The following is a 57671-nucleotide window of genomic DNA, read 5'->3' as shown; positions in this document are numbered from 1 at the left end:
AATGGTCTCGTTGGCAGCAAAACAGAGGAATGTGGCGGTTTTTATGTATGACAAGACATTTTACTTGCCTCGTTTGAAAGCGCTTGTTCCATCATTGGAAGAGGGTGGAGTGCGAGTGTTTGCACAGCGGCTGCTGTCCGTTCTTAGACAGGGGAAACAGCTAACTGGAAAGTCACAAGTTCCGCATGCTGCGTTATTGTTCGGTATTACCGCAAAGGAGTGGCGAGTACTAACCTTGATCTGCGATGGCTTAAGTAATGAGCAGATCACCGAACAAACACATACATCTATAAACACGTTAAAAAGCCATATTCAACGTGCCTACAAAAAATTGGGAGTGCGTAGTCGTCGTCAGGCAATTGAGCGCGTGCCTGCGCTGCTAATTCGCTAACCGCACTTAACATCGACGATCTGTTCTCAACGCTTTAATCTTTGTGATTTAGCTAAAAAAATACCATTAATTTCATCCCTTGATTCATCCTCTGGCAGACGAAAAATAAAATAAATTGGATACAAGTACATAACTTTTCCAATCTTATGGGGATTGACCAATATGCAGTGTTTTAAAGCGGTTAAATGGGGATTTTTTGTTGTTCTTAGCGGATGGCTAACCGGTTGTGGAGGTGGCTCTGGAGGAAGCGATGCAGTTGCGAGCGAGGGGAATAATACCAGTGAGTGTGAATACACCGAATGCAGTCAGGTGGAAACAGGGATTGGTACGGTTAGTTATGCTGTTTATCAACCAAGCAGCCTTGATGAAAATGCGCCGTTACTGATTATACTTCCCGGTGCGACAGCAACATACAGGAGTGTTGAAAGCACATACCAGGCACGGGAATTTGCCGATCAATATGGATATATCCTCCTGCTAGCGCAGTCTCCACAATTAGCCTGGCCATTTAATCAAGCGGGAACCACCGCTGTGATTGAAGTTTTGGATCTGATCCAAGGGAGTTACCCGGTTAATCAGCAAGTGTTTATGGCTGGAATATCGAATGGTTCGATTTTAAGTAATTTGGTTGCGTGTGATTACGCTGATCGAGTCACTGGTATCTTCTCGGCATCCGGTCAGATGTTCCACTGGGAAGATGATGGTGCTTACGGATTTTGCCAGCCGAACGACAGTGTTGGCATTGCTTATGTTCACGGCACGGCGGATAACGACATCTTTTATCATGGCGGCGGTAACTACGGAGGAACGCGTTATTCTAGCCCTGCCGTTTGGGATGCTTTTGATTTTTGGCGAGCCCACAACCAATGTTCTGATGAATTTGTCTCTGTGCATTTGCCAGAACTTGAGCTTGGTCGTACAGCTGACACCGAGATTGCTCAAAACTGCAATATACCGATGCAATTTACCACCTCAAATAGAGGCGTTCATGTACCTGATTGGCAACCAGATATATTACATAACTTAATGCACACGTTTTTTGTCGCTTCGGCAGCAGCGAAATTCGGCTAGTCGGCTGACATGCTGCTAACCACTTATGAATGAATCAGCTTTCAGTATCATGAACCACTGGTAGTTAGAGCTGGTTTGTTCAGGTCCTATTTATTAGTTGCTCGGAGTTAGACCTCCATATTTGTATTCGTTTCAATGGCTGATCAATGTCAACGATCTCAGTGAGTCTCGGGCGCAAACTTGTGTTAACTCGTTCCGAGGATGCTGCCTATGACAAAAACGGCCGCGCCGTGTTCCGGGTTCCTTCCCAGACGGCGCATGACCCATAGCCACAACTGGCCCCGATTAGGGCTACCCTTCTTTAATTGCATTTCCGATATAAAAATAACGCCTACGGAGACGCCCACATGAGCATAGATAACATCCGAAATATTGCCCTGCTTGGCCAAAGCGGCGCTGGTAAAACCACCCTGAGCGAGCAGTTGCTCTTTCACACAGGCACCATCAATACTCTCGGTGAATTAAGCCGAGGCACAACAGTGAGTGACTTCGACGCTGAAGAACGCGCGCTACAAAAATCGATAGATACCAGTTGGCTGCATTTTGAGCATCAATGCCACCAGGTCAATGTGCTGGATACCCCAGGATCAGCCGACTTTATTGGCCGTGCTATTAGCGTGTTGCCAGCGGTGGAAAGTTGTGCGCTGGTGGTAGACGCCACCGAAGGGGTGAGCAATGTGGCAGAGAAGCTGTTTCAAACGGCTGGCGAGCGAAAGAAATGTCGCATGGTGATCATTAACAAGATTGACAGCGATGCTGAACATCTGGCGACTTTATTGGATGAGTTGCAAACCCGGTTGGGGCCCACCTTGTTGCCGATCAACTTGCCTGTGGCCAGCGGTGATGATGTCATCGATTGTTACTTTGATCCCCAATACGATCGCACACCGGCGTTTAGCAGTGTCGAAAGCGCCCACGATGCTTTGATTGACCAAGTGGTTGAACTCGATGAAGCGTTAATGGAGCTCTATCTGGAGCAGGGCAGCGAGCTTAAGCCCGAGCAGTTGCATGATCCATTTGAAAAGGCCTTGCGCCAGCAGCATCTGGTGCCGGTCTGCTTTGTGTCTGCGCGCACTGGTGCCGGTGTGGATGCCTTGCTGCAAGTGTTAGCTGAGTTAATGCCCACCCCGCTTGAAGGTAATCCGCCACTATTTATGAATTACGACAATCCGGTCACTTTATCTCCAGAGCCGGGTAGTCATGCTATTGCCCATGTGTTTAAAGTGGTTATCGATCCGTTTATGGGACGTTTGGCCTTGGCGCGAGTGCACCAAGGACGGTTAAAGCCTGATAGCGCGTTGTTTATTGGTGATGGCCGCAAACCCTTCAAACCTGGCCACCTGTTTCGCCTGCAAGGGAAGGAGCGCGCAGAGGTTAGCCAGGCGGATCCGGGGGATTGGGTGGCGATAGCTAAGATCGATGCGCTGGCTTTCGACTCGGTCATTCATGATTCCCATGATGAAGACCATTTTCATCTGCAGAGTCTGACCCTGCCGCCACCGATGTTTAGTATGGCAATCAAGCCGAGTCGTCGAGGTGAGGAGCAAAAACTGTGGGAAACGCTCGACAAAATAACCGCCGAAGATCCCAGCCTGAGTGTGTCTCATAAAGCCAGTCTGAACGAGACCCTGCTGACCGGGGTAGGTGAATTTCACCTGAAAACTGCGATTAACAAGATGCGCAACCAGTACAAGTTAGCGGTAGAAACCAGTACGCCCAGTATCGACTACCGCGAGACCATCACTGTCGCAGCTGATGGGCATTATCGCCACAAAAAGCAGACCGGTGGTGCCGGTCAGTTTGGTGAAGTGCACTTGTCGGTTAAACCGTTGTCTAGAGGTGAGGGATTCAGGTTTGTCGACAAGGTCGTGGGTGGGGCGATCCCCGGGCAGTTTATTCCTGCTGTTGAAAAGGGCGTACGGCAGATTTTGGAAGAGGGCGCTATTGCCGGGTATCCGATGCAAGATCTGCAGGTAACGGTGATCGATGGCAAACATCACTCGGTAGACTCGAAAGAGATCGCCTTCGTCGCTGCTGGCAGAAAAGCGTTTATTGAGGCGGTGGCGAAAGCTAAGCCGGTGGTACTTGAGCCGATTGTGGATCTAGCTGTTACGGTACCTGCGGATGCCATGGGTGATGTATCAGCCGATATGGCCAGCCACCGTGGTGTCATCACTGACACCCATGTCGGCAATAGCGGGCGTACCACGGTGCACTGTAAATCACCACTCAGCGAGGTAAGTGATTACTCACAACGGCTAAAGTCGATCACCAAGGGCGAAGGGCACTTCACCTTGGCGCTGAGTCACTTTGAGCCGGTGCCGGTGTCGCAACAAAAAGCACTCTGTCAGGGCTATCGTTCGCAAGAGCTCGCTTAAGTGATGATAAGTGGTGCGCTGTTTTGCGGTAGCCGCGCCACTTATCTGTAACTCGATTAGACAACGGCAAAAACAAGGCTAACCCTTCAGTTAGCCTTGATGATTTTTTCTGTTTATTGGTGATTTGGTCGCGGTAAAAAAGCTTATACCAAACTGGTAAGCATCTCGTCGCTGTACGCTACCAGCGGGGCTTTTGATTTCACCTTCGCTACATAGTCGGGATTAGCGATAAACGGACGGCCGATCGCGAGCAGATCGAACTTATTCGCTGTTATTGCTTCACTGCCGGTCTCGGCGGTGTAGCTGCCGACACCCACTAATGTGTTGTGGTAAACGCTACGGATGTAGCTGGAAGCACGGCCACCTAAATACTCGAACTCCATCGCATCATCAAAGATCCCGACGTGAAGAAAGGCTAAGTTACGTTGTTCCAGTGCCGGTAACAGGTAGTCAAATACGTTACGGTCGCGGTCGTCGGCGGCCATATTAAAGTAGGCGCCAGGGGAAACACGCAAGGCGGTTCTGTCGTTGCCGATGCGGTCGATCACGGCGTCTACCACTTCCAGTGCAAAGCGCGCCATATTTTCTGGACTACCGCCATACTGATCCGTGCGCTTGTTGCTGTCATGGTGCAGGAACTGGTCTATCAAATAGCCGTTGGCTCCGTGGATCTCAACACCATCAAAGCCAGCATCTATGGCGTTCGCTGCTGCCTGCGCATAGTCCGCTACCAGCTGCTCTATCTCTTGCTTTGTCACTGGTTTAGGCACTTGGTAAGTCAGTTCACGCATTCTTGGTACGCTGCCTTCGACTGCTTCAGCGGAAGGTGCCAACACATGCTCACCATGGTAAAAGTGGGGATGAGCAACGCGGCCGGTATGCCAAAGTTGAGCGAACATTTTGCCGCCGTTGGCATGCACTGTATTTGTGACTTTGCGCCATCCAGCAATTTGCTCCGGGGTAAATAGACCGGGGGTATTGGGATAGCCTTGGCCGTCTGCACGAATAATTGTCGCTTCAGAGATAATCAGACCTGCCTCAGCCCTGCGGCCATAGTACTCAGTCATCGCTTGGGTCGGTACCAGGTCTGCGTCAGCCATGCAGCGGGTCAGTGGCGCCATCAGGATGCGATTTTTCAGTGTTAGGGTAGGGTTCAGGGTATAGGGTTGAAAAAGGATATCCGTCATAACGACCTCTGAATCTTGAATGTTTGTTCAAGATAGAATGTTTTGAATGTTTATTCAAGAATGTTTTTGAGCAAACATTCAAAAATAAGTACAATGACAATAGATGTGACTCACAGAGAGTGAAGGCCTGCTGATGCGTAATGCTGAATTCGATAGAGAGAAAGTACTGAGATCTGCCATGAGCGCGTTTATGGCGAAAGGCTATGGCAAAACCAGTATGCAGGATCTTACCAAGGCCACAGGTCTGCACCCCGGCTCCATCTACTGTGCGTTCGACAATAAGCGTGGCCTGCTATTGGCTGCAATTGAACAGTACATACAGGACCGCGGAAAAGAGTTCGATGCTTTCTTCACTGACGACCAAGCTGCACTGACGCAGTTAAAAACCTATCTTGATCATATCGTTCAGGAATGTCTGAGTTGTGAGTCAGAACAGGCATGTTTGCTTATTAAAGCGCTGAATGAGCTGGCTGAACAGGACGATGAGATCCAAAACATTACCTCGGCTAGTTTGGCAAGCTGGCAGGAGGGGATTGAGTATGTGCTACGAAAAGCCCAAACCAACGGCGAACTTAGTGCCGATCAAGATTGTGCCCATTTAGCCCGCTATTTCGTTATGGGCATTTACGGCTTGCGTACCTTTGCGCAAACCCACCCCGAAGCCGAGGTACTGCAGCGCTTGGCTGATAAGCTCTATCAAGATGTGTGTGGGGCAGCTTAAAATGTTTTTGAAGAACGAGAACCACTCCCTAAAGCCAAGCTGTACCGTTATCGGCTCTAAAACATGGAGTTATTTACGTTGGCTATTGAGGCAAAAGTAAATTTTTAAGTGAATGCGACGATCTTCAATGTGGAACATTCGTTCCTAATATTTCTGGAAGCGAACCCTGTTTGCGCCCTCGTCCCGTAACCTAAGGCATTATGCTATTGGCTTTAGCCAGCCTTAGCTTCGCTGGGCACTTGGCCAAATAGGCGCTTATATTCGCGGTTGAACTGCGACACGCTTTGGTAACCCACTTGATAGGCCGCTTGGCTGATACTGGTTTGTTGCACCGCCACTAACTGATGGGCGTGATGCAACCGTATGGTCTTGATGTATTGCAGTGGTGATGCATTGGTGACCGCTTTAAAGTGCTGGTGTAGTGAGCTGGGACTCATATTGGCAATGGTGGCTAGTCCGTCTACATCTAGCGGTTGCTCGTAGTGCTGTTGAATATGCCGGATCACTTCGGCAATACGTTGATGCTGTCGCCCCTGACTGGCAAAGGCCGCAAGCTGGGGGCCCTGAGGGCCAAGCAGGGCATGATACAGTGCTTCTTTGATGCACAGCGGTGCCAGCACCTCGGTGTGTTTCGGCTCGGTGAGAACTGACAGCAAGCGATCGATGGTCTGCATCAGAGCTATCGACATGGGGCACACGCAGATCCCACGTTGACTGGGTGATTGTGGTTGTAGTGTCGGTAGATGCAGTAATAGGTCACTCACCATCTCGGTAGAGATATCAATTTTTATCGCCAGATAAGGCGTTTCCGGACTGGCCTCTATCACATGGGCTTCCAGCGGTAATGACACTGATAACGCCAGGAAATTGAGTGGATCATAGCTGTATTTTTCATCTCCCAAATAGCTGGCTTTCTTCCCTTGGATCACCACATAGATAAACGGCTGACAGACGATCGCGTTTCTTTCGGTCGGGCTTTCGGCACGGATCAACGTGATCCCCTGCGGCTCTATGGCGGTAAGGCCAAGCTCAGGTGTTAGCGCCTGCATCTTTTCGATCATGGCACACTGCAGTGTTCTCAGCTCGGTGGTCATCTGATGATGGGGCTGAATATCCATTTACGTCTCCCACTGTTCACTGCGCTTTCTGCTAACGTCACAACCCTTATTCCAGCAGGCATAGTTGTAACAGATTAAGTCGTTTGTCGATGCTGCTTAGCATAAGCGTTGTGGCAGTGACTGTAATGTCTGGATATGACGATTTGTAGGATCAGGCAAAAGCTGTGTAGTTCTGTGCTAACTCTGGCTCACTGTTGTTCACCATACTGCCCTGGCTTGAAGTGATTTGGTCGATGCCCAGTCTGTTGGCTGGTATTGGCATTCATTCGCCTTTGGTTGGTGAGTTATCGTGATAGACAGGAGCATTCAAATGCAACAGCGTAAATTGGGAACCGAGGGGCTTAACGTATCCACTATTGGCCTTGGCTGTATGGGGATGTCGGAGTTTTATGGCGGCAGTGAACGTACGCAGAGCTTTTCGGTGCTAAATAAAGCCATCGATCTTGGGGTGACTTTCTGGGATACCGCCGATATGTATGGTCAGGGAGATAACGAACGTTTGCTGGGGGCTTTTTTCAAGGCAAATCCTCAGACGCGGGCAAAGGTGCAACTGGCGACGAAATTTGGTGTGGTACGTGCTGACGATGGTGAATTTGTCGGGGTAAATGGTCGGCCTGATTATATCCAGGCCAGCTGTGACGCAAGCCTTAAACGTTTGGGAGTGGATCATATCGATCTCTACTATCAACATCGCGTTGATCCTACTGTGCCGATTGAGGAAACCGTGGGAGCGATGGCCGAGTTAGTGCAGCAGGGTAAGGTGCGTTATTTAGGGTTGTCGGAGGCGAGTGCTAGCACTATTCGCCGCGCTCACGCGGTGCATTCGATATCGGCCGTGCAGTCAGAGTACTCGCTATGGAGCCAAGATGTGGAAGCAGAGATATTGCCACTGTGTACTGAACTTAACATCGGCTTTGTGCCTTACTCTCCGTTGGGGCGGGGTTTTCTAACCGGAGCTATCAAGCAGCGGAGTGACTTGGCCGCGGGGGATTGGCGTTTGGCTAATCCCAGGTTTTCGGAGCAGAACTTCGCCTTGAACCTGCAGTTGGTGACGCAACTTGAATCATTAGCAGCGCAACACCATTGTACGAGCGCGCAACTGGCATTGGCGTGGCTATTGGCGCAGCACCCTCACATCGCCCCGATACCAGGAACGCGCAGTGTGGTGAGGCTGGAGCAGAATGCCACGGCTGAGAGCATTGTATTATCGCAGGCAGATCTCGACGCGATTAAAGGGATCCTGAATCGATTTAATGTGCAAGGTACAAGGTATCCTGAGCAAGCCTCGGCACTGCTGTTTGGTGATACGCCAGCGCAGGCTGCAACGGCCTAACGGGCAGTCACCTAGGGCTTAGGCCTAGAGGGGAGTGACAAGATAGAAAGCGCGTGTGTTGGATACGTCTGCTTTCTATCTGCTTCTGGCAGTTAGTTTCTACTTTAGAATGTTTTTGCTGATAGACAATTCAAATATATTATAATCAGATAGTTACACCGGCTCGGGCCGGTAGTGAAAGCGCGATAGGTCTCTCTGTGGCATATGTCCGTGCCTGCTCGCGGATACGTCCTGTGGCAGGAAGGTGATAAGTTGACTAAATTCGACAAATTGGTGCTGTTTGGTTTTTTCCTGATCTCATTGTCGTTGTTGGGCTGGTCAGTCCTCATTCATGGTAACAGTGCGCAAGCAGTTGCAGCTTCCATTGGTATTTGGCTGCTGCTGACATTTTTTGTCATGACCCTATTACACGGCATCATCAGCGGGGTACCAAGAACCAAGGTCGCCATTCCCGCCCTGCCGGCGACCGCGGTTATCTGTGTCTCTGGGGCGTTGTTAATCTATGCCGTGCTGTGACTGGCGCTTAGTTTCTTGTGTAACTGCAAATGCCCATGATGGGTTTGTCGCATGGGCACTTGCTCCTTGTTATCTGAGTTTTTCGCTATTGTCGTTAAAATCCTTCCAATACGATTTTACCTTTGGCGGTTTGCGTCTCTAATACGGCATGGGCACGCTTCAGGTTTGTCGCATTGATCTGACCAAAGTGTTGTCCTACGGTGCTTTTTATTAAGCCACTGTCGATAAGGGCGGCAACCTGATTTAGCAGATCATGTTGCGATTGCATATCTTCGGTTTGGAACAGTGAACGGGTGAACATCAGTTCCCAGTGCAGTGAAATAGCTTTGTTCTTTAACGGCACCGCGTTGAGGCTTTCCGGATCATCGATAAGGCCGAATTTTCCCTGTGGTATTAAGCTGTCAATGATTTCGGCATAGTGACTTTCTGTGTTGTTCAGGCTCACCACATAATCAACCAGCGGCAGTCCGGCGTATTTAAGCTCCTGACTCAGCGGTTTACTGTGATCCAGTACATGATGAGCGCCAAGCTCTTTTAGCCATGCGCTGGTTTCTGGCCGTGATGCTGTGCCAATAATGGTGAGATTGGTGAGGCGTGCTGCTAGCTGCACCATGATTGAACCCACACCACCTGCGGCGCCTATGATCATGATCGATTTCTTGCTCGCTGCTTTACCCACTTCCACTTGCAGCCGGTCAAATAGCATCTCCCAGGCGGTGATTGAGGTTAGCGGCAGTGCAGCGGCATCAGCAAAGCCGAGGCTTTCTGGCATATGGCCAACAATGCGTTCATCTACTAACTGCAGCTCTGCATTGCTGCCACTGCGGGAGATATCACCGGCGTACCAGACTTTGTCGCCGGGCTTAAACAGGGTGACGTTAGCCCCAACGGCTTTGACGATGCCGGTGGCATCCCAACCCACTACTTTCCATTGGCCATCGGCCGCGGGGACGCCTTGGCGGATCTTGGTATCCACCGGATTAACTGACACGGCTTGCACCTCTACCAACAGATCGTGGCCTTTCGCGTGCGGCTCGGGTAGCTCAATATCTTGCAGTGAAAGGGCGTCTGAGATGGGCAGGTTTTGTTGATAACCGATTGCTTTCATGTCTGTGCTCCAGTGGCAGGATTAGCGGGGAAGGGTGTTTACCACCGTTCGATGACAGCAAGTGTAGTTGACCTATATCGTTTGAAAAACTAGGGTGTATGAAAATAACTTTCAAAAATAATTTGCCAATGAAAGCGCTGAATGATCTTCGTATTTTTGTTGAAGCTGCCAAGTTGGGTAGCTTCTCGCAGGTGGCTAGAAACATGGAGCTAACCGCTGCGGCGGTCAGTGCGTCGGTGAAGCGGTTAGAACAAGAGCTTGGGGTATCATTGTTTGCTCGTTCTACCCGAAAGATCAGGTTAACTAGCGATGGCGAGTTGTTTTTGGAGCATTGTCAGCAGGCCCTGGATCTGATTGATGATGGCAAAGCGGCAGTACAAACGCAGTTGCAGGGGCTATCTGGAGTGCTTAAGTTGTCGGCCCCGTCTGACTTGGGGCGTAATATTCTGCTGCCCTGGTTAGATGAATTTATGGCGTTACATCCTAAGGTTGAGTTGCGCTTACATTTGTCTGATAGCTATGCCGATATCTATAGCAAGCCGATTGACGTGGCGCTGCGTTATGGTGAGTTGAAAGATGCCAGCCTAGTCGCTGTGCCTGTGCTGAGTGATAATTATCGCGTGCTTTGTGCTGCTCCCAGTTACTTAGCTGCAAAGGGGGAGCCGCAAACCCCTGACGAACTAACGCAGCATGACTGTTTGTGTTTCTCGTTCAGTGATACGCCACAAACCCAGTGGAATTTTCAGCAACAGAGCAAGCAACAGAATAAGCCGTTAAAAGTGATGGTGTTGGGCCGGCGTATGGCCAATGATGGCGATATCGTGAGCCGGTGGCTGCTAAATGGTGAGGGGATCGCCTACCGCTCCTATCTGGATGTGGTTCGCTATCTGCGCTCCGGCGAGCTGGTGCAACTGTGTCCGACATGGGTGGGGGAGCCTGCTCCACTTTATATGGTGTGTGCTAATCGGCGGATGATGACACCCTTGGTGAAAGAGCTACGAACATTCCTGCAAGCAAAGCTCGCTGTGTTGTTAGCCTAACTTAGCATCGCTGTGGCGAGCGTTCTGAGTTAATATCGCGAGCCTGCATTCTTGCTTTTTCGGACACACAGTCAATCGGTATGAGCCTGTTAGATCAACGCTATCGCCAGTTACGCGCCATCGATGCCAATGACTTCCACACCTGTTTTTACTGTGGTTGTATCGCGACTGAATTTGATTTTGCGCCGCCCAAAGCTCATTGGCAGTCGTTTCAATATCGGCAATTGTCAGCAGACAACCTGCAAGTCCCCTCGTGTATGGAGTGCATTAAATTGCTCAAAGGCTGCACCATGGGATTGGTACAGCAGCGTCGCGAATTAGTGCATACCAAAATAGCCAGTAAATATAAAAAGGCAATTGGTGTGTTCTTGCGTTGGAATGAGGATGAGTTGGAGGAATTGGACTTCTCGCTGCATCACAGCATCGCTGCCGGATTAAAGCTGGGGGAAGAGTCTCATCGGCGCAGTAATTATGTCGGATTTGCCTATGAAATTGACGGTGCCAAAGCGACTGGCTTAGTGCCAACTGCCGCACCGATCAAGGTGTTTGGTGAGCAGTATGCCAGTGTTAAAGATGCACTGGTGGCGGTCAGTAAAAGCTACCGTATCAATCAGGCCAAACTGGTTGAAGGGATGGCAAAACATGACAATAACCTTGAAGCGGTCGTGATGGCGTGGCAGCAACAACAAGAACACGCCATGTTTCAGCGTGAATTAAGAAAACAGTGCGCCGCATTTGCCAAGCAGCATAAACAATCTCATCGTTTCGTGGTCAATGAAATCGAACGTTATCTGGATAAAGATGCTGAACTCTCGATCGCCGATGCGTTAGACAAACTGTATCAAGAGCGGGTAAAGCACTATCAACCCTTGGTGAAGTGATTTACAGCGTTGATCCTAACCCAATGCTCCGCCCTTTAGACTTCTACAACCCAATATAACGCCTACCCACATAATCCCTTAGTTGAATGTATTTGCACACAATGCGGCCAAGCTTGAGCGTAAATATTTCTCAGATTACGAATGATCCTCAACTACGCTTTTATTTCACACGCCTATTTGATTAGGGAAAAGTAATCATGGAAAGAAACGATATTGCATCCGCTGCATTTATAGTGCTCTCTGGGGCTGCTGCGGCAATGGGACCAGCAGGGGTCCCGATGTTCTTGCTGGCAGCTTCTATCGGAACAGTGTTAAACCTTTATGGTGGAAAAGAGGAGGACCAGGGTCCACCTATTGAAGAGGTAATTGATAAAACCGTTAGTGAGCACTTCGTACTAAATAATGCGCGGATCGCTTGGTCAAAGATTAAACCTGCATACACCTACTATGAGAGTTACGTTAATCGAGCTGAAGGCGGGGAGGAGTTTTCGGCCCGAGATTTAGATACGCTGGCCAGCGCCATTAACGATGCGATTGGTCCAAGCTCGGGGCTGACCCAAGGTTTAGCAATGCTTTACGATGAGCGTAGTCCCAATGACTTCGGTAATGTTGAGTACAATTTGCCTATTTATATGCTAGGCGCGAGTTTGCTAATCCAATATCGTTTATTGGATATCGCAGAGCAAAAATTTAATGGTGAAATCATCGTTTCGGCTCAGTGGCAGCAAGTCCGGGAACTGACTACTCAGTTTGTACAAAACGTCACCTCGATCCATCGTTATGTAAAGAGCTTTACCATTGAAAAGATCCTTTACGATGAATTAAATGCAGGTAAGTTAAAGCGTCAGTCACCCGAGTTGGCTGCGCGTAATGACGAATTACAAATGCATTATCTCGGCGGAGAGCGAAAACTTATTAAATACTTATACGATTTGCGGATGATTGAGCAGCGGTTACGGGAAACAGCTTAGTTACCGGGATCTGACAGTGATACTGTTTTAGCTGAGCATCTTGTTGACGATGCTCAGCTTATTCGTTGATGTTCTATTTGTTATAGAGCACCCATTTAGAAAATCGCTTGATAGAGCAGACCTGCACTGACAGCCATGCCTAATACGACCACCAGAAAGGCTATAATCATTTGATTCTTAAACAGTGATTTTAGCAATACTACTTCAGTTAAGCTTGCTCCGGCACTGCCAATAATAAGCGCCATAACTGCCCCAAGCCCCATGCCCTTTGCAGCAAGTGCTGCGCTTAAAGGGATCACGGCTTCAGCCCGAACATAGAGTGGAATACCAATCACCGCGGCAACTGGAATAGCAAAAGGGTTACTGTCACTGGCGACGCTAGCAATGAGTTCTGCAGGCATAAAACCATAGATCGCTGAGCCAATCGCAATACCTCCCATCAGGTAGGGCAGGACTTTTTTAAAGTCGCTCCAGGTCGAACGCCAAATAGTTAGCCACTTACTTTCCGACTTCGCTTTTCCGCAGCATGCTTTAGATGTCTTAGGGGTGTCATACGCTTCTGGTTTGACATATTTTTCAAATCCCAACTGCTCTAACGCTACGCCAGCGATGATAGAAACAGCCATCGCAATGATGAAGTAGAAAAGGGCCACTTTGACCCCAAAGGTCACGGCGAATAAGCCAATGATGATTGGATTGAGTAGAGGGCTGGCAAATAGAAAGACCATCATGGTGCCAAATCCTGCTTTGGCCCTGAGTAGCCCTTTCAGAAAAGGGATGGTGGAGCAGGAGCAAAACGGCGTGATGGCTCCAAGAAATCCTGCAATTAAGAAACCTTTGCCATTGCGGCTGCTGAGAATGCTTTGGATCCGTTGTGGTGGGATCACGGTCTGTAAAGCGCCGACAGCATAGCTGATGACTAGGAACAGTAAGGTCAGTTCCAGACTAAGGAACAGAAACATGTTGAGCGTATCCATCAACATGGTTTGGTCTATTGAAAAGTTTAGCATCGGGTATGCATCTCAATCTATATTTCTAGAATAATGGAAATATAATTCTATCAACATGGTCAGGTCAAGATATTTCTAGTAATATCGAAATAAGATATGGCGAAGTATGCCAATTACGCTTGTGAATAGTGCCACAATGACCGCTGTATTTGAGGAGATCCTGATGACCATAGAACAAGTCGCTAAGGCGCTAAAAGAGCTCGGGCATCCAACACGTCTTGCTATTTATAAAGGAGTGGTTAGAGCGGGTGAACAGGGAGTTGCTGTTGGTGGATTGCAGGAGGCGTTAGGGGTACCGGGGTCCACTTTGTCCCACCATATCTCTAGTTTGGGCTCTGCAGGGCTTATTTTTCAGCGTCGAGAAGGGCGAACCTTGTACTGTGTTGCGGAATATCAACAATTGCAGTCGGTCATCGATTTCTTACAAGATGAGTGCTGTATCGGTGAGTATGAGCAATCTAAATAGCGTGCGGTGTGGGCGCTTGTTTAGCGTACGGTTAACGCCCATACGCTCTTTCGAGGCTGATGCTCGGCTCTGAGCCAGATAATAACCTCAAAAAAATCTGTGAGTTAGTGCGCTTATCCCAGTGATTTATTGGTTTACCTAACTACCAAACAACTATACTCAGTGCTGAATTATCTGCTGCGTTTTGGGTGGCTCAAAGTCCCCAAGGGTGGTGTTTGAAACTAGCATCCTATATGCGGAGGTTGGTTGATTGGAGAGGGCATGCGGATCAGCATAAAGGCGACCCATTTTGTCGTGGTTTGTCTCGGTTACATACTACTGGCTAACTTGGGCTCGTACTTTGCTATACCACCCAGCCCCGCCAGTGCAATATGGCCTGCAGCAGGTTTTGCTCTGGCCACTGTTCTGCTATTCGGCCGGATTGCTTGGCCTGCTATTTGGCTGGGTTCCTTCTACGTTACTCAGCAGATTAATTGGGATGCGCTCAGTTGGGGGAGTTTCCTTCTCCCCGCTACTATGTCGCTGGGGGCGACCTTACACGCAGCTGTTGGTGCTGCGCTGGTTCGCCGTTTTGTTGGTTTTCCAGATCCCTTGCTTAAGCAAAGCAAAATCATTCTGTTTACCCTGTTAGTTGGGCCGGTAAGTACCCTTATATCGTCGCTGATCGGCGCGACCGCTTTGACTGGGTTTGATGTGATCCCCGCTGAAGCGTGGCGCAGCAGCTGGTTGACCTGGTACACCGGTGATTGTATCGGTGCTTTGCTATTTGCGCCGTTTACCTTGCTGGTTTTGGGTGGCGAGAAAGTCTTTGGTCGTCACCGGCGGCTCTTGGTGGTGTTACCGACACTGATTACCTTCTTGTTGGTGACCTGGAGTTTTAATCTTAGCCGGCAAGCCCACCAAGAAAAGCTGACTTTGGAACGTGAAGCTGCTTTTCAGCAGTTACATGCTGAAGTGGTAAAAATGTTGGAAATAAGTGCCGAGCCTTTGTTGTCTCTCACTGCCTTTTTTCAATTTTCAGAAAAAGTTCGTCGAGAAGAGTTTGTTCACTTTGTTACCGTGATCCGTCGCAACTTACCGGCAATAAAGGCGATATCCTGGGTGCCTAGAGTCACTCATGCTCAGCGTCAGGCGTATGAATCGCAGGCGAACCAGGCGGGTTTTAAGGATTATCAGTTTACCCAGCTTAATGATAACGGTGTGATGGTGCGTCGACAGCCGGCCGATGTTTACTACCCGATATTTTATAACGAGCCATATATTGGCAACGAAAAGGCATTGGGTTTGGATCTGCTGTTTCACCCGCTGACGAGGGGGGTGGTGAGTCGAACTATCCAGCAATCTGAACTTAGCATTACACCGCCAATTCAGCTGGTGCAAGAGACAGGTACAAGTTATGGCTTCTTATTACTTTATCCTGTGTGGCTGCATGGTGAGGAGCAGGGCGAGTTTGCGGATGGCTTGGTTGAAGCGGTCTTTCGTGCCAACGATCTGTTTGCTGACTTAACTGTGCAGGCCGAACAGCTCGGCTATGTTTTCAACGTCGATGACATTACTGATGGGGAACAAAGAGCGCCATTGGTGGCGAGGGCTGGTGTTGATGAACTGCCCATTTTTCAGCAAGTGATACCTATCCATAATCGGCAGTGGCAGTTAAGTTATTTTCCTAGAACGTCTGCTGTTACTGCAAAAGATGATTGGTTCAGCTGGTCTACTCTGGTTTTGGGGATGCTGTTTACAGGCTTATTGCAGCTATTCGCATTTGTGATGACGGGAACCAACGCTGTGATCAGCAAAACCGTGGTGGAGCGTACTGAGCAGATGCGCATGGCGAAGGAGGAGGCTGAGCGGGCAAATGCCGCCAAATCACAGTTCCTTGCCAACATGAGTCATGAGATCCGCACGCCGATGAATGCCATTATCGGTTTAACCGAGCTGTTGCTCAGCGATAAGCTGTCATCGAACCAACGCAAACGTTTAGGTCAGGTTAAAGTTTCTGCCGATACCTTACTTCAGTTGCTAAATGAGTTGTTGGATATGGAGAAGATACTCTCTGAGCAGCTAGAAATAGAGCAGGTATCCTTTTCATTAGATGATGTCATGCTCAAAGTCGATGCGCTGTTTAGTAGTGCAGCGCAACAGAAAGGCATTCAGTTTTCGATCGAGATTGACGATGTGCCAGCGAATTTGGTGGGAGATCCATTAAGACTGGCGCAGGTGTTGTTTAACCTGGTTTCCAACGCCTTGAAATTTACTGAACAGGGAGAGATCAAGTTACAGGTGAGCGGCCGACCGTTAGCCGATGAACGTTGGCAGCTGACGTTTGCTGTGACGGATACAGGCATTGGCATTGCTGACGAGGCGATAGCAAATCTGTTTCAGCCCTTTACGCAGGCTGATGCGTCTATGGCAAGATTGTACGGTGGCAGTGGCTTGGGGTTGAGTATAAGCCAGCGCTTGGTGAACCTGATGGGGGGAGCGATAGAGATCGATTCCCAGCAGGGTAAAGGCAGCTGTTTTCGATTCAGCCTAGCGTTGCTGGCAGCAGACGATCAAGCGAATGATGCTGCCGGGGTGACACCTGCCAGCGTTGATCTGTCAGTACTCGCCGATAAAGATGTTTTGATTGTCGATGATAATGGTGTCAATCGAGAGATCCTGGAGTCGCAACTACAGGCGCAACAGGTACGGGTGTATCAGGCTGAGGATGGGCCTGCCGCATTGGCTGCACTCCATCAACAACGCTTCGACGCCGTATTGTTAGATATTCAGATGCCAGGTATGGATGGTTATGAAGTGTGCCGACAGATCCGATTGAACCCGAGATTGACAGAGCTACCTGTGATTGCTGTGAGTGCTAATGTCATGAAGGCCCATCGGGAGCAGGCCTATCAACAGGGCTTTAATGACTATATCACTAAGCCGATTGAAGGCGACCGCTTGTACCCAACATTGGCCTACTGGTTAGAAGGTGAGCCCAGCGATAAAGTTCATCTGGCTGAAACATTGGTAGAGCCAGAGCGGGACGAATCGTCACGAATCGACTCTGCTGCAGGGCAGCCTATGGCAGCTCTTGATGCTGAAGCTGGAAGCGTGCGCGCCGGAAATGAAGCGCTGTACCAACGTTTGCTAACGATGTTCGTTGATGACTTCTGTGATTTCTCGGTGCAACTCCAGCAACAGTATCGCGTTCAGAACAGAGAAGAGATGATCAATCTTTTGCATCGTTTGAAAGGGGTGAGTGGCAATCTGTGTGTGGAGGAAGTCGCAGCGCTCAGTGCGGCATTTGAGCAGCGTTATTTAGATGACGGCGAATTGGATGACGATGATGTACAACGCTTGTGTAACGCTTTACTGCGAGCATTTGCTGCGGTTGAGGAGTACCTGCTTACGGTTAAAAAGGAGGAGGTTGTCGACGTTTCGGTTCAACCCCTTGAGACACTGCTTTCTGAGCTGCGCCAATCATTACAGCAATCGGAATATATTGATGAAGATATGTTGCAGCAGGTGTCATTAGCATTGGCTGCTAATAATATTGATGGCAGTGCACTATTGACCGCCATTGCCCACATGGATGAAACGTTAGCCTTGCAGCTACTGGATGAAATAGTAGCGGCAACGTAACGGGATATTTTTATACGGACGATCGGTCTCAGTGTCTTGCTGGCTCTGCGCTGGCTTGTCTCAAGCCTAATTGTTCTAACAGCTGTTTAGTACTCGCTTTAATCAGCGGGTTTTGCTGCAGTGCCGCGCCAGCCAACTGAAATCGCCCGGTCAACGCTTCAACCTCGTGTGCTTCAAAATCCCAAGTCCGCAACCAGCCTGACTTCACTATGCTTCCCGGTTGCCATTGTCCGCTGTTGTCTGACTCGACTTCCCCTACTAACAAATAATGGTGAAGTGATGGGTCGTCCATCTGCTGTTGCAGCATGGCATCATTAATGTCGGTTAGCTCAAAGATGGTCCAATGCTTGAGCCGCGCGACATATTTATGGTCTAGTTCCATGGCTATTCTCCTGCGGTTAGCTGTTGTCAGGTGGATGAACTGCCAACGTGAATCGCTATTTGAAAATGCATGTGCTGTCTAACAGCATAGTTAAATATAGGGCAGTCATTGATTGACAGCCTGCGAGCGTCGAACTTCGCTGCCTCTTGGCGGTCAAAATGGCTCGAATTAGTTGTTATATCAAAAGCCCTGTTGTTTGAGCTTGCTATGCTTTTAAATCAGTCTTCTTTCTCTTTTTGATCACTATGGAGTGATGCATGACCGTATCTTCTTTGGCCCAAGCGGGCATCTTAGCCGCCGTTCCTGCAGCTGGCTGTTATCTGACTTTTTCTCTACGGAGTACGGAGACGCTTTGCACGGATCTGCAAGCGCTGGCGGCGTCAGTCGATGGCGAAGCTTGTGTGGTGGGTATAGGTTTGGCTACGCTGAATGCGCTGAACGTCACGGTTGATGGCATGAAAGAGGTGGCTGCGTTGACGGGGGTTGGAGTTTCCTCTCCTGCGACACCTGCCGCCTTGTGGTGCTGGTTGCGTGGTGACGAACGTGGCGAGCTATTGCACCGCGCCCGTGAGATCGAAACGATGCTTGCCGGTAGCTTTGAGTTGCAGCAAAAAATCGACGGCTTTAAACATAAAGAGGGGCGGGACCTGACCGGCTACGAAGATGGCACAGAGAACCCTGAGGGAGAGGCTGCTGTGGCTGCAACTTTACTGGCCAGTGAGCAACCTGGACTGGCGGGCAGTAGTTTCGTGACTGCACAATTGTGGCGGCATAACTGGCGTGAATTTGATCAGATGACGCAGGGGGCTAAAGATGATTGTATTGGCCGTCGGCAGAGCGATAACGTTGAGTTTTCTGAGGCGCCCCCTTCGGCACATGTGAAGCGCACCGCGCAGGAAAGCTTCACCCCGGAAGCCTTTATGTCCCGTCGCTCAATGCCATGGTCAGATCCCCATGGCAGTGGTTTGATGTTTGTCTGCTTTGCTAACAGCTTTTATCCCTTTGAAGCGCAAATGAAACGGATGCTGGGGTTGGAAGATGGCATTGTTGATGGATTGTTTAACTTTAGCCAACCCCAAGGCACCGCTTACTTCTGGTGTCCGCCAAAATCGAATCAAGGTGGTCTCGATTTGACTGCGTTGGCTTTGTAATTCGTTCGCGGAACCAGCAATGCCTTTCTCCCGTTGCGCCTCAATTATTGGCGGCTTGCTTATTGCGCTGTTTGCAATCGTTGGCTGTGAGCCATCCTCTAAGTTCGAGTTGCCGCCAGATAAGTCATCGTTGGTCGGTGCATGGTTGCGTACCCAACCCTCAGGCGATGGTTACGAGGGGATTGTATTAGAAGCTGACGGTCGAGCATCCGTCCTCGGTATAGGCTCGGTGCAAGCGGCGCATTGGGATTGGGAGAATGGCTCTATATTGCTGGCTGTCTATGAAGACAATACGGCTGTTGAGTTGACCACAACGGTTAAGCGGATGATGGTGGTGGAGTTAGATCGTCACACCATGACGTTAGAAACCCAATCTGATTACTTTTCAGGTCGCTATTTGCGTCGCGATGATGCGGTTAGCCGTATTGTTGGGCGAGTGGTGTTGCCAGTGGCGCAGCTGGAGAACGATTCAACGCTGACTTTTATATTAGAAAGTGATGGTGCCGTGGGGGCTGAGTCCCATCGTTTGCTGTCACATAAGCTCCGCATTCATAGCAAACAAGCTGACGGCACTGTGCCGTTTTCGCTCTATTTTGTGAATGCGGATCTGCAGCAAGGGTATGACTACCAACTTGTAGTTGAGTTGGCAGACGCCGGCGGGCGACATCATCATCACGCCAAGCATTCTGCCGCGATCAATCGCAACGGCGATCCCGATCCAGAACTGTTGGTTAATTTGGTACCTGTTGAGGTGAAATCACAAGGATAACCGCGTTATTTGTCATGCTCAGCGTAGATGGCTTTAATCTCAGCGGCGAGGATTGTGACGGCTTCATCGAGTACCTCTTCTGACTGGGCGTAAGAGAGGCGAACACACTCCTGCTGATGGCGCCAGTCACTCTGCAAACCTGGAAAGAAATGTTGTCCTGCCACCACGACTAAGCGCTTCTCTTTGAGGCGCAGGTACAGTGCTTGTGAACTGATGGGCAGATCTTTGAACCACAACCAGAGAAAGATAGCGCCTTCTGGTTTGTGGATCCGGAATCGTGGATCGTCAATTGCCTGTTTAAGCTTGGCCGCCAAATAACATGCTTTATCATGATAGTAGGGTTGTATTAACTCATTACTGACTTTCACTATCTCGCCACTGCTTACCATCGATTCGGCGATGACAGGACCGATATTGCCAGGTGCTAAACTCATTACGCCTGAAAGATTGGCTAATGTTTTGATGATGTTGGGAGCGGCGACTATGATACCGCAGCGCGCCCCAGGCAGTCCGAGTTTAGATAAGCTGAGACAGAGGATCACATTGTCATTAAAGGGCAGTTTAAGCTCTGAAAACACAATGTTGGGAAATGGCGCACCATAGGCGCAATCAAGTAGCAGGGGCGTGTTGGCAGCCTGACATCTACGATCCAGCTCTGAAAGCTCTGTTTCGGTTAGGACATTGCCTGATGGATTCGTTGGACATGATGTGACCACCAATCCGATATCTTCTGTAATATCTAGCTGTTCAAAATCGATCTGGTATTTGAATTCGCGGTTATCTAAAAGATTAATTTGCGGCTTAATGCTGGTGAAAATGTCATCTTTAACCCCGAGATCGCTGTAACCAATATATTCCGGTGACATAGGTAACAGGATCTTTTTCAGCGAGCCATCCTCACGCTGTCCAGCGAACAGGTTGGCCAGGGCAAAGAAAGCGCTCTGTGAACCGTTGGTCAGGGCAATATGCTGTGGCTGTATCTCGCTGTCGAACACACTAGAAAGTAACACTGCCAGATGCTGGCGAAAGCTATCTTTACCGAGCGGCCCGGCATAATTACTTAGTCCTTCCAGCAGAGTTTGATCTTCGGCAGCCGCTTCGATTTGGCGTTGAAAAAGTGCCTTAACGGCGGGTATTTGTGCCGGATTACCACCACCTAGCATCAACATCTGGTCGTTTTGCACCCCTTGATTGAGGTCTTCCATTAACGATGAGATGGCAGAGGGCTGGCTAAATTTCTTTTCGAAGTGACTGGGCATGGCTGATCTGAGTAGTTAAAACTACAGCTTAGTGGTTATTGTTGGCTAAATCGATGATTAGTCCGACGTTTCGGTGGAGTGATAGGCATGGCTGTTCTAGTCTTTAATGCAGCAGTGAGAACAGATGATGTTACCAATGCCGCTCTTTTTCTGCCTTTTACGTGGCAGACCATTCGTCTGAGTTAGCTCGAGATTAAAGGAAGTATGTTATGCGAAATGTGTTTTTTGCTCTGATGTCCCGCATGCAAAACATCCAACGCTGGAGTAAATCGAATCCTACCCGCTCTGAAAATGTTGCTGAACACAGTTTACAGGTTGCGATGTTTGCGCATTGCCTCGGAGTGATCCGCAATACCATTTACACAGACCGCCCTAAGGTAAATGAAGACAAATTAGCGACCCTGGCCTTGTTTCATGATGGTCCGGAAGTGTTGACCGAAGATGTGAATAGCCTGATTAAGTACAGTGATAACAGAATGCTAAATCTATGCCGAGAAATGGAACATATCGCTTGCGACATGATGGTAAATACGGTGCCGGAGGAGATGGCTGATATCTATCGGCCGCTAATTCAACAGCATGAGCAGGGCAGTGAAGAGGGGCTATTTGTTAAGGCGGCCGATATTTTGTCTGCTTATGCTAAGGCATTGTCAGAATTACGGGCAAACAATACTGAATTCAAAGGAACGAAAGAGAAGCTCGATAAGGTGCTGGCTGACTATTGTGAACGTCTGCCGGAGGTTGGCTACTTTATGGAGAAATTTATGCCTTCTTTTATGCTGACCATTGATGATTTAGTGGACGCGGCGTTTATGCCCAGTGATGGAGAGCAGCAAGCGTTGCATCGGCGCCGAGTTATTTAACTTACACTTTGTAACGTGAATAGCGACCACTTTGGTGCTGGCGCACAATGGTGGTGCGGCACTGCTGTTTTGTAGCAGTATGTGCCACAGGATAAAAAAACCGCCATTAAGGCGGTTTCTATCCTGAGGTGGTACTCAGTGATCTACTCAGAAACACTGATGACCGAGTTATCTCCACCCATGGGGCTAGGACGATAACTTTCAGCTTCCCAATCGTTATCAAATACTTCCGTACCATCTTCTTTAACCAAGCAGAAGCGGTATTCATAGTCTGCTTTTTCATCTGTTGGCAGATTGACGGTTGCCTTGAAATGACCTGCTTTCAAGCCTTTCATCGGTTCGCGCTGCCAACCGTTGTGTTCACAAAGTAAGTAAACATCTTTGGCGTCTTGAGCGGCCTCTTTGCTTACTTCAAAGGTTACCTTTACTACAGGCTTTGATTTTAGGAACTGCTTCTTAACGGACATAGTGATGCCCCTCCATTTAGCTAACTTAGGATCCATTTCTCGGCAAAATGACTTAGCAACAGTGTAAGTACAAATATTGAATTTTTCATTACACCGGTCAAATTCCCATCATTTTAGTGTAATTATTCATCATTCGTGCCAAAACTCAAATCGGAACAGTGACAAAAGCTTGCTGTAATAACATGCGCGTAAAGGTTTTCTTCAAATAGAACCCTTTCGGTTGAGCCTGGATCGGTTTGCCCTGATCATCAAAAGCTTTGGTGGTCACTGAACCGTCAGCGGCTTTTGGTCTGAGCTGCAAATATTCGCCATGGCGTGCACTGATTGAATGTCCAAGCGCGATCAGCTCCATTAATTCTTCCCAGTCCGCTTGCAGCAAGGCTTCCTGTTGTTCTGTGGGTTGCCACAATAGTGGCGTGCCGATGCGGCGTTCATGTAACGGCTGTTGTCGTTCAGCTTCAACTGGCACCCAAAGCACGTGAGCTAGCTTTTTATAGACGAGTGATTGTCGCCAGCACACACCGCTTTGTCCTAATCTCGGCGCGACACAGATATAGGTGGTTTCCAGCGGCTCACCTAAGTGACTCACTGGCAGGGTCTTTAATTCGACTCCGAGCTTGGTGAAGTCAGGTTCCGGCCTGGAGCCTGCGTCGGCGCCTAAAGCGTACTCAATTAGTTGCCCGACCCAGCCCTTTTCTCTGGTCAGGTTTTTCGGCATTTGGATGCTGTAGTGCTCCGCGAGCTCTGCCAAGGAAAGCCCAGCGATGGCTTCGGCGCGAGCAATTAATATATCAAGGGATGTTGGCGCGGATGGACGAGGTTGCACTGTGGATACTCACGTTAAAAGTGAAGCAGTAGGGTAGCATAAAACTATGGCTGTTTCTTCACCAGCGCTTATGTTTGAACTGGCAAGTATCTTTTTAACTGGCTGATTTTGTGTTGTTTTATTAGTGTTTGTTATGGCTTTCACTGCGAGTTATAAAGACTATTCACTTAGTTTAGGTAAGTTGCTCACATGATTATCCACAGTAATTCTGGATAACTCGAGATTAACGCCATATCTCAACGATATACTTGCGCAACATTTGCTGTTGCGCAGCAAACTCTGGTTCTTGGTTCACTATCTAACCAGATGGCTTGTGGATAAACCAACTGTGGTTGATTTTTGTTCTGATCTTTTTGTGGGCAACTTTTCGATCTGATTCGATCACCTCGAAACGATCTTTGATCGTCAAAAAAGATCATTCAACTGCTTTTTTGTTTCTGATATTAAAGGAAAAAATATACTTTCCAGTTTGTGGTTTGAGTTTTGTTGCCTGTCGTTTAATTTCATCAGATATTTTTATCCACAGGATAGAACACAGTTTTACTCACAGAAATTGTGTATTAGTTCTCATCGCATTCGTTGCTTCTGTGAACAACTTTCCTTTTGCCTTGATTTTATCCACTGAGACTCAGGTCTTATTGCAGAAATGGATGATTGCCGCCACCCACTGATTGTGGAACAATCGAAACATGTAAGTTTTTTAGCTGGATACAGCGAATTGTGATCGATTCAGAAGGCTACCGCGCGAATGTCGGTATCGTCATCTGTAACCGATTGGGTCAAGTGTTTTGGGCGCGTCGCTTTGGACAACACTCCTGGCAGTTTCCTCAAGGTGGTATAAACGAAGGGGAAACCGCTGAACAGGCGATGTTTCGAGAACTCTACGAAGAAGTAGGGTTAAAGCCGCAAGACGTTAAGATTATTGCGACAACCAAAAACTGGTTGCGTTACAAACTACCCAAGCGGTTAATCAGGCGAGATTCATCTCCAATGTGTATTGGCCAGAAGCAACGCTGGTTTTTACTTCGACTGGAATCTAAAGAGGATGCCGTTAACCTCAAGGCAAGCCATCACCCCGAATTTGATGGTTGGCGTTGGGTGAGTTTTTGGTATCCGGTTCGACAGGTCGTCTCTTTTAAGCGGGAAGTGTATCGCCGCGCAATGAAAGAGTTCGCCATTGCTGCTCAGCCGCCTTCGCATAAGCGGCGGCCACGTAGACGGAATAGATAGAGGAGCGTTTTTGCTATGGAGATGTTGACCACGCTGCGAAGAATTGTTCAGCAGGTTAATCAAACCTCCGATCTTGAGCATGCGCTAGACCTGTTGGCGGCTGAAACCAAAGCCGCCATGTCGGTTGATTGTTGTTCTGTCTACTTAGCGGATTATGAGCAGCAACAATTTCTCTTGATGGCCACCGATGGACTTGAACAGGCTGCGGTTGGTCAAGTCACTATCGGATTCTCTGAAGGCTTAGTTGGGTTAGTCGGACAGCGAGAAGAGCCGATTAACGTGGCAAATGCGCAACAACACCCTCGCTTTAAATTCTTCCCGGAAGCAAAAGAAGATACGCTCTGTGCATTCCTCGGTACACCGATTATTCATCACCGCAAAGTGTTGGGTGTCTTGGTGGTACAGCATGCAGATGCCCGCCAGTTCAGTGCTAACGAAGAGTCATTTCTTGTTACCCTAGCGGCGCAGTTGGCGACGGTTATTGCCCATGCAGAAGCGCGTGGGGTGCTTGAACGGGCGAGTGGACGTCAGCGGCGTTGGGTGAAAACCCTTAAAGGGGTACCCGGCTCGCCTGGTGTGGTTATTGGCCGTGCGTTTGTTGCTGAGCCAAGCTATCGCTTGGAATCTGTACCCATTGTTCAAGCAGAAGATAAAGACGCTGAACTCAAACGCTTTATACATGCGTTGGCATCCACTCGGCAGGAGTTGCGGGTGCTGGCCAATCGTATGACCGAACTGGTGAGTCCTGAAGTCGCTGCCATCTTCGAGATGTACCAGCAGATGCTGCAAGATGCCTCAATTGCCGATGCTGTCGAAGCGGAGATCGAGCAAGGGCTGGCTGCGCAATCGGCTGTGAAGAAGGTGCTGCTAGGTTTCGTGGATCAGTTTGAAGCGATGACAGATCCTTATATTCGTGAGCGTGCCAGTGATGTTAGAGATCTGGGACAGCGGCTGCTGGCGCAGCTTAACCCGAATAAACGCGATCAACGGCAACTTGAAGATGAAGTGATCCTGGTGGCAGAAGAGGTCACTGCGTCGATGTTAGCCGAGATCCCAAGGCGTAAGCTTGCCGGTTTACTGTCGATGCGTGGTTCGAATAACTCCCACGCAGCTATCTTGGCGCGAGCGATGGGGGTACCGGCGCTGCTGGGTATTGAAGAAGTCCCCGTTGCGCAATTGGATGGTTTAGAGCTTATTATTGATGGCTATAGCGGCGAACTTTATGTCTCGCCGAATGAAGCTGTTCTGAGTGAATATCGCCGGCTGATTGGCGAAGAAGATGAACTGCGCAGCGTCTATACCAAGCAAGCCGATCTGAGCGCCACCACCCCTGATGGTTTTGAAGTCCGTATTCATCTGAATGCGGGTTTAAGTGCTGATACCGATATTGCACACAGTTCTGGCGCCGATGGTGTTGGCCTCTATCGTACCGAGATCCCATTTATGATGGAGGATCGTTTTCCATCGGAAGAGGCGCAGTTCAATATCTACCGTAAAGTGCTGCAAAGTTACTGTGGCCGCCCTGTCACCATGCGCACCTTAGATGTGGGGGGCGATAAATCGTTACCTTACTTCCCAATCAATGAGGATAACCCTTTCTTGGGGTGGCGTGGGATCCGAATGACGCTGGATCATCCGGAGATCTTTCTGGTGCAGATCCGGGCCATGCTGCGGGCTAACTTGGGTATGGATAGCCTGAATATCATGTTCCCCATGATCACCAGTATCAGTGAAGTCGATGAAGCATTGCGCTTAACTCGGCAAGCTTACCGTGAGGTGAGCGAAGAGATTGCTGCGCAGGGTAACGATCAACTGTTAGCTCGGCCTAAAATCGGTGTGATGATCGAAGTGCCTGGGATTATTTACCAACTGCCAGCGTTGGCGTCTCGCGTAGATTTTATTTCTGTAGGATCTAACGATTTGACCCAATATCTGTTGGCGGTCGATCGGAATAACTCCCGTGTTGCCGAGCTTTATGATTCCTACCACCCAGCGGTATTGCTGGCACTGAAGCATATTTTTGATCAAGCGCATAAGTGCGGAATTCCGGTGAGCTTGTGTGGTGAATTGGCTGGTGAGCCTGCCGGCGCACTGCTTTTGATGGCAATGGGCTATCGCCAACTGAGTATGAACATTCACAACATTCCTAAAATTAAGTGGGTGATCCGTAAGGCACGCCTTGACCAGTCGAAACAAGTTTTAGATCAAGTGTTGGCATTAGAGTCTCCCAATGATGTGAGGCGTGTCATGTCACAACACCTTGAGACATTAGGGCTGGGTGGTTTGGTTCGCGCGGGTAAATAGCCCCAGTGTCTTCTGCATTATTTATTTTGCTCTGCTCGCTACCTGTGGGCGTTTTAGTGGGGGCTATCTCAGGCCTGCTGGGTATTGGTGGTGGGCTGGTATTAGTGCCGGTTTTTTATCTGCTTCTACCACTTGCGGGTGTGCAGCCTGACTACCTGATGACAATGTCATTGGCCAGTTCACTCGCGGCGGTCATTATCACCTCACTCTCTTCCTGCCTGGCCCATGCTCGATTGGGTAACGTGCCGTGGCAAAATATTCCGCTGCTGTTGTCTGGTTTAGCCAGCGGTGCCTTAATGGCTGGCTATTTGGCTGCACTTATCCCTGCTTGGTTTTTGGAGCTCGCGTTTGCCCTGTTTGCGGGCGCTATGAGTATTCGCATGTGGCTGGATCAACGCCAAGCTAAGAGTGAACAGAGTAAGCCCTATCGGAAGTTCCATGTGCTTGTTGCAACAACGATCATTGGTGGTGTTTCGGCACTGTTGGGGATCGCTGGAGGTACGCTATTGGTTCCCTACTTGAGCAGTCACGGTATGATCATGAAACGCGCAATAGGCGCTTCGGCATGCTGTGGTATTATCGTCGCCGCTGCGGGTACGTTGGGTTACATAAGTAGTGGATTGCAGGTGAGCCACTTGCCTGAATTCAGTATTGGCTATGTATATCTGCCCGCAGTGTTAGGTATTGCTATCACTGCGTTGTTTAGTGCTCCGTTAGGTGCCAAGTTGGCGAATCGTTGGCCAACACGTAGGTTAAAAAAGATCGTCGCAATCATGTTGCTCTTGGTTGCTGTTAAATTACTCCTGTTTTAGAGATTGGATCGTTACATGGCCTATGAGTTTATGGTGTTAGCTAAGATTGACCCGGTGATTTTTTCTATTGGGCCACTGTCTATACGTTGGTACGGCATGATGTACCTGTTGGGATTTGCTGCCGCCATGCTATTGGCCAATTATCGTGCGCAAAAGCCTGGTTCCGTGTGGACGAAAGAGCAGGTTGGTGACTTACTCTTTTATGGCTTTCTCGGGGTGATCCTTGGCGGACGGATTGGCTATGTGTTGTTTTATCATTTCGATCTGTTTTTGGATAACCCGCTCTATTTGTTCCGTATTTGGGAAGGCGGTATGTCTTTCCATGGTGGCTTATTAGGGGTTATAGCAGCGATGTTTTGGCGTGCCCGAAAAGAGCAGAAAACCTTTTGGCAGGTGGCTGACTTTGTCGCACCTTTGATCCCTATCGGGTTAGGATTGGGGCGCCTGGGTAACTTTATTAACAGCGAGCTATGGGGGCGTCAGAGCGACGTGGCATGGGCGATTATCTTTCCTGATCCTGCGTCTGGCGGGGTACCGCGCCATCCTTCGCAACTGTATCAATTCGCCCTGGAAGGTGTGGTGCTATTTACGCTGCTTTGGTGGTTTTCATCGAAAACTCGGAAGCCTGGCGCCGTCGCAGGTTTATTTCTGCTGGGTTACGGCAGCTTCCGCTTCCTGGTTGAATATGTGCGTGAGCCGGATGCACACTTGGGAGTGTTGATGAATATGATCACGATGGGACAATTGCTCTCGCTTCCCATGATAATATATGGCGCATACCTGATGTTACGCGCTGCTCCTGCAGCCGCTAAGTCATAGACGTAGGATTTATGAAACAGTATTTAGATTTGATGCAGACTCTGCTGGCGCAGGGAACTCGTAAAGATGATCGCACCGGTACCGGTACGTTCTCTATCTTTGGCCACCAGATGCGTTTTAATTTGGCTGATGGTTTTCCTTTGGTTACAACCAAAAAACTGCACCTTCGCTCAATTATTCATGAGTTGCTTTGGTTCTTACAAGGCGACACGAATACCGCTTATTTAAAAGAAAACGGTGTTTCTATTTGGGATGAGTGGGCTGATGATGAGGGTAACCTTGGGCCAGTTTATGGTGCGCAATGGCGCAGTTGGCCAACACCTGATGGTGGCCATGTTGATCAGATCAGTCGAGTGATTGAGCAGATAAAGCAAGATCCCGATTCTCGCCGTATCATCGTGTCGGCTTGGAATGTCGGAGAGTTGGATAAGATGGCTTTGGCACCATGCCATGCGCTGTTTCAGTTTTACGTGGCAGATGGCAAACTCTCCTGTCAGCTTTATCAACGTAGTTGTGATGTCTTCCTCGGCCTACCGTTTAATATTGCCAGTTATGCTTTGCTGACCCATATGGTGGCGCAACAGTGCGACTTAGAGGTGGGCGATTTTGTTTGGACTGGAGGGGATACACACCTCTATTCTAATCATATCGAACAGACGAAGCTGCAGTTGACACGGCAGCCGTTAGCGTTGCCTAAGTTGAATATTAAACGCCGTCCAGCGTCGATATTTGACTATAAGTTTGACGATTTTGAGATTGTTGGTTACGAATCCCATCCCCATATTAAAGCGCCCGTCGCTATTTAAAGCGCCAGCGTAGGAGTTGTCATGAGCTTAAACAAGACGTTAAGTGAACTGAGAGTATTAGCGGTTGATGATCAACCGATTATTCTTCACATGATGGCTGGGGTGTTAAATCAGCTGGGGCTGCACCATGTTGAAACTGCGCAAAGTGCAGAGATAGCGCTGGCGATGCTGGAAGCGGGCAATATCGATCTCGTATTGGTTGATATTGAGATGGACGGTATGAATGGCCTTGAGCTGGTCAAACGTATCCGTTGTAATCAGACCGGCTTGTCCAGTGCAACACCGGTGTTAGTGGTGACCAGCCATACCGAGGCGAGTGTATTGGGCACGGCTATCGCGCTGGATGTGAATGGCATAGTTGCTAAACCGGCAAAACCTGAGCAGCTGGTTCACAAGATCTCAGAAGCGATTAACGCCGAATTTAAGGCTCGCCCAAGGATAGGTTATGAGGTGATCCGTACCGATGTGGTTGAGCCGCTAGAGGCCGATGAGCTACCTGTTGGGCAGCCACAAAAGGTTACTCTGGAGCACCTCGAAGAGGGCATGGTATTGGCTGCGCCTGTGACAACCAAAGAAGGGAAGATCATGCTTAATCAAGGCATTCGTCTGAACAACAATACGATCCAGCGTATCGCAGAGGTTGTTGCCTTACTGGATGACCAACCTATGTTTGAGGTGATCGCCGATTAGTTTGTTGCACAAGCCGCTTGCTAAAAGGCTCCATGGTTGGAGCCTTTTTTAATGCGCTATTGCATCGGTAATGCCGTTTTGGGTGAGTTAGGCGTTGCTGGCTCGGCCAACGCTGCATCTGGCATATAGCGTTGACGCCGCTTCTCTTTCAATAGATGGGTATCTACCAACACCAGGCCATCAATGCAGGCGGCGAACTCAGGATCGATACCAAAGTCTAGGAACCGCACGCCACCCGGTTCGCATACTTCGCTGTACTGTTTATAGAGGGTCGGTACGCTGCACTCCATGTTCGCTAGCATGTTTTTGAGTAGAGCAAACTCTTCGATGTAGTTTTCACCGGAAAATGTGACCCCTAGCTGACTATTTTCGGCAACGCGATAGGGATGGTGGGATCTTGCTATTTGCGATGCTGAGCCGAAGTATTGCAGGTAAAACTGGATCATCAGATCCCGTGCTGCGGTTGGCATCTCTTTGCTGATAGAGACAGGGCCAAACAGATAACGGCATTCGGGATAGCGGCTGATATATGCGCCAATGCCGTGCCATAGATAGTCCAAAGAACGTCTGCCCCAGTAGCGAGGCTGGACAAAGCTACGGCCTAACTCCAACCCTTTGGCGAGATAGGGGCTCATCTCTTTGTCAAAGCTGAACAGCGAACTGGTATACAACCCTTTGATACCTTGTTCAGCAACGATTTTTGCCGTCGGTGCAAGGCGGTAGGCACCGGCGATCTCTAGATCATTAGGATCCCAAAGTAATAGGTGCTCATAGTAGTTGTCATATTTATCCAGATCCCGCTTGCGACCTGTTCCTTCACCGACAGCGCGAAAGGCGATTTCTCTTAACCGTCCTAGCTCCCGCATGATGGTCGAATTAACCCCAGCCTTGTAAAGTAAGATCTGCTTGCCGTCAGGTGTGGCTCCCAAGAGTTCACAGGCTTTTAAGGCTTGCTGCAGGTAGCTCCTATTCTCAGGGTGACCAATGGCTGTTTCAGTGCGAAATAGCGGGCTTTGGTTCTTACCGATGCGGTAAAGATGACGTTTAAACAGTTTTACCTTCGCCCGGCGAGCAAGTTGATCACCCTTGTACGCATCGAAAGGGATAGGATCTCCGATAACTATTGACAAAGAGCCACTGGATTGGCGAAACATCTCTTTTGCTAACAATAGGGTCGAAAGCGGCTTGTATAGCATTGAGGTGCCATAAAATAGCGCGGAGTTTCTGCCTTTGATAAACACAGGAACGACGGGTGACTGAGTTTGGCTGGCGATCCGCAAGAAACCGCCTTGCCAACGTGTGTCTCTGACCCCTTGTGGCCTAAGCCGCGATACTTCCCCCGCTGGGAAGATAATTATGGCGCCCTCGTTGTCGAGGTATTCACTGATTGAACGCAGTTGGGCTTGTTTACTGCCCCCACCCATAGCGTTAACAGGTAATAGCAGATCCCTAAGCGGCTCTAGACTATAAAGTAGTTCGTTAGCGACCGCTTTTACGTCCTGACGTATGGTGCTCACTAAGTGGAGCAATGCCAAACCATCAAGAGAGCCAATGGGATGGTTAGCAATGATAACGACTCGGCCGGAAGAGGGGATACGGATCCGCTCATTCTCTTTGACCGTGTAAGTGAAGTTAAAGTGTTCAAATATCTGCTCAATTAGCGCCAATCCTCGCAGATGCGGATAGTCATCGGAGAAACGGATGAACTCTTGTTCGTTGAGTAGAGTGCGCAGCATCGCCTTGACCGGTTTATGCAGCCAGGGTTTATCTTGCAGTTTCGGGTAGTGTTCATTGATCAGCTTTTCGACTGACAACATAGCGTTATTTCCGTTGGTATCTCCTGCTCACAAGTTAATTGCTGTTGATGACGGAAATGATGCGTTTTTCTTGCAGTAATATGTCAGTGTTGGCGACTCATGGCGACAGACTAAGCTGCTTGATGATTTATGGGTAGTTCAGCCAATTGCTGTGTCTGGTCACTCCAATGTAATAGCTCAAGATCGCCATTGCGCTGCTCCACTAAAGCTGTGCAGCTTTCAACCCAGTCACCATCATTCATATAGATGATGCCATCTTCATGGCGCAAACGGGGCACATGGATGTGACCGCAGACAATGCCATCATAGCCGCGGCGCTTAGCTTCGTGGATAGCTGCTTGCTCAAATCGCGCAATGGCTTGTGCAGCTTTACGACTTTTCTGTTTTAGATAACTGGCGAGGGAAAAGTAGCTAAAGCCAAAATTCCGGCGCTGTTGATTAGTTTTACGATTTAGCCATAACAAAAAGTCATAGGCCCGATCACCAAACCAAGTGGTTAAAGGGCCACATTTCACCGCTGCGTCAAATTGGTCACCATGTACCAGTAACAATTTTTTGCCCTGATGAGTCGTGTAGTCATATTGCAGGTGTAGCTCTAAACCTAGTAAGGGAAGCTGAGTGAAGGCTCTTAGGTCTTCATCATGATTCCCGGGTATGTAGATCACTCGGGTACCATTTTTTGCTAGCTTGGCGAGTTCATGGAGTACTGCTTGGTGAGACTCCGGCCAGTAGCTCCTTTTTTTAAGTGCCCACAAATCAATGACATCACCGACTAAAAATAGTGTGTCAGTTTTCATGCTACGAAGAAAAGAGAGCAGGTAGCTGGCCTGGCAATCTCGACTACCCAGATGAATATCTGATAACCAAATCGCCCTGTAGTGATGGAGCACCGTTCGTGTTGTCATGTCACTTTTCCTCTCTTTCGGAAGCTGATCGAAAGATAGAAAGTGGATGTGAAAAAGTAGTGACATTGAGGTGACGGTTAAATGACTAGACGCTGATATTTTGATTTACTTGATGCTAACGTGACCGATGCGACAAAAAAATGACGCTTTTTCCTGTTTTTTTGACGATTCCTTGATAGAATAGTGTCACTTTTTCGGCAAATAAGGTACTGGGAAGGGAGATGAACCTGGATCAAATAAGAACCAATTCGGCACCCGCGGTGAAGCTGCTGAAGGCAATGGCAAATGAACGGCGCCTCTACATACTGTGTCATCTACATGATGGTGAATTATCAGTTGGAGAGCTCGCAAGATTAGTAGACTTGAGTCAGTCTGCGTTATCGCAGCACTTGGCATGGCTTCGCCGGGATGGTTTGGTGAAGACGCGCAAAGAAGCACAGACAGTCTATTATTCTCTGGCAAGTATAGAAGTTGGCCAGATGATTTCACTGTTGCATAGCATGTACTGTGAACAGCCTGTAGAGGCTGCTGCAGCCTAAATAAGCTGCTTAGTGTGCCAGCAGGAGAGCATACGCATCCTGTTAAAAAAAATCGGCTAAGGCCGATTTTTTAATGCCTGAATTTTGTGATCAGCTCATCGAGACACCAATTTGCCGGATCTGGCCACGGCGGTTTGAGGTGGCAAGTTGAGTTAAGTGGTAATGTACAAGGTAGGGATTTGCAGATATAAAAAAACCGGCCGAGGCCGGTTTTTTTAATGACGAATTCTTTTCGCTTACAGCGCTTGGATTTTAGAATTCAGGCGAGCCTTGTGACGGGCTGCTTTATTCTTATGTACCAGGCCTTTAGCTGCTGCACGGTCCAGAATAGGTTGTGCGCTTACGAATGCTGTTTGAGCAGCTGCTTTGTCACCAGCTTCAATTGCAACAATTACCTTCTTCAGGTAAGTACGAAGCATTGAACGACGGCTAGCATTGTGCTTACGGTTCTTCTCCGACTGCACTGCGCGCTTTTTAGCTGACTTGATGTTAGCCAAAGTTGACTCCTAAAACTTGTTCAGAGGGTTTATCAAAAGGCCGAGGAGGGTATTCCTTTTTCGACCAAAAGTCAATCAACACTTTTTGCTGAGGAAATCAGTATTGGTTTCCTTTGCAAAGCAGCGCTAAGATGGCGCGGAATTCTATCAGCAATCTTTGCCGCTGGGTAGCTGAAGTTCTAGTTTCGTTCAGGGAGTGTTCGTGGGTAAGAGTTTGCTGCGTTCTGGCGCCATCGTTAGTGCAATGACATTAGTCAGCCGTGTGCTTGGCTTGGTACGTGATGTTGTGATTGCAAATCTGCTGGGGGCAAAGGCTGAGGCGGATGTATTTTTCTTTGCCAATAAGATCCCCAATTTTCTTCGCCGTCTATTTGCTGAAGGCGCGTTTGCTCAAGCTTTTGTGCCTGTATTCACTGAGACCAAAGAGAAGGGGGAGCTCAGTGATGTGCAAGCCTTGGTTGCTAAAGTGTCTGGTACGCTCGGTGTATTGGTGACCATAGTAACCTTGTGCGGTGTGATTGGTGCGCCCGTGGTGACCGCGATCTTTGGTACCGGCTGGTTTCTCGACTGGGTAAATGATGGCCCCAATGCGGGGAAGTTTGAGCGAGCTTCCCTGCTGCTGCAGATCACTTTTCCCTATCTCTGGTTTATTACCTTTACTGCGTTGTCGGGCGCGGTGCTCAATAGTTTGGGTAAGTTTGCCGTGGCGGCATTTACGCCAGTGTTTCTTAACGTCGTTATTATCAGTTTTGCACTTTGGGTGTCTCCTTCGTTAGAGCAACCCGAAATGGGATTGGCTTGGGGTGTATTTTTCGGCGGTATGGTGCAGTTTGCTTTTCAGATCCCGTTTCTGATTAAAGCCAAAATGTTGGTTCGGCCATCATGGGGATGGAATACACCTGGGGTGGTAAAGATCCGAACTCTGATGATCCCGGCGCTATTCGGTGTTTCTGTCAGCCAAATTAATCTGCTATTTGATACCTTGATCGCGTCATTTCTGATGACCGGCTCGATCAGTTGGCTCTACTACTCGGATCGCTTGCTTGAGTTCCCATTGGGTTTGTTTGGTATTGCTATCGCCACGGTTATCTTGCCGCACCTCTCTTCGCGCCATGTCTCTGCCGGCAAAGAGGCATTTGCGGCGACTGTTGATTGGGGCGTGCGCACGGTGTGCTGCCTCGGTTTTCCTGCCGCTTTTGGTTTAATCGTGCTGGCACAACCGATGCTCATGGTGCTGTTTATGCACGGGGCTTTTGATGTCAATGACAGCCGTATGGCCAGTTACAGCTTAATCGCCTATGGCAGCGGTTTAGTCAGCTTTATGCTTGTGAAAGTTTTGGCTCCGGGTTATTACGCCCGCCAGGATACTAAAACTCCGGTACGTTACGGCATCATCGCTATGGCTAGCAATATGCTCTTTAATCTGATTTTTGCCATCCCATTTGGTTATGTTGGTCTGGCTATCGCCACCAGTCTTTCGGCAACGTTGAATGCCGGGTTACTCTATCGCGGCCTGAAACAGCTGGATGTTTTTCAATTACAACCAGCAACACTAATTATTCTTAGCAAAATGATTCTCTCTGCGGTGTTGATGGCATTAATGATTAACTGGATGAAACCGGTTGAAGCGGAATGGATAGCGATGGATTTTGGGGCTCGAGTGATGACTCTAGCAGGTCTTATCGTTGGTGGTGGTGTGGTTTATCTCTTGGCTTTACTGTTGCTTGGTATACGTCCTCGGCACTTGGCTGCCCATGGAAGCTGATCCTATGGGAAGAGTGGTATATAATCCCGCGGTTTGGGTCGTTATAAGGTTAGGGCAGTAATGGAGCTGATCCGCGGTGCGCATAATATATTGCCGCAGCATCATGGCTGTGTACTAACTATCGGTAACTTCGACGGTGTGCACTTAGGGCATCAGGCAGTTATTCAGTCCCTTGCGGATAAGGGAAGAGAGTTGTCGCTACCTGTGACCGTGATGACCTTTGAACCGCAACCTCAGGAACTGTTTCAACCAGATCTGGCACCGCCTCGCTTGTGCAGCCTGACTGAGAAAGTGGTTCAGCTCAGTGAATTGGCTGTGGCACGTATTCTCTGCATTACTTTTTCTCGTCGTTTGGCGAGTATGGAACCAGAGCAATTTGTACGTGAACTTCTGGTCGAAAAGTTGGGGGTAAGGCATTTGGTCGTGGGTGATGACTTTTGTTTCGGCAAAGCACGCCGCGGTGATTTTAAAATGCTGGTTGAGGCAGGACAGCGTTACGGCTTTGGTGTGGAAAGCACACAAAGTTTTCGCTTGCAGCAACAGCGAATAAGCAGCACTTTGATCCGTCAGGCGTTAGCCGATGGTCAATTGGATAAAGCAGCTACCATGCTTGGCCGCCCCTACAGTATCAGTGGCCGTGTCAGTCATGGTGACAAGAAAGGCCGCTTACTCGGCTTTCCTACAGCCAATCTGGCTTTGAAGCGGCATAAGGCTGCGCTTTCTGGCGTATTTGCCGTCAAGGTTAGGTTGTTCAATGGAGAGCCTGATTGCGATGGTGTCGCTAATATTGGCTATCGTCCAACAATGAATGGCCAGCAGGCTCGGTTAGAGGTGCACCTGTTTGATTATGTAGGTGATCTTTACGGCCAAAGGATTGAAGTGCAACTTCTAAGCAAGTTGCGCGATGAAATAAAATTTGAAGCATTTGAACAGTTAACAGCTCAAATCAAGCTAGATGTCGAACAGGCCAAAGCTTGTTTTGCCGATGGTTTGGGCACTCGGATTTAATACTGCGAACACAGAAAGCCTCTTGCATGAGGGATCGGAACTTAGATGACTGACTATAAAGCGACACTGAATTTGCCTGAAACGGCTTTTCCGATGCGGGGTAACCTGGCACAGCGTGAGCCAAAAACTTTGCAGCAATGGCAGCAAAAAGGCTTATATCAAGCGATCCGCGAAGCCCGTGCTGGCCACAAGAAGTTTATTCTTCATGATGGCCCTCCATATGCCAACGGCGATATTCATATTGGTCACTCAGTTAATAAGATCCTCAAAGATATTATTGTGAAGTCGAAAACTCTGTCCGGCTTTGATGCGCCATACGTACCGGGGTGGGATTGTCACGGTTTGCCTATTGAGCTGCAGGTAGAGAAAAAGGTGGGTAAGCCGGGCGTAAAAGTGAGCGCCGCTGAGTTTCGTCAAAAATGCCGTGAGTACGCTAAAAAGCAGGTGGATGGTCAGCGTGAAGACTTTATCCGCCTAGGCGTTTTGGGCGAATGGCAGAACCCCTACTTGACCATGGATTTCCGCTTTGAAGCCAATATCATTCGGTCGTTGAGTAAGATCATCGAAAACGGTCATTTGCAGCAAGGCTCGAAGCCAGTGCACTGGTGTACAGACTGTGGTTCAGCACTGGCTGAAGCGGAAGTGGAATACAAAGATAAGCAGTCGCCTGCCATCGATGTGAAGTTTGCCGTGGTTGATAGTGCGGCAGTGGAAGCAAAATTCGATCACCCTGAAGGTCATGTGGGTGAGGGTACCATCTCAGCTGTTATCTGGACGACCACCCCATGGACTTTGCCAGCTAACCAAGCGGTAGCTTTACATCCTGATCTTGAATATGTTCTGGTGCAGATTGAAGGTGAGCAGGGTAAAGAGCGGTTAATCCTTGCCCATGACCTGTTGCAGTCAGCCATGGACCGCTATGGCATCCAACATTTTCATGCTTTGGGTTATGCCAAAGGGGCCGATCTGGAACTGTTGTCGTTACAACACCCTTTCAATGATCGTGAAGTGCCGCTGATCCTTGGCGATCATGTGACTACTGATTCTGGTACTGGCTGCGTGCATACCGCGCCTGGGCACGGTCAGGATGACTTCGTGGTCGGTAAAAAATATGACCTCGAGGTGGTTAACCCGGTGGGCGGTAATGGCGTGTTCCTGCCTGATACAGAGTTTTTTGCTGGCAAGCATGTGTTTAAAGCTAACGCCGATGTGGTCGATGTGCTGAGTGAACGCAATGCGCTGTTGCATCACCATGCGTATGAGCACAGTTATCCACACTGCTGGCGTCACAAAACACCGATTATCTTCCGTGCCACACCACAGTGGTTTATCAGCATGGAGCAGGCGGGTTTGCGTGCCGCGGCCTTGAATGAGATCAAGAGGACGGAATGGTTACCAGATTGGGGCCAGAGTCGTATCGAAGGCATGGTTGAGGGCAGCCCTGACTGGTGTATCTCACGCCAGCGTACCTGGGGGGTGCCAATTGCCCTGTTTGTTGATAAAGACACTAACGAGCTGCACCCAGACGCTATTCGCTTGATGGGCGAAGTGGCTGAACGTGTCGAGAAAGAGGGGATCCAAGCCTGGTTCGATTTAGATCCTGCTGAACTGCTCGGTGAAGAGGGAGCTGAACAGTATCGCAAAGTGACTGACACGTTAGACGTTTGGTTTGACTCTGGTGTAACCCATGCGGCAGTCGTCGATGACCGTGATTATTTAGGCGGGCCTGCCGATCTGTATCTGGAAGGCTCAGATCAACATCGCGGTTGGTTTCAGTCGTCACTGAAGACCTCTGTAGCGATGAAAGGACATGCGTCTTATCGTCAAGTGCTGACGCACGGGTTTACCGTTGATGGTCAGGGACGCAAAATGTCTAAGTCTCTCGGTAACGTGATGTCGCCACAAAAAGTGGTGAACAAGCTGGGAGCGGATATTCTGCGCTTGTGGGTCGCCTCTGCTAACTATTCTGCTGAGATGACGGTTTCCGATGAGATCCTGATGCGTTCCGCTGATTCTTATCGTCGTATCCGTAATACCGCCCGCTTCTTGCTATCGAATCTAAATGGCTTTGATCCGAAGAACGATCAGGTCGCTTTAGAAGATATGGTGGCGCTCGACCGCTGGGTCGTGGGGCGAGCTGCTGATCTGCAAGCCGAGATCCTGGAAGCTTATGACAGCTATCAGTTCCACCTAGTGGTACAGAAGCTGATGCATTTCTGCTCAATCGAGTTGGGTAGCCTCTATCTGGATGTGATTAAAGATCGTCAATATACCGCGAAAGCAGACAGCGTTGCTCGTCGCTCCTGTCAAACAGCACTCTACTTGATCGCTGAAGGCTTGGTGCGGTGGATGGCTCCGATCATGAGTTTTACCGCTGATGAGATCTGGGCATTGTTGCCAGGCGAGCGCGGTGAGTTTGTTTTCACTGATACCTGGTTCGATGATTTAGCGAGTTTACCTGCTTCAGGGATCGCGATGGATAATACTTTCTGGCAACAGATCATCGAGATCCGTAATGACGTCAACAAGGCGTTGGAAGCTGCACGCCGCGAAGAGACTATCGGTGGTGCTCTGCAAGCTGAAGTGACTTTGTACGCCAACGAAGCATTGGCGGGAGAACTAAACAAGCTTGGCGATGAGTTGCGCTTTGTGTTGTTGACCTCAAAGGCTGCGGTCATGCCATTGACTGACGCTCCGGCGGATGCCGTCGATTGTGAGGTTGAAGGCCTGAAAGTGGGTGTTGCCCGTTCTGCCGGAGAGAAATGCGAGCGCTGCTGGCATCACCGTGAGGATGTCGGAGAGAGCGTTGAGCATCCGACTATCTGCTCTCGTTGTATCACCAACGTGACTGGAGAAGGGGAAGTTCGTGAATTCGCCTAAGTTAGCGTGGCAGGAAACTGGTTTGCGCTGGCTCTGGCTGGCGCTTGTCATCGTGATCGCCGATCAGGCCACTAAATTGTGGGTGGCCAACACCTTTACTTATCGCGAAACAGTAGAGTTTATTCCCTATCTACAGTGGACTTATGTTCATAACGAAGGTGCTGCGTTTAGCTTTTTAAGTGATGCGGGAGGTTGGCAACGTTGGTTTTTTGCATTTATCGCTTTTGCCATCAGTGGAGTACTGCTCTATTGGCTTAAAGGTATTTCCCGTCACATGCTGCTGCAAAGCGTGAGCTTTTCGCTAGTGCTGGGTGGTGCGATAGGTAACCTGATCGATCGGGTGTATCTCGGCTATGTTATCGATTTTATCGATTTCTATATCGGCAACTGGCATTGGCCTGCATTTAATATTGCCGACAGTGCCATCTGCATCGGTGCTGTATTGTTGATCTTGGATGCGCTGAAAGGTGAATCCAGACATGAAGAAGCAAAAGGCAAGTCATGAGTAAGGCTGTGATTGATCCACATTCTGAAGTGGTGATGCATTTTACCTTAAAACTGGCCGATGGCTCAGTTGCAGAAACAACCAAGTTGAACCAGCAACCAGCCAAGCTGGTGATGGGTGATGGCTCGCTAACGCCAGCATTTGAGCAATGTCTGCTTGGTATGAGTGCTGGCGAACAAAAAGCGTTTGAGCTTAAGCCGGAAGATGCTTTTGGCTTGTCAAACCCCGATCTGATACATCATGTTGAACGCAGTAAATTTCCCGCAGATTTGGCGCCAGAAGAGGGAGCGATAATGACTTTCTCACAGCCAAATGGCGCGGAACTGCCCGGCATTATTCGCGCCGTAGCGGGGGAGTCGATCACCGTGGACTTTAATCACCCATTGGCTGGTCAAACGATTACTTTTGATGTCGAAGTTATTACTGTGGCTCAGCCCGAGGCTAAATCATGAAGATCTTACTCGCCAACCCCCGCGGTTTTTGCGCCGGTGTTGATCGCGCCATCAGCATTGTTGAGCGTGCTTTAGATATCTTTCAGCCGCCTATATATGTGCGCCATGAAGTGGTGCACAACCGATATGTAGTTGATGGCTTGCGCGATCGCGGTGCTGTTTTTGTCGAAGAACTGTCTGAAATTCCCGATGACAGCATTGTTATCTTTAGTGCCCACGGGGTAAGTCAGGCGGTGCGGCAGGAAGCTAAATCTCGTGGCCTGAAGATATTTGATGCCACCTGTCCGCTGGTGACTAAAGTGCATATGGAAGTCACCCGTGCTAGCCGTAAAGGCCATGAGTGCGTGCTGATTGGTCATGCAGGACATCCGGAAGTGGAAGGCACCATGGGGCAGTACAGTAATACTGATGGTGCTATCCATTTAGTAGAGTCGCCTGCTGACGTAGCCTCCTTGCCTGTGAAAGATGAAACTCATCTGTGCTACGTCACCCAAACTACATTGAGCGTCGATGATACTGCCGAGGTGATAGATGCTTTACGTGTGCGCTTCCCGAACATTGAAGGGCCACGGAAAGACGATATCTGTTATGCGACCCAGAACCGTCAAGATGCAGTGCGTGATCTGGCAGCCAAATGTCAGTTAATGCTGGTGGTTGGCGCGAAGAACAGCTCAAATTCCAATCGTCTGCGCGAGTTGGCTGAAAAGCATGATACCCCTGCTTATCTGATCGATACCGCAGAGAATATTCAGCAGTCGTGGCTGACAGATGATGTCGTGTGTGTTGGCGTGACAGCCGGAGCGTCGGCCCCTGAAGTGCTAGTGAAACAAGTGATCGAAAAGCTGCAATCCTGGGGTGGCGAGCAAGTGGAAGAAAACCCTGGGCGGGAAGAAACCATTACCTTTTCTGTGCCTCCTGAACTTAGGATTGACACCGTTACGGATTAATCATTTGTTTAGTAAAGAAATACTGGACGTAGATCACGCAAATGCCTTCATTTATTGAAGGCATTTGTTTATCAGGGGTATAGTCAATCGATCTTGCTTTGTGTTTTTTTAGTAAATAATTGAATAAAAAAACCTCATATACATTGAAGATTTGTGACGGCATGTAAAAAAAGCTGACACTTTTGCGTTAAACTGATGGGGTCAGTTTTACATTTCGTTGCAAGGTATGGCGACAAGGCAGTGAATATTAGGATTATGAATAAACGGATGCATTACTCCAAGCGAAGAGCTTCAGGCTTCTCTCTGATTGAATTGATGGTAGCTGTGATTATTGTGTCTATCGGTGTGCTTGGCGTTGTCGCTATGCAAGGAGCATCGATAGGGAGTGCGCTCGATGCCTCTCAGCGCTCGACCGCCGCTGCTCTCTCTGCACAAATTGTTGAAAGTATGCGTGCTAACGCAACTCAGTTGAATTCTTACAATAACGCTGTCGTTGGCAATGGTAGCTACCTATCTCCCTCATCAGATTGTGGCGCCGTTGGCGCTACCTGTTCACCCGCAGATATGGTTTCTTGGGACCTGTCGGTATGGGAGCGAGCAGTGATGGGCAAGGATACCGCTAGTGGAGGGGAGAGTGCTGGTGGGCTTGTCGATGGCAAAGGTTGTATTTTGGTCGATAGCGGTACTGTTACCGTTATTCTTGCTTGGCGTGGTGGAGATGAAACTTCAGATGCAGCAGACAGTTCCGGTTTTACCTCTTGTGGAACTGATAATGATTATCGTCGCCAGCAAGTTATTAAAACATTTGTCACCATATAAGACAGGCAGGTAGCTTTCGAGATGGTAAATAGAAAAGGTTTTTCGCTGGTTGAAGTATTAATTTCGCTGGTGCTCGGTGCGTTTCTTATTGCTGGTGTCGGCTCTTTGTTTATCGGTCAAATTCGGACCGGCGAGCTGTCCCACGCCGTTAATGAAGCACAAGAGAATGCTCGATTAGCATTGAATTTGGTTGCGAGAGACCTTTCCCAAGCCGGTTTTATGGGGGACTTAGACCATACTATGTTGAATGTTGATGCCGCAGTCACTTTCCATGGTATGAACGCCGCCGCCCCTGTTGCTGCAGCCGATGATTGTGTAGGCGGTGATAACAATGCAAGTTTTCCTAACCTAGCATCTCCATACTCATTTCGTGCTTTACATGCTGAGCATAAAGGGGTGGCAAGCCTCGCGACGTTGGAACCGTGCACAAGTGTTAATTATCATACGGCTGTTGCAGGGAGTGATGTGTTGCAACTAAAACGTTTCATTGCCGCGCCAGGCACTTCGTTGGCGGACATGCCAGCAGGGACCGATCTATTGGATCCAATTGCCCTTAGTGAGAGTAGCAACCGCTATTACGCCTACGCTAATTTTGAAAATATTGTGTTTTATCCTGGTGACGTAGCGACAGCGCCTGCTTGGAATACTGCGGTGAATGGCCGGGTTTTTCAGTATCAGCACCATGTTTGGTGGGTAGGCGATGACGGCGGTCAACCATCTCTATTCCATCGCTACCTATTACGCAGTGGAGGTGTCGGGAAGATGTCTTCTGTCAGTGGCGCATTGGTACCAGGCATTGAAGCCCTCGCATTTCAATTTGGCTTGGATGTTAATGGTGACTTTATTCCTGATCGCTATATCGCTACTGATGATATGACTGTCCAAGACTGGGAAGGAACAAATGGCAAAATTATTACTGCTAAGGTGGAAGTGCTAGGGCGCTCTACCTCAGAAGATCAGCAGCACAAAGATACTAAGACCTATACGATGTCGAGTGGCACTTTTGGTCCTTATAATGACACTTATCACCGGATACTTATCTCGACCGTGGTAAAACTGAGGAATATTCAATGAGATATCCTTTCTATCGCTATCAGCAAGGCGCTGCCCTCATTGCGGGCATGTTGTTTATGGGAATATTAACCGCGGTAGGTGTCGCTGTTCTGACCTCGTCGAGCTTTGGCTTGAAGCTCTCGGGTGCAGCGGCCATGAAGGTGGAGTCGACACAAGCGACCTTCGGTGGTGTTGATGAAGTGGTTGATCAGGGGACTCGTGGGGCACTGGCTTGCGCTGGTACTTGCAATAATTTGGTCAATTTGAGTGATACGTTCGATGAAGTAATTGCTGTTGATACCCCCGGAACCACTGCAAACGTTAAAGTGCTAAATGATGCCGCGACAGGGCAACCCATAGCGAGTTGCCCTAGAGACAGGCAAGCATGGGAATCGCAAGACATTAAATGCAAAAGTGCCCGTGTTACTTCAGATCACAAGTTTAGTGAACAGGCAGAACAACCTAGATCAGGGGCTGAGGCATTGGTCTTTCAGCGTTATTACACACAAGGGTAGGGCGCAGTATGAATTTCGGAATAAAGAATTTTAAACGGTTGGCTATTGCTGTTGCTGCGTGCCTTAGCACTGTCGTGGTGGCAGATGACACTGAACTATTTGTAAAAGAGATAAGCTCTCGAACTGGCTTCCGCCCTCAAATTCTATTGGTATTCGATACCTCCGGTAGTATGAGAACCAATTCTGTTTCTACTAAACAGTTTTTCGATGAGGAAGTAAATTACCCTACATCTGGATATTTTGAGGTGCGTTTTAATAATAGCACCAGGGAGTGTCGCACCAGCAGTAACGGCTCGTGGTCAAGTGGTACATGTGGCACCGTGCCAGGTTTCAATGGTTCGAATATTTATTGGGTGAAGGGTAACTCCAGCAGCGGCGAGCCACCAGAATTGAGTGGTAACAACCAAAAGTTCAAGGGTAAATTGCTTAATTGCCGGTTAGCCAGAGACACCATCGCAGAGCAGGGATTTTTCTCTGGTTATCTTCGTCAATATAAATATTCAGGTAACGATGGCAGCTGGGAAGAGTTTCCTGATGAAGATGTGAATGGCACGCTTGTGGGTGGCGTTAATTCAGATACTAAAAGTGGCCTACCGATCGATTGCTTTGCTGATATTGAAGAAGGGAATAACAAAAATAACGGCAAGATGAAAGACCACACAGGGGCTTATGTTAGCACCTATGATGGTTTTCCTGTTGATGGTCAAGGCGATCCCGATAGCCGAGTATATTGGGATAATTCTGGCAGCTATGTCAATAATACGGCATTTGGCTTGGGAGAGGCGGTCACCCTTTATTCAGAGAATTACCTGCGTTGGCATCATAACGATAGTATTGCAAATAAAAGCTATACACGGATGCAAATTGCTCAGGAGTCAATGACTAACGTCATTGGCGCGACCTTGAGTGCTGACTTTGGTTTGTTAGTTTTTAACCATAATGATGGTAGCGACGACACGCCAAGCTTAGCTGATCATGGAGGGAGGATCATTGCAGGGATTAAGTCTCGAACGAACTCTCAAACCAGCGATTTACAAGATCTGATTAATGGCCTTTATGGTGACGGCTATACGCCTTTGTGTGAGGCAACCTATGAAGCTTATCGTTATCTTGCTGGAAAAAATGCGCGATGGGGTAACGATGAAAGTCGTAATTGGAATACTACCCGCTACCCTAACCCTGATTACACAATTCGTGCCGGTGGCGTTAGTTCTGGCGCCTATTTAGACCCATATAAAGAGTGTAGTGGAGATACATATATTATCTTGATGTCTGATGGTGATCCCGTTAGAGATAATGCGCTGAACGGTACTCTTTCTGGTGAGTTCACAGGGTTAGGTGGGAAAGTTCATGGTAACTATTTGCCAGCATTAACAAAGTGGATGGCAACCAATGATGTGAACGCCTTAAAAGAGGGCGATCAGAAAGTAACGACCTATACCGTAGGTTTTGGTACAGGTCTTAGCTCAAATGGTAAAGAGATCCTGAAACAAGCGGGTGAAGGTTCTGGTGGACGCTTTTTTACTGCAGAAAATACCACACAGTTACAGGCTAAATTGCTAGAAGCGATTGTTGAAATTTTGGGTGCTAACGCCAATGTGACTTCTCCTGCTGTCGCGACTGATAGCTCAGATAGAACCCAGATCCTTGATAATCTCTACTACGCGGTTTTTAGTCCATCCGAAACTGCACGTTGGGCTGGTAACTTGAAAAAATTGAAGCTCAATGACTCAGGAACTGATGTTGTTGACCGCAAGGGGGCTCAAGCTTTAGATCCCGAAGGAGGCATTAAAGATGGTGCTTTCACCTTCTGGAGTCAATCAAGCTCTGCTGATGGTGGTGCTGCCGATAAAGGCGGAGTGGCGGAGACTTTAACCGCAAATGCTGGTTCTCGTGCTTTAAAATTTAATGATGGACTTGGCAGTTTAAAAGTGATGAATCGCTCCAATTTGCAGGCGTTAGCCGGTAGCCAAGAGCAGCTTGCTTCGCATATGCAAATCGCTGTAGAAGATATCGATACCGTACTCAGTTTTTTGCAGGGTATAGATACCGAAGATCAAGATACTGATGGTTCTCGTACTGATGCGCGTAAAGATTCCATGGGGGATCCTATGCATGCTCGACCGGTAGCGATCAATTATGGTGACGATGATATTCGCATCTTGCTTGGTACTAACACCGGCTTCGTTCACCTTTTTAAAGACAATGGAAATACGGTTGAAGAAAGTTGGGCATTTATGCCGTTTGAGCTGCTGCCTAGAGCTAATTTGTTGCGAAAAAATACGTCATCAACGCCGAAAGTATACGGCATGGACGTCACTGCTACCGTGTATAAGGAAGACCCTAATAGTAACGGCAAGGTTGATGCTGGTGAGAAGGTGATTGCATACCTTGGCATGCGACGGGGTGGCAGTAGTTATTATGCCCTAGATATCTCCGATCCAGATGCTCCTAAACTTTTATGGACCATTGACGGTGATTCCGCCGGCTTCGGTGAATTGGCGCAAACTTGGTCAAAACCGACAGTCGGTTTCCTTCGCAACGTTGGTGCAAATAAACCTGTGCTGTTTTTTGGTGCTGGTTATAGTGTTAATAAAGACACCGATGGGGTGGGTACTAACGACTCGACTGGTCGGGGCATTTACGCCGTTGATGGTTTAGACGGTAGTCTTATTTTTAGCTTCACTCCTGCTGCAACCACATCTAAAAACGTTCAAATGACTGGGATGACAGACAGCTTCCCGGGTGAAGTGGCTACGTTAGACAGTGTGATTGATGGCTTCGTTGATCGTCTTTATGCCGCGGATACTGGTGGTAATATTTGGCGCTTCGATTTTCCTGAAGCCGATAAGGCCACATGGGGCGGGTTTAAGTTCGCATCAGTCGGTGGCGATGTCGCCGCTGATGACCGACGTTTCTTTACCAAGCCGGTGATCACGCGTACCTATTACGATGAGATAACAAAAGAGACGGTTGATAGTGTGGATATCTTTCGGCGGAGAGAGTTACCTGCAGATTTTGTTCTGTTAGGTTCTGGTGATATTCCAAGCCCGCTGGGAACTGATACCAATGATTACCAATTTATGCTGCAGGATAACTATATTCAGCCAACTGATTGGAATACTGAAACGCCGCCATCAACCATCGCTATCGCTGATATGTATCATTTAAATATTGCACAGACAGCCTACGCTGCCGCGACAACAGATGAAGAAAAACTCAGTGTTTTGGCGGGATACACATCTGACTTTAGAGGTTGTTATATCAGCCATGGAGTGGGTGAAAAGATTATGGGGCCATCAAGGGTTTTAGCTGGTTATTCACTTCATACGACGTTTACTCCTGGCGAGGAGTCCCAAGGATGTAAGCCAGGCTTTGGCGTGGGGCGTTTATATATTAGTAATTTATGTCGAGTGAATACCACTTTGACCAGTTTTAATGTCAGCACTCTACCTATGTATGATGCTCCAACAATAGTGCCCCCCAAAGCTGATGCAGATCCTGATACGACCGATCGGCCACAGTTACTCCTCCCAGGCGGTGTGAAGGATGTCTTGTGTGAAGGAGGGCAGTGTGCAGATGATGATGGTAATCCTATACCTACTGAGCCTCCGGGTACTGCGTTGTTCAACCTAATTAAGCACAATACCCATAGTGTGGAGAAGGAATAATGAGGCGACCCCAAGGCTTTACCTTGATTGAGGTAATGATAACTGTCGCTATCATTGCTATTTTGGCTTCGTTCGCTTACCCGTCGTATCAAAATTATATGGCTAAGACATATCGCACAGAAGGTAAGCGGGAACTTGTCAGGTTATCGAATTTGATGGAACAGTACTTTCTTGATAGCAGAAAATACCCGACAGATCTGTCTAAACTTGGTTTAGTAACGTCCTCGAGTGGATTTGAGACCGAGGATGGCCATTATGTGATTAGTGCGAGTCAAACAACCGTTTTTGACTATACGCTAAAAGCGTCCCCGCAGGGAGTCCAAGCGACAAGGGATTCAAGCTGCGGATACCTCACACTTGATAACCTTGGCACTAAGGGTGCTCAGGGTAGTGTCGCTGACTGTTGGAGATAATGAAATGAAAATTATAACATGTGCGACATCAGCGTTCGCTGTTTTGCTTATGGCTACTAGTGCCAGTGCTGAAGTATCTCTTCTATGTTTGTATGAAAAGAGCCAAGGGACGGAAGTGATTCAACACGTTCAGCGGATCAGTTTTGCCCATAACAATGAGATGCTTGCACGGCAGCAAGTAAAAGAGTTAAGACCAGTACAAGACTGGAATAACAGTAAATCTGGTTATCGGTTGATTGAGTGCTCTTACGATAGTGCCCCATCAAGGGCAATAGAAAATGTTTGGCAGGCACAGTTAGAAGAAAGTGAGTAGGTAATAAAATCATTTGGCTGTTGCAGATATAAGCTAGGCCTGCTTTCTCGGCAGACCTAGTTTTAGCAATTGATGGCAGTCAGGTCTCTCCAGCTTTCAACTCTTATTCTCCCTGAGATGGCAACGATAACTTCTCTTCCTTGATCGCCCTTTTTGTTAGGGCAAACTGTGATTGTTATTCCTGTTCCTGAAACCATACCCTCGGGATTGAATACTATTCGGCCATTGTTATTGGCAATCACTTTATCTCTATTTTCTATAGCATCGACTTCTCGTAACTTCTGATCTGTGCCATCAAACTTACCGTTGTTATCTGAATCTATAAAGGCCGTGACACCATCCTGCCAATTACTGCTGCAATTATTGCTTGCATCAAGATTACAGACGGTGACGGTTGTTGACAGGGTCACAGCTTGACCTCTTGCCACTGATAACGTATTGAAGTAATCGTTGGCCATGGCAAAGCCTCTTGAGTTCGCGGCCGTTGTCGTAAAGCTAGGTACTGCAGCGGCAACAACGATTGCGACGATAGCCATTGTGACGACTAATTCAAGTAGGGTAAATCCAATCTCTTTACTACGCATGATATTCCCGTACCATTAAGATGTTTCTTGCAGCACCCTATATTACACCAGAGCCCAGCGTTTGAGTGATAAATACAGTTCTATTACCATTTCACATTAAGTTCTGTGAAGTAAGTCTGATCCGTAAGCACAAGGGTAATAATCCTCTCTTTAGTGTCTTTTTCAGGTTCTTCGCACACCAAACGAAGTGCGTATTTCGTTATGTCATAGCTTAAGCTAACGCTTGTATTCTGTTTGTCTAGGCGACAATTTTGCTGCGCAAAACGGCAAGAGCTGGTTACCTCTAATCGATCAACTTGATCTGATTCTCGAATACTATCTCTAACAGGACAAATCAGTAGCAGAAATTGTTTCAGCTGGTTACAGTGAAAGGGTGGCTCGTCATGTTGTGCGTTTGGTGGGTTTTATGTGCGCAAGGGGCGTCAATCCGTCGTTGGCTCAAAATTATAAAACGAAATATTGGCAAAGGTCGTCGTTATCCTATTTGCTCAGGATTTGGTCGAACTAATTGGTAAGTAAAGAGGAATTCAGAATGAAAAAGGTTGAAGCGATAATCAAGCCGTTCAAGCTTGACGATGTTCGCGAAGCCCTAGCGGAAATCGGTATCACGGGTATGACTGTCACCGAGGTAAAAGGTTTTGGCCGCCAAAAAGGGCACACAGAACTATATCGTGGTGCCGAGTATATGGTGGATTTTTTGCCGAAGATGAAGATTGATTTGATTGTTAACGATGAAGATGTGGATCGTGTCATTGAGTCAATTGCCAATACGGCAAAATCAGGCAAGATCGGCGACGGTAAGATTTTCGTTTCTGATGTGTCTCGTGTTGTACGTATTCGTACTGGTGAAGAGGGTACCGACGCCGTTTAATTTTAACGGTTGAGTTGCTTCACGAATTAAAAAAGGGAGCCAAAAGCTCCCTTTTTACTTACGTTATTATTAACTATTTACGACGGTAGCCAACGAAACCTAGCGCAGCCAAACCGAGGAGTAACACCGAGGCTGGTGCTGGAACCTGTGCATCGGCGGTGTAGATGGTTAACTCTGAATAATCGAGAACCCAACCGTCGCCACTTGATACAGTATCAATACGTATTTCTGCAGCATTGTCGAGTAAAGCAGCAAAGTCTGTTAACTGAAAGATATCTAGCGTTGCATAGTTATACTCTGGTCCTGTGTCATCACCATCCGTTAGCTGACCTACATTAACCCCGTCCAAGTAAACTGTGCTTTGGCCATTTAGCCCTTGTCCACCAGTGAATATCTCTAATGTTGCGTCAACAATGCTACCGAAACTGGTCAGGTCAAAGGTATGTGAAAAGATGTAGTCGCCATTGCGCCAAACATCCGTACCGTCGCCATCGCCTGGACCTACATCGCTGTAGCTGAAGCCTTCTCCATCTTGAATGCCAATGCCAAAGCCGTCTTTGTCACCAATTAGGTCGACGATAACGCCTGCATTTACTGTCTGTGTAAGTAATATGCTAGTGAGGAAAATAAGGGTTTTAACTGATAGTTGTTTGATGCGTAGCATTTTAACTATTCCATTAGAGTTGAATAAAAGGGAATGAGTCTTAGCAAAATTTAGACCATGCAAATAAGGTCTTTTAAATCAATCCGTTAAGTTTGTAGGCGTGTTAGGTGGTGGGTTGCTTTGTAAATTATGCTGACGGAGCGGTTTTGATGTGTTTTAAGGCTCTCAATTACTGAGAGCCTTAAACTATTAGCTTTTTTGAGCGAGAGGGTTTTCAGGGAAATTTAAGCGTAGCGTTGCTTGTGCATCTGCTTTCAGATCTTGCAAGCCTAACTTGTCGTAGGCTTGAACCATTACCTCTAATGCGCCTTCCGTGGAACTAGAATCGGAGAAAGTTTCGATTATGTATCGACCACGATTGGCTGCGGCAATATAGGCTTGACGTTTGATGTAGTAGCGCGCGACGGATAGCTCATGTTTGGCTAAGCGCTCCTTAATATAAATCATCCGCTGGCGCGCATCTGGAGCGTATTTACTGTTTGGGTAGCGCCCCAGTACTTTAGAAAAATCTTCAAATGCTTGCCGCGCAAGGTTTGGATCTCGGTCTGAGCGATCAATGCCAAGTAGATTCTGCAGAACTTCCTGATCAGCATCCAGGTTTGTTAGCCCTCTCATGTAGAGCACGTAATCGTTATCTGGGTGGGTAGGGTTTAAGCGAATGAAACGGTCGGAGGTAGCCAACGCTTGGGCTGTCTGGCCCAGCTTGTAGTAAGCGTATATCAGATCCAACTGAACTTGATTCGCGTGGGGACCAAACGGATAGCGTGATGATAGAGCCTCTAACGTCCTTGTTGCACCAGAAAAATTACCCACTTCAAGTAATTCCTGCGCATCTTCGAATAGTGCGGCCGGTGACTTTTCCGGTACGCGCTCAACATTTTCGTTGGTGTTTGAACAGGCACTTAACAGTGAGATAAGTGCGGCAACTAATAGGGCTTTTTTCATTATTTAATCGTTATCATGCCAATTGACCGCCTAGAACAGGCTTTTTCTCGGGCAAGGATTGTACCCCAGTCAGGATAGCACTGTACAATAAGAGCTATTGATAGTGTTAATAAGGTCGCTCATGGCGCAAAAAATCTCTTTGAATGGCGAAGTGCCGTTTGAGCTTAATGGCAAGCGTTTGGATCAGATCGTTGCCGAATTGTTCCCTGACTATTCTCGTAGTCGTATCAAGCAGTGGATACTTGATGGGCACGTATGTGTCGACGGAACTGTCCATACTGTTCCGAAATTTAAGTTAGTCGGTGGGGAGCGCGTTACTGTTGAGACTCAGCTGGAAGAGCAGGGGGAGTGGGAAGCTGAAGATATACCTCTGGATATCGTATTTGAAGATGAGCATATCCTGGTTATTAATAAGCCTGCTGGTTTGGTAGTTCATCCAGGCGCGGGCAATCCTGCCGGAACGGTGTTGAACGCGCTGTTGCATCATTGTCCTAGTATTGTCGAAGTGCCTCGCGCTGGTATTGTTCATCGTTTAGATAAAGATACGACAGGGCTGATGGTGGTAGCGAAGTCTGTGCCCGCTCAAACGCATCTTGTCGAGCAGCTGCAGGCGCGTGAAATAACCCGTGAGTATGAGGCTTTGGTTAACGGGTTGCTAACGGCTGGCGGGCGGGTTGATGCGCCAATTGGTCGACACCCTACGCAGCGTACTCATATGGCGGTTGTCCATGGTGGGCGGGAGTCTGTGACGCATTATCGGGTGATGGAGAAGTATCGCGCCCATTGCCGACTGCGCTTGCGTTTAGAAACCGGACGTACCCATCAGATCCGTGTTCATATGTCTCACATCAAGCACCCCCTCGTTGGTGATTTTACGTACGGTGGCCGTCCAAGACCGCCGCGAGGTGCATCAGAGGAGTTGTTAAGCGTATTGAGAGGGTTTCGTCGGCAGGCGCTGCACGCAGCCAAGCTTGAGTTGGTTCACCCTATCACCGGCGAGTTTATGAGCTGGGAGGCGCCTGTACCTGAAGATATGCTTGATATGGTGGCGGCGTTTAAAGCTGACTTTAAAGAGAACCCGGTACCGCAGTGGTAAAGTTGTGGCAGCCAGTTGATTGGCCTGCACCGAAACAAGTGCGGGCTATCTATTCCTTACGCCAAGGTGGGGTAAGCCAGCCACCATTCGATTCCCTTAATTTAGGTTTGCATGTTTCTGATGATCCCGATGCCGTTCTAACGAATAGAGCCATGTTGCAAGGGGCGGCTAAATTGCCTCAGTCGCCGTATTGGTTGAATCAAGTGCACAGCACTACTATCTTGGACGTTTCTTGTCCTTATGATAGCGAAGCACCAAGTGCCGATGCTATGACCAGCCGAGCGCTGTCGATGCCATTGGCCATCATGACTGCAGATTGTTTACCTGTATTGCTATGTGATCAGCAGGGCGATTGGATCGCCGCGATACATGCTGGCTGGCGCGGACTGGTTGATGGCATCATTGAAAAGACCGTGGCGAAGTATCCTGGTGACCCAGCATCTCTTGTCGCCTGGTTAGGTCCTTGTATTGGCCCTGAGGCATTTGAAGTCGGCAAGGATGTGCGTAGTCAATTTTTAGATGCGTCCCCCGAGGCTGCCTTAGCGTTTGTTGAATATCGCGAAAAATATCTGGCAAACCTGCCGTTACTGGCACAACAAAGATTGGCGTCAATCGGCGTTATGAATGTCACATTTAGCCACTTATGCACCTATACGGATGCCGCTTCTTTCTTCTCCTATCGCCGAGATGGCGTGACAGGTCGTATGGCCTCTATTATTTGGCTGAGCGATTGAGTTTGATCAGCTTTTCAGACTTCTATACTTGAAATATCCCTCTGTAGATACCAATTACTAAGACAAACGTCGCTACTCCGTCGAGGAAAATATGCGTATTGATAAGTTGACCAGTAAGTTCCAGCTCGCGATATCTGACGCTCAGTCGATGGCTTTAGGTCGTGACCACCAATTTATTGAACCTGCCCACTTAATGATGTCTTTGCTTAATCAAGAAGGCGGCAGTGGTCGTCACTTGCTTCAAAGTGCCGGTGTAGATGTCAATGCATTGCGTAGTAAGTTAGGCGCATCACTTGATCGCCTGCCAAAAGTAGAAGGGATCGGTGGTGATGTGCAATTGTCGTCGGCGCTTATCTCGCTTTTTAATCTATGCGACAAACTGGCTCAGCAACGTAAAGATAAGTTTATCTCTAGCGAGCTATTTGTATTAGCGGCTGTTGACGACAAAGGCGAACTTGGTCAGCAGTTACGAGAGCTGGGTCTGACTAAAGAATCCGTCGAAAAGGCAATAGAGCAAGTCCGCGGTGGTCAAAAAGTCGATGATCAAAATGCAGAGGATCAGCGTCAAGCCCTGGATAAATATACTGTTGATCTGACAGAACGAGCCGAGCAGGGCAAGTTGGATCCTGTAATTGGCCGGGATGAAGAGATCCGGCGAACCATCCAGGTGCTCCAGCGGCGCACAAAAAATAACCCTGTGCTTATTGGTGAACCGGGGGTGGGGAAAACCGCTATTGTTGAAGGTTTGGCGCAACGGATTATTAATGGTGAAGTCCCCGAAGGCCTTAAAAACAAACGTGTGCTTTCATTAGATATGGGAAGCCTACTTGCTGGGGCTAAGTATCGTGGCGAGTTCGAAGAACGTTTAAAAGCTGTACTTAATGAGCTTTCGAAAGAGGAAGGTCAAGTCGTCCTGTTTATCGATGAACTCCATACCATGGTTGGGGCAGGTAAAGGTGAAGGTGCTATGGATGCGGGGAATATGCTCAAACCCGCATTGGCACGTGGCGAACTGCATTGTGTTGGCGCCACCACGCTGGATGAGTACCGTCAGTACGTTGAAAAAGATGCGGCGTTAGAGCGTCGTTTCCAGAAAGTTCTCGTGGATCAGCCATCCGTGGAAGACACTATCGCCATCTTGCGCGGGTTAAAGGAACGTTATGAGCTACACCACGCGGTAGAGATCACTGATCCGGCTATTGTGGCCGCTGCTAATTTGTCTCACCGTTATATATCCGATCGCCAGTTGCCAGATAAAGCGATCGACTTGATTGATGAGGCCGCTTCACGCATTCGTATACAGATTGATTCTAAACCGGAAGAGCTTGACCGTTTAGAGCGTCGAATTATTCAATTGAAGTTGGAACGTCAGGCGCTGGAAAAAGAAGCGGATGATGCCAGTAAAAAGCGCCTGAATAAGCTCGATGAGGAGCTGAAAGAGGGCGAATTTCGTTATAACGAGCTTGAAGAGGTATGGACTTCAGAAAAAGCGGCGTTATCTGGTACGCAAAACATTAAGGCTGAATTAGAACAGGCAAGAATGGAGCTGGATACGGCTCGTCGCGCTAGCGATCTTAACCGAATGTCAGAATTGCAATATGGGCGCATTCCAGCGTTAGAGAAGCAGTTGGATCTTGCCAGCCAGGCCGAAATGCAGGACATGAAACTGCTGCGTAATCGCGTGACAGAGAATGAGATAGCCGAAGTGCTTTCCCGCTGGACAGGGATCCCTGTTGCCAAGATGCTTGAGGGGGAACGAACTAAGTTACTCAATATGGAGCAAGGCCTACATAAACGTGTGATTGGCCAGCATGAAGCGGTGGTGGCTGTGGCCAACGCGATTCGGCGTTCACGAGCAGGACTTTCTGATCCCGCAAGACCTATTGGCTCATTTCTTTTTCTCGGACCAACGGGGGTAGGGAAAACGGAACTGTGTAAGGCGTTAGCACAATTTTTGTTTGATACCGATGAAGCCATGGTGCGTATCGATATGTCGGAGTTTATGGAGAAACACTCTGTTGCTCGATTGGTCGGCGCGCCTCCCGGGTATGTGGGGTATGAAGAGGGGGGCTATCTGACCGAAGCTGTTCGCCGTCGACCTTATTCAGTTATTTTGCTTGATGAGATCGAAAAAGCTCACCCGGATGTTTTCAACATTCTTTTGCAAGTGCTAGATGATGGGCGCTTAACTGACGGCCAAGGTCGTACCGTTGATTTTAGAAACTCAGTGGTCATCATGACATCGAACCTAGGTTCGGATCTGATTCAGGATAAGCATCAAGATGCTCAGTACGAAGAGATGAAAGCGCAAGTCATGGAGGTCGTTGGTCATCATTTCCGACCTGAGTTCATTAATCGAATCGATGATACTGTGGTGTTTCATCCATTGGGGTTGGAGCAAATTAAGAACATTGCCCATATTCAGGTCGAGCGCCTGAAACAGCGCTTGCAATTGAAAGAGCTGTCCTTAGATATAGATGATGCGGCGTTGGCGCTACTTTCTGAAGCTGGTTTTGACCCTGTTTATGGCGCAAGGCCCTTAAAGCGTGCAATACAGACTGAGCTGGAAAACCCATTGGCGCAGAAACTATTACAGGGTGACTATATACCGGGAACCGAGATAAAAATTGGCACTCAGGATGGTGAATTAACCTTTTCGCATTGAATGATGTTGTAGAGAGAAAAAGCAGCAATTAAAAACAGGAGCTTATGCTCCTGTTTTTAATTGCTGCTCAAGGGGCGCCAGCGCCTACTATTTGCAAAATTTATCGACTTCCTGTTGTGAACGTTTTTTAATTCCCTGTTTCTCTTCATAAGACAGCATGGTTTGCGTGCCATCTTCGTTTTCTTGACGCACAAAATGCTTATTCTCTATTATCCACAGCGAGTGCTTTGCTGCATCACAGCGCTGTGCTGCCATCTCGCGTTCTTGCTGTGCTTTCTCTAACTCTGTCTCTGTTGCTTGCTCGTCAGCTTCGTCTTGAAATAGCGATTCGTAGCTGTATTTTTTCTCTTTCTTTTCGGCGGGAGCGTCAAGCATCTCAACTGCGTAAACCCGTTTCCCCGTAGGGCGCTGTTCGGCAAAATGAATAACGCCAGCTTCGTCGTACCAAAAATACACTAGGTTTTTAGCTTCCGCATAAACTGAAAACAACAAGGTAATTAACCCGGCTATCACGAAGCTATTCTGACGAAACTTGGTTTGCATCAACTATTTCCTGTTATATAACCACTGCGGAAAGAAAGCACTCTATGCTATCTTGTGTCTTAATTAAGAACTGTTAAATGTCTCAAACTCTTATATGAATCAGCATACGACAAAAGAATCTCATAAGCATCGTGGTATTTATTTACTGCCTAATTTATTAACAACCGCAGGGCTGTTTTCTGGCTTCTATGCGGTTGTCGCCTCTATGAATGGGCGCTTCGAAGCCGCCGCTGTGGCTATCTTTATTGCGATGATTATGGATGGTCTCGATGGTCGCGTTGCGCGAATGACTAACACTCAAAGTGCGTTCGGGGCGGAATATGACAGCATGGCAGACATGGTGTCTTTCGGTATTGCGCCCGCTCTGGTTGCTTATAATTGGGGCTTAGCAGACTTAGGAAAGATTGGTTGGTTAAGTGCGTTTATCTTTGTTGCTGGGGCTGCGTTACGTTTGGCGCGCTTTAATACTCAAGTCGGGATCGCTGATAAGCGCTTCTTCCAAGGGCTCGCGAGTCCGGCAGCAGCAGCCATTATTGCAGGTATGGTCTGGGTAGGTAGTGACTATGGTATCGCTGGCGCAGATGTTAGCTTGATAGTCGCTGTTATAACTGTAGCGTCTGGTTTATTGATGGTGAGTAACTTCCGCTATCACAGCTTTAAGGATGTTGATTGGAAAGGGAAGGTCTCTTTCGTTGCTATTCTTGCGGTTGTACTGATTTTTGTCGTCGTCGCGACCAATCCGGCATTGGTGCTATTTGCTATTTTCTTCTTATATGCGGCTTCAGGCCCTGTGGTGACGTTACGTAGCGTACGAGAACTAAAGATGGAGCATGTCGTTGGCGATGGAGAAGACGCTGACTTTGAAACGCAGGCCGCGGCCAGTTCAAACAAAGAACAGGAAGATAAAGACAGCTCTGACGTAGCGGATGCCGTGAACAAAGAAGAAAAGACGGAAAAATAGTTCGGCTGCATTTACCCTGGACAGTTTTTATTGCCGTAACGCCCTCTATTTCGAGGGCGTTTTACGTTTTTCAGGGGCTTAGAGTTATATTTGGTTGAATACTGACCACTTGAACTGGATCACATAAAAAAAGCGTTGACGGTAGGATTAAGGTGCCTATAATGCCGCCTCACTCGCTCAGGGCGAGGCAGCGGGAAGAAACGGACGGTTTAAGTTTTTATCTTCTTTCTGGTCACTTGGTAAAAAAGATGTTTTTACTGGGTTGACAGCGGGGCTGAGAAGCGTAGAATGCGCAGCCCTTGCCGCGGACAACGAA

The 57671-nt window shown here is 48.4% G+C and carries 53 protein-coding genes (1 of these 53 running past the window's edge); 38 read left to right on the top strand and 15 right to left on the bottom strand.

The genetic code is table 11. The features are described 5' to 3' along the window. The 3 genes from EZV61_RS14625 to fusA all read left to right on the top strand — a co-directional run. A protein-coding gene (locus EZV61_RS14625; RefSeq protein ID WP_131416516.1) for a winged helix-turn-helix domain-containing protein crosses the window boundary here: on the top strand, positions 1-391 show its 3' end. The gene continues 2138 nt to the left of window position 1, outside the view; the window shows 391 of its 2529 coding nt (coding positions 2139-2529); its start codon lies beyond the left edge, outside the window; the stop codon is at positions 389-391. A gap of 162 nt (positions 392-553) precedes the next feature. Then, positions 554-1462 (top strand): CE1 family esterase, encoded by a 909-nt coding sequence (locus tag EZV61_RS14620; protein ID WP_131416514.1) that lies wholly within the window; start codon positions 554-556, stop codon positions 1460-1462. 347 nt (positions 1463-1809) lie between these two features. Beyond that, a complete protein-coding gene (fusA, locus tag EZV61_RS14615) occupies positions 1810-3840 on the top strand; it encodes an elongation factor G (RefSeq protein WP_131416512.1) in 2031 nt (676 codons plus the stop codon). 143 nt (positions 3841-3983) lie between these two features. Here the strand turns inward: fusA and EZV61_RS14610 are convergent, their stop codons facing one another. After that, positions 3984-5027, bottom strand: coding sequence for an alkene reductase (locus EZV61_RS14610; RefSeq protein WP_131416510.1), 1044 nt, complete (start codon positions 5025-5027; stop codon positions 3984-3986). A 133-nt stretch (positions 5028-5160) separates the two neighbouring features. Here EZV61_RS14610 and EZV61_RS14605 point away from each other — a divergent pair, with 133 nt between their 5' ends. Further along, a complete protein-coding gene (locus tag EZV61_RS14605) occupies positions 5161-5748 on the top strand; it encodes a TetR/AcrR family transcriptional regulator (RefSeq protein ID WP_131416509.1) in 588 nt (195 codons plus the stop codon). Between the two features lie 212 nt (positions 5749-5960). Here EZV61_RS14605 and EZV61_RS14600 read toward each other — a convergent pair whose 3' ends face one another. After that, entirely contained in the window at positions 5961-6866 is a 906-nt protein-coding gene (locus EZV61_RS14600) for an AraC family transcriptional regulator (protein WP_131416507.1), read from the bottom strand. Between the two features lie 310 nt (positions 6867-7176). Here EZV61_RS14600 and EZV61_RS14595 point away from each other — a divergent pair, with 310 nt between their 5' ends. Both EZV61_RS14595 and EZV61_RS14590 read left to right on the top strand, forming a co-directional pair. After that, positions 7177-8199, top strand: coding sequence for an aldo/keto reductase (locus tag EZV61_RS14595; RefSeq protein WP_131416505.1), 1023 nt, complete (start codon positions 7177-7179; stop codon positions 8197-8199). Positions 8200-8451: 252 nt separating this feature from the next. Beyond that, positions 8452-8715, top strand: coding sequence for a hypothetical protein (locus EZV61_RS14590; protein ID WP_130567729.1), 264 nt, complete (start codon positions 8452-8454; stop codon positions 8713-8715). Between the two features lie 94 nt (positions 8716-8809). Here the strand turns inward: EZV61_RS14590 and EZV61_RS14585 are convergent, their stop codons facing one another. After that, positions 8810-9823 (bottom strand): zinc-binding alcohol dehydrogenase family protein, encoded by a 1014-nt coding sequence (locus EZV61_RS14585; protein ID WP_131416503.1) that lies wholly within the window; start codon positions 9821-9823, stop codon positions 8810-8812. A gap of 98 nt (positions 9824-9921) precedes the next feature. Between EZV61_RS14585 and EZV61_RS14580 the strand changes: the two genes are divergently transcribed. The 3 genes from EZV61_RS14580 (at position 9922) to EZV61_RS14570 (ending at position 12715) form a co-directional block, all read left to right on the top strand. Continuing rightward, positions 9922-10863, top strand: a complete 942-nt coding sequence (locus EZV61_RS14580) for a LysR family transcriptional regulator (RefSeq protein ID WP_240695214.1) — start codon at positions 9922-9924, stop codon at positions 10861-10863. 80 nt (positions 10864-10943) lie between these two features. Further along, positions 10944-11744: a hypothetical protein gene (locus tag EZV61_RS14575; protein ID WP_131416501.1), complete on the top strand. Its 801-nt coding sequence runs from the start codon at positions 10944-10946 to the stop codon at positions 11742-11744. 197 nt (positions 11745-11941) lie between these two features. After that, complete coding sequence (locus EZV61_RS14570) at positions 11942-12715, top strand: hypothetical protein (RefSeq protein WP_131416499.1); 774 nt, start codon at positions 11942-11944, stop codon at positions 12713-12715. A gap of 95 nt (positions 12716-12810) precedes the next feature. Here the strand turns inward: EZV61_RS14570 and EZV61_RS14565 are convergent, their stop codons facing one another. Next, on the bottom strand, positions 12811-13725 hold the full coding sequence (locus tag EZV61_RS14565; RefSeq protein ID WP_114339176.1) for a permease: 915 nt from the start codon (positions 13723-13725) through the stop codon (positions 12811-12813). 163 nt (positions 13726-13888) lie between these two features. Here EZV61_RS14565 and EZV61_RS14560 point away from each other — a divergent pair, with 163 nt between their 5' ends. Together EZV61_RS14560 and EZV61_RS14555 are read left to right on the top strand one after the other, a co-directional pair. Continuing rightward, positions 13889-14191 (top strand): ArsR/SmtB family transcription factor, encoded by a 303-nt coding sequence (locus tag EZV61_RS14560; RefSeq protein ID WP_131416677.1) that lies wholly within the window; start codon positions 13889-13891, stop codon positions 14189-14191. 261 nt (positions 14192-14452) lie between these two features. Next, the gene (locus EZV61_RS14555; protein WP_131416497.1) at positions 14453-17815 is read left to right on the top strand and encodes a CHASE domain-containing protein; all 3363 of its coding nucleotides are present in this window, start codon (positions 14453-14455) and stop codon (positions 17813-17815) included. A 28-nt stretch (positions 17816-17843) separates the two neighbouring features. Here EZV61_RS14555 and EZV61_RS14550 read toward each other — a convergent pair whose 3' ends face one another. Further along, positions 17844-18197 (bottom strand): hypothetical protein, encoded by a 354-nt coding sequence (locus EZV61_RS14550; RefSeq protein WP_131416495.1) that lies wholly within the window; start codon positions 18195-18197, stop codon positions 17844-17846. A 257-nt stretch (positions 18198-18454) separates the two neighbouring features. Between EZV61_RS14550 and EZV61_RS14545 the strand changes: the two genes are divergently transcribed. Then, positions 18455-19348 carry a Dyp-type peroxidase gene (locus EZV61_RS14545; protein WP_131416492.1) on the top strand — a complete coding sequence of 298 codons (894 nt, stop codon included), beginning with the start codon at positions 18455-18457 and terminating at the stop codon, positions 19346-19348. 19 nt (positions 19349-19367) lie between these two features. Beyond that, positions 19368-20117, top strand: a complete 750-nt coding sequence (locus EZV61_RS14540; protein WP_131416490.1) for a lipocalin family protein — start codon at positions 19368-19370, stop codon at positions 20115-20117. A 5-nt stretch (positions 20118-20122) separates the two neighbouring features. Here the strand turns inward: EZV61_RS14540 and EZV61_RS14535 are convergent, their stop codons facing one another. Next, positions 20123-21376, bottom strand: coding sequence for a valine--pyruvate transaminase (locus EZV61_RS14535; RefSeq protein WP_131416488.1), 1254 nt, complete (start codon positions 21374-21376; stop codon positions 20123-20125). Between the two features lie 209 nt (positions 21377-21585). Here EZV61_RS14535 and yfbR point away from each other — a divergent pair, with 209 nt between their 5' ends. Then, positions 21586-22239 (top strand): 5'-deoxynucleotidase, encoded by a 654-nt coding sequence (yfbR, locus tag EZV61_RS14530; RefSeq protein WP_131416486.1) that lies wholly within the window; start codon positions 21586-21588, stop codon positions 22237-22239. Between the two features lie 143 nt (positions 22240-22382). Here the strand turns inward: yfbR and EZV61_RS14525 are convergent, their stop codons facing one another. Together EZV61_RS14525 and mutH are read right to left on the bottom strand one after the other, a co-directional pair. Further along, positions 22383-22706, bottom strand: a complete 324-nt coding sequence (locus tag EZV61_RS14525) for an isoamylase early set domain-containing protein (RefSeq protein WP_114339183.1) — start codon at positions 22704-22706, stop codon at positions 22383-22385. A 145-nt stretch (positions 22707-22851) separates the two neighbouring features. Beyond that, the gene (gene mutH / locus EZV61_RS14520; protein WP_114339184.1) at positions 22852-23532 is read right to left on the bottom strand and encodes a DNA mismatch repair endonuclease MutH; all 681 of its coding nucleotides are present in this window, start codon (positions 23530-23532) and stop codon (positions 22852-22854) included. A 720-nt stretch (positions 23533-24252) separates the two neighbouring features. Here mutH and rppH point away from each other — a divergent pair. The 6 genes from rppH to EZV61_RS14490 are packed head-to-tail and all read left to right on the top strand — an operon-like array spanning position 24253 to position 30193. Then, the gene (rppH, locus tag EZV61_RS14515; protein WP_114339186.1) at positions 24253-24762 is read left to right on the top strand and encodes an RNA pyrophosphohydrolase; all 510 of its coding nucleotides are present in this window, start codon (positions 24253-24255) and stop codon (positions 24760-24762) included. Positions 24763-24783: 21 nt separating this feature from the next. Then, on the top strand, positions 24784-27066 hold the full coding sequence (gene ptsP / locus EZV61_RS14510; RefSeq protein WP_114339224.1) for a phosphoenolpyruvate--protein phosphotransferase: 2283 nt from the start codon (positions 24784-24786) through the stop codon (positions 27064-27066). A gap of 5 nt (positions 27067-27071) precedes the next feature. Continuing rightward, positions 27072-27878, top strand: coding sequence for a sulfite exporter TauE/SafE family protein (locus EZV61_RS14505; protein ID WP_165569620.1), 807 nt, complete (start codon positions 27072-27074; stop codon positions 27876-27878). A 15-nt stretch (positions 27879-27893) separates the two neighbouring features. Continuing rightward, positions 27894-28697, top strand: coding sequence for a prolipoprotein diacylglyceryl transferase (gene lgt / locus EZV61_RS14500; RefSeq protein WP_131416482.1), 804 nt, complete (start codon positions 27894-27896; stop codon positions 28695-28697). A gap of 11 nt (positions 28698-28708) precedes the next feature. Next, positions 28709-29503, top strand: coding sequence for a thymidylate synthase (thyA, locus tag EZV61_RS14495; protein WP_114339189.1), 795 nt, complete (start codon positions 28709-28711; stop codon positions 29501-29503). A 21-nt stretch (positions 29504-29524) separates the two neighbouring features. Further along, on the top strand, positions 29525-30193 hold the full coding sequence (locus EZV61_RS14490; RefSeq protein WP_130567742.1) for a response regulator: 669 nt from the start codon (positions 29525-29527) through the stop codon (positions 30191-30193). Positions 30194-30249: 56 nt separating this feature from the next. Here EZV61_RS14490 and olsF read toward each other — a convergent pair whose 3' ends face one another. Next, a complete protein-coding gene (gene olsF, locus EZV61_RS14485) occupies positions 30250-32010 on the bottom strand; it encodes a bifunctional ornithine lipid synthase OlsF (protein ID WP_131416480.1) in 1761 nt (586 codons plus the stop codon). 110 nt (positions 32011-32120) lie between these two features. Beyond that, complete coding sequence (locus EZV61_RS14480; RefSeq protein ID WP_114339192.1) at positions 32121-32915, bottom strand: UDP-2,3-diacylglucosamine diphosphatase; 795 nt, start codon at positions 32913-32915, stop codon at positions 32121-32123. A 221-nt stretch (positions 32916-33136) separates the two neighbouring features. Here EZV61_RS14480 and EZV61_RS14475 point away from each other — a divergent pair, with 221 nt between their 5' ends. Beyond that, positions 33137-33454, top strand: a complete 318-nt coding sequence (locus EZV61_RS14475; protein WP_114339193.1) for an ArsR/SmtB family transcription factor — start codon at positions 33137-33139, stop codon at positions 33452-33454. A 236-nt stretch (positions 33455-33690) separates the two neighbouring features. Here EZV61_RS14475 and rpsT read toward each other — a convergent pair whose 3' ends face one another. Beyond that, a complete protein-coding gene (gene rpsT / locus EZV61_RS14470) occupies positions 33691-33951 on the bottom strand; it encodes a 30S ribosomal protein S20 (RefSeq protein ID WP_114339194.1) in 261 nt (86 codons plus the stop codon). Between the two features lie 202 nt (positions 33952-34153). On the opposite strand from rpsT, the gene murJ reads away from it, so the two are divergent. From murJ to EZV61_RS14410, 12 genes are all read left to right on the top strand, one after another. After that, positions 34154-35716, top strand: a complete 1563-nt coding sequence (gene murJ, locus EZV61_RS14465) for a murein biosynthesis integral membrane protein MurJ (protein ID WP_131416478.1) — start codon at positions 34154-34156, stop codon at positions 35714-35716. Positions 35717-35776: 60 nt separating this feature from the next. Continuing rightward, complete coding sequence (ribF, locus tag EZV61_RS14460; RefSeq protein ID WP_131416476.1) at positions 35777-36724, top strand: bifunctional riboflavin kinase/FAD synthetase; 948 nt, start codon at positions 35777-35779, stop codon at positions 36722-36724. 45 nt (positions 36725-36769) lie between these two features. Next, the gene (ileS, locus tag EZV61_RS14455) at positions 36770-39604 is read left to right on the top strand and encodes an isoleucine--tRNA ligase (protein ID WP_131416474.1); all 2835 of its coding nucleotides are present in this window, start codon (positions 36770-36772) and stop codon (positions 39602-39604) included. Further along, positions 39591-40109 (top strand): signal peptidase II, encoded by a 519-nt coding sequence (gene lspA / locus EZV61_RS14450; protein WP_233496510.1) that lies wholly within the window; start codon positions 39591-39593, stop codon positions 40107-40109. The genes ileS and lspA overlap by 14 nt, the downstream gene beginning before the upstream one ends. Beyond that, the gene (gene fkpB / locus EZV61_RS14445) at positions 40106-40561 is read left to right on the top strand and encodes an FKBP-type peptidyl-prolyl cis-trans isomerase (RefSeq protein ID WP_114339198.1); all 456 of its coding nucleotides are present in this window, start codon (positions 40106-40108) and stop codon (positions 40559-40561) included. The genes lspA and fkpB overlap by 4 nt, the downstream gene beginning before the upstream one ends. Then, positions 40558-41508, top strand: a complete 951-nt coding sequence (ispH, locus tag EZV61_RS14440; RefSeq protein WP_131416472.1) for a 4-hydroxy-3-methylbut-2-enyl diphosphate reductase — start codon at positions 40558-40560, stop codon at positions 41506-41508. The genes fkpB and ispH overlap by 4 nt, the downstream gene beginning before the upstream one ends. A 240-nt stretch (positions 41509-41748) precedes the next feature. Then, on the top strand, positions 41749-42327 hold the full coding sequence (gene pilV, locus EZV61_RS14435; protein ID WP_165569619.1) for a type IV pilus modification protein PilV: 579 nt from the start codon (positions 41749-41751) through the stop codon (positions 42325-42327). 21 nt (positions 42328-42348) lie between these two features. Beyond that, positions 42349-43401, top strand: coding sequence for a PilW family protein (locus EZV61_RS14430; protein ID WP_131416468.1), 1053 nt, complete (start codon positions 42349-42351; stop codon positions 43399-43401). Continuing rightward, positions 43398-43895, top strand: a complete 498-nt coding sequence (locus EZV61_RS14425) for a hypothetical protein (RefSeq protein ID WP_131416465.1) — start codon at positions 43398-43400, stop codon at positions 43893-43895. Before EZV61_RS14430 ends, EZV61_RS14425 begins: the two co-directional genes overlap by 4 nt. A gap of 8 nt (positions 43896-43903) precedes the next feature. Then, positions 43904-47566, top strand: coding sequence for a pilus assembly protein (locus EZV61_RS14420; protein ID WP_131416463.1), 3663 nt, complete (start codon positions 43904-43906; stop codon positions 47564-47566). Continuing rightward, positions 47566-47979 carry a type IV pilin protein gene (locus EZV61_RS14415; RefSeq protein WP_131416461.1) on the top strand — a complete coding sequence of 138 codons (414 nt, stop codon included), beginning with the start codon at positions 47566-47568 and terminating at the stop codon, positions 47977-47979. The genes EZV61_RS14420 and EZV61_RS14415 overlap by 1 nt, the downstream gene beginning before the upstream one ends. A 4-nt stretch (positions 47980-47983) precedes the next feature. Next, positions 47984-48292: a hypothetical protein gene (locus EZV61_RS14410; RefSeq protein WP_131416459.1), complete on the top strand. Its 309-nt coding sequence runs from the start codon at positions 47984-47986 to the stop codon at positions 48290-48292. Between the two features lie 62 nt (positions 48293-48354). Here the strand turns inward: EZV61_RS14410 and EZV61_RS14405 are convergent, their stop codons facing one another. Beyond that, on the bottom strand, positions 48355-48876 hold the full coding sequence (locus EZV61_RS14405; RefSeq protein ID WP_131416675.1) for a GspH/FimT family pseudopilin: 522 nt from the start codon (positions 48874-48876) through the stop codon (positions 48355-48357). A 532-nt stretch (positions 48877-49408) separates the two neighbouring features. Between EZV61_RS14405 and EZV61_RS14400 the strand changes: the two genes are divergently transcribed. Further along, a complete protein-coding gene (locus EZV61_RS14400; protein WP_114339207.1) occupies positions 49409-49747 on the top strand; it encodes a P-II family nitrogen regulator in 339 nt (112 codons plus the stop codon). Positions 49748-49820: 73 nt separating this feature from the next. Here the strand turns inward: EZV61_RS14400 and EZV61_RS14395 are convergent, their stop codons facing one another. Both EZV61_RS14395 and EZV61_RS14390 read right to left on the bottom strand, forming a co-directional pair. Then, positions 49821-50411 (bottom strand): PEP-CTERM sorting domain-containing protein, encoded by a 591-nt coding sequence (locus EZV61_RS14395; protein ID WP_131416457.1) that lies wholly within the window; start codon positions 50409-50411, stop codon positions 49821-49823. Between the two features lie 189 nt (positions 50412-50600). Continuing rightward, a complete protein-coding gene (locus EZV61_RS14390; protein ID WP_131416455.1) occupies positions 50601-51356 on the bottom strand; it encodes an outer membrane protein assembly factor BamD in 756 nt (251 codons plus the stop codon). A 121-nt stretch (positions 51357-51477) separates the two neighbouring features. Between EZV61_RS14390 and rluD the strand changes: the two genes are divergently transcribed. The 3 genes from rluD (at position 51478) to clpB (ending at position 55851) form a co-directional block, all read left to right on the top strand. Further along, a complete protein-coding gene (gene rluD / locus EZV61_RS14385) occupies positions 51478-52452 on the top strand; it encodes a 23S rRNA pseudouridine(1911/1915/1917) synthase RluD (protein WP_131416453.1) in 975 nt (324 codons plus the stop codon). Next, positions 52446-53186, top strand: coding sequence for a peptidoglycan editing factor PgeF (gene pgeF, locus EZV61_RS14380; protein WP_170308610.1), 741 nt, complete (start codon positions 52446-52448; stop codon positions 53184-53186). Before rluD ends, pgeF begins: the two co-directional genes overlap by 7 nt. Before the next feature lie 91 nt (positions 53187-53277). Then, positions 53278-55851, top strand: coding sequence for an ATP-dependent chaperone ClpB (clpB, locus tag EZV61_RS14375; protein ID WP_131416451.1), 2574 nt, complete (start codon positions 53278-53280; stop codon positions 55849-55851). An 87-nt stretch (positions 55852-55938) separates the two neighbouring features. Here the strand turns inward: clpB and EZV61_RS14370 are convergent, their stop codons facing one another. Then, on the bottom strand, positions 55939-56394 hold the full coding sequence (locus EZV61_RS14370; protein ID WP_131416449.1) for a hypothetical protein: 456 nt from the start codon (positions 56392-56394) through the stop codon (positions 55939-55941). 94 nt (positions 56395-56488) lie between these two features. Between EZV61_RS14370 and pssA the strand changes: the two genes are divergently transcribed. Next, positions 56489-57355 carry a CDP-diacylglycerol--serine O-phosphatidyltransferase gene (pssA, locus tag EZV61_RS14365; protein ID WP_114339214.1) on the top strand — a complete coding sequence of 289 codons (867 nt, stop codon included), beginning with the start codon at positions 56489-56491 and terminating at the stop codon, positions 57353-57355. Positions 57356-57671 lie beyond the last annotated feature (316 nt).

This window comes from Corallincola luteus (genome assembly GCF_004336975.1).
Classification (GTDB): Bacteria; Pseudomonadota; Gammaproteobacteria; order Enterobacterales; family Neiellaceae; genus Corallincola; species Corallincola holothuriorum.
The sequence above is the reverse complement of the archived record's forward strand: the minus strand, read 5'-3'. Positions and strand labels throughout refer to the sequence as shown.

What these genes read in the sequence shown, in the direction of transcription:
- EZV61_RS14620 (WP_131416514.1), top strand. Translation starts at nt 554, where the DNA reads ATGCAGTGTTTTAAAGCGGTTAAATGGGGATTTTTTGTTGTTCTTAGC.
- fusA (WP_131416512.1), top strand. Translation starts at nt 1,810, where the DNA reads ATGAGCATAGATAACATCCGAAATATTGCCCTGCTTGGCCAAAGCGGC.
- EZV61_RS14610 (WP_131416510.1), bottom strand. Translation starts at nt 5,027, where the DNA reads ATGACGGATATCCTTTTTCAACCCTATACCCTGAACCCTACCCTAACA.
- EZV61_RS14605 (WP_131416509.1), top strand. Translation starts at nt 5,161, where the DNA reads ATGCGTAATGCTGAATTCGATAGAGAGAAAGTACTGAGATCTGCCATG.
- EZV61_RS14600 (WP_131416507.1), bottom strand. Translation starts at nt 6,866, where the DNA reads ATGGATATTCAGCCCCATCATCAGATGACCACCGAGCTGAGAACACTG.
- EZV61_RS14595 (WP_131416505.1), top strand. Translation starts at nt 7,177, where the DNA reads ATGCAACAGCGTAAATTGGGAACCGAGGGGCTTAACGTATCCACTATT.
- EZV61_RS14585 (WP_131416503.1), bottom strand. Translation starts at nt 9,823, where the DNA reads ATGAAAGCAATCGGTTATCAACAAAACCTGCCCATCTCAGACGCCCTT.
- EZV61_RS14580 (WP_240695214.1), top strand. Translation starts at nt 9,922, where the DNA reads ATGAAAATAACTTTCAAAAATAATTTGCCAATGAAAGCGCTGAATGAT.
- EZV61_RS14575 (WP_131416501.1), top strand. Translation starts at nt 10,944, where the DNA reads ATGAGCCTGTTAGATCAACGCTATCGCCAGTTACGCGCCATCGATGCC.
- EZV61_RS14570 (WP_131416499.1), top strand. Translation starts at nt 11,942, where the DNA reads ATGGAAAGAAACGATATTGCATCCGCTGCATTTATAGTGCTCTCTGGG.
- EZV61_RS14565 (WP_114339176.1), bottom strand. Translation starts at nt 13,725, where the DNA reads ATGCTAAACTTTTCAATAGACCAAACCATGTTGATGGATACGCTCAAC.
- EZV61_RS14560 (WP_131416677.1), top strand. Translation starts at nt 13,889, where the DNA reads ATGACCATAGAACAAGTCGCTAAGGCGCTAAAAGAGCTCGGGCATCCA.
- EZV61_RS14555 (WP_131416497.1), top strand. Translation starts at nt 14,453, where the DNA reads ATGCGGATCAGCATAAAGGCGACCCATTTTGTCGTGGTTTGTCTCGGT.
- EZV61_RS14550 (WP_131416495.1), bottom strand. Translation starts at nt 18,197, where the DNA reads ATGGAACTAGACCATAAATATGTCGCGCGGCTCAAGCATTGGACCATC.
- EZV61_RS14545 (WP_131416492.1), top strand. Translation starts at nt 18,455, where the DNA reads ATGACCGTATCTTCTTTGGCCCAAGCGGGCATCTTAGCCGCCGTTCCT.
- EZV61_RS14540 (WP_131416490.1), top strand. Translation starts at nt 19,368, where the DNA reads ATGCCTTTCTCCCGTTGCGCCTCAATTATTGGCGGCTTGCTTATTGCG.
- EZV61_RS14535 (WP_131416488.1), bottom strand. Translation starts at nt 21,376, where the DNA reads ATGCCCAGTCACTTCGAAAAGAAATTTAGCCAGCCCTCTGCCATCTCA.
- yfbR (WP_131416486.1), top strand. Translation starts at nt 21,586, where the DNA reads ATGCGAAATGTGTTTTTTGCTCTGATGTCCCGCATGCAAAACATCCAA.
- EZV61_RS14525 (WP_114339183.1), bottom strand. Translation starts at nt 22,706, where the DNA reads ATGTCCGTTAAGAAGCAGTTCCTAAAATCAAAGCCTGTAGTAAAGGTA.
- ptsP (WP_114339224.1), top strand. Translation starts at nt 24,784, where the DNA reads ATGTTGACCACGCTGCGAAGAATTGTTCAGCAGGTTAATCAAACCTCC.
- lgt (WP_131416482.1), top strand. Translation starts at nt 27,894, where the DNA reads ATGGCCTATGAGTTTATGGTGTTAGCTAAGATTGACCCGGTGATTTTT.
- thyA (WP_114339189.1), top strand. Translation starts at nt 28,709, where the DNA reads ATGAAACAGTATTTAGATTTGATGCAGACTCTGCTGGCGCAGGGAACT.
- EZV61_RS14490 (WP_130567742.1), top strand. Translation starts at nt 29,525, where the DNA reads ATGAGCTTAAACAAGACGTTAAGTGAACTGAGAGTATTAGCGGTTGAT.
- olsF (WP_131416480.1), bottom strand. Translation starts at nt 32,010, where the DNA reads ATGTTGTCAGTCGAAAAGCTGATCAATGAACACTACCCGAAACTGCAA.
- EZV61_RS14480 (WP_114339192.1), bottom strand. Translation starts at nt 32,915, where the DNA reads ATGACAACACGAACGGTGCTCCATCACTACAGGGCGATTTGGTTATCA.
- EZV61_RS14475 (WP_114339193.1), top strand. Translation starts at nt 33,137, where the DNA reads ATGAACCTGGATCAAATAAGAACCAATTCGGCACCCGCGGTGAAGCTG.
- ribF (WP_131416476.1), top strand. Translation starts at nt 35,777, where the DNA reads ATGGAGCTGATCCGCGGTGCGCATAATATATTGCCGCAGCATCATGGC.
- ileS (WP_131416474.1), top strand. Translation starts at nt 36,770, where the DNA reads ATGACTGACTATAAAGCGACACTGAATTTGCCTGAAACGGCTTTTCCG.
- fkpB (WP_114339198.1), top strand. Translation starts at nt 40,106, where the DNA reads ATGAGTAAGGCTGTGATTGATCCACATTCTGAAGTGGTGATGCATTTT.
- ispH (WP_131416472.1), top strand. Translation starts at nt 40,558, where the DNA reads ATGAAGATCTTACTCGCCAACCCCCGCGGTTTTTGCGCCGGTGTTGAT.
- EZV61_RS14430 (WP_131416468.1), top strand. Translation starts at nt 42,349, where the DNA reads ATGGTAAATAGAAAAGGTTTTTCGCTGGTTGAAGTATTAATTTCGCTG.
- EZV61_RS14425 (WP_131416465.1), top strand. Translation starts at nt 43,398, where the DNA reads ATGAGATATCCTTTCTATCGCTATCAGCAAGGCGCTGCCCTCATTGCG.
- EZV61_RS14420 (WP_131416463.1), top strand. Translation starts at nt 43,904, where the DNA reads ATGAATTTCGGAATAAAGAATTTTAAACGGTTGGCTATTGCTGTTGCT.
- EZV61_RS14415 (WP_131416461.1), top strand. Translation starts at nt 47,566, where the DNA reads ATGAGGCGACCCCAAGGCTTTACCTTGATTGAGGTAATGATAACTGTC.
- EZV61_RS14410 (WP_131416459.1), top strand. Translation starts at nt 47,984, where the DNA reads ATGAAAATTATAACATGTGCGACATCAGCGTTCGCTGTTTTGCTTATG.
- EZV61_RS14405 (WP_131416675.1), bottom strand. Translation starts at nt 48,876, where the DNA reads ATGCGTAGTAAAGAGATTGGATTTACCCTACTTGAATTAGTCGTCACA.
- EZV61_RS14400 (WP_114339207.1), top strand. Translation starts at nt 49,409, where the DNA reads ATGAAAAAGGTTGAAGCGATAATCAAGCCGTTCAAGCTTGACGATGTT.
- EZV61_RS14395 (WP_131416457.1), bottom strand. Translation starts at nt 50,411, where the DNA reads ATGCTACGCATCAAACAACTATCAGTTAAAACCCTTATTTTCCTCACT.
- EZV61_RS14390 (WP_131416455.1), bottom strand. Translation starts at nt 51,356, where the DNA reads ATGAAAAAAGCCCTATTAGTTGCCGCACTTATCTCACTGTTAAGTGCC.
- rluD (WP_131416453.1), top strand. Translation starts at nt 51,478, where the DNA reads ATGGCGCAAAAAATCTCTTTGAATGGCGAAGTGCCGTTTGAGCTTAAT.
- clpB (WP_131416451.1), top strand. Translation starts at nt 53,278, where the DNA reads ATGCGTATTGATAAGTTGACCAGTAAGTTCCAGCTCGCGATATCTGAC.
- EZV61_RS14370 (WP_131416449.1), bottom strand. Translation starts at nt 56,394, where the DNA reads ATGCAAACCAAGTTTCGTCAGAATAGCTTCGTGATAGCCGGGTTAATT.
- pssA (WP_114339214.1), top strand. Translation starts at nt 56,489, where the DNA reads ATGAATCAGCATACGACAAAAGAATCTCATAAGCATCGTGGTATTTAT.